Source organism: Ralstonia sp. GX3-BWBA, from assembly GCF_003290055.1.
GTDB lineage: Bacteria > Pseudomonadota > Gammaproteobacteria > Burkholderiales > Burkholderiaceae > Ralstonia > Ralstonia holmesii.
In genome coordinates, this window is the sequence record NZ_QMKS01000009.1 from 1 (window position 1) to 55,462 (window position 55,462).

A 55,462-nucleotide genomic window follows, 5' to 3' on the forward strand; every position below is an offset into this window, starting at 1 on the left:
GCCGTCAACGTGCCCCAGGTCGGGCTGGACAGGCCGACGTACGAACGGCGATTAAACAGCGCGTCACCGTTGGTTTTGCCTTGCGCCGCGCCAAAGCCGGACTCCAGCCGGAAGACCGCCTGCAGGCCACCGCCCAGATCCTCCTTGCCCATGAACCCGAACATGCTGGTCCCCCACTGGTTGTCGGCGGCGCGCCAGAGGCTGCCGCCCGGGGAGGTCGCGGTGGGGGCGACGTTGTTCTGGTAGTCGATGCCGCTGGCGACGCGGCCGTACAGCGTGACGTTGGTTTGTGCATGCGCGGCGCCAGCGGCCGCGCACACGATTGCCGCGCACAGCGGCCAAGTTACCCGTTTCTTCATTGTCATCTCCTCTCTCTGGTGTCATGCCGGCCACGGCCGGAATTGCTGCTACTGCGGTTGCTGTTGCAAATCGAAAATGCGGCTCATCGGTATCCACTTCTGCCCCGCGGGCGTCCAGGGGGTGGGCGCCTGAAACTGCCACATCAGCGCTTCCCATTCGCGGATCTTCGGGTCCGTGTCGGTGGCAAGCGCCATGCGCTCGGCGTCGTAGATGGCGTCGTCGGTATCCATCAGCATCACCATGCGGGTTCCCAGGCGATAGATCTCCATGCCGATCACGCCGTGCACGCGCAGGTGGCGGGCGACTTCCGGCCAGATGCGTTGATGGTGGGCTTCGTACGTGGCGATGAGCGCCGCGTCGTCTTTCAGATCCAGAGCGAGGCAGTAGCGCATGGCAACCTCACGTCAGGGCACGGTCGAGGTGCGTATAGCCACCATCGACAAATACCCACTGCCCCGTCGTGTGGGAGGCCTGCGCAGAGAGCAGGAAGACCGTGGTACTGGCAATCTCGTCGGCGGTGGTCATGCGATGACCGAGCGGGATCTTCGACGTAATTGCTGCGAGCTTGGCATCGGGGTTGTCGAACGTGGCAATCCAGCGTTCATACAGCGGCGTCAGTACCTCCGCCGGAATGACCGCGTTGACGCGCACGCCATCCGGCGCCAGCGATGCCGCCCATTCCCGAGTGAGCGACAGCTGTGCACCCTTCGCGGCGGTGTACCCGCTCGTATTGCCTTGCCCCGTCAACGCCGTTTTCGACGAGATATTGACGATGGCCCCTCGGCTCGCTTTCAGGTGCGGCAGGCACAGATGTGCCATGACGTAGTAATGGATCAGGTTCTTCTCAAGCGAGCGCACGAAGGCGTCCCGGCCCGCGTCCAGCCCAACGCTGTCGTTGATGCCGGCGTTGTTGACAAGACCATCGATATGTCCGAACTCGCGCACGGTTTCGTCCACCATGCCGCGGCAATCGACCTCATCTTCCAGGTCGAACTGGAAGAAGCGCGCCTTCGGCTGCCGGCGCATCAGCTCGGCTTCAAACGCCGGCGCCATCGGGCTCTTGCCACAGATGACGGGGATGGCCCCTTCGGCCGCCAATTGCAGCGAAATGGCCGCGCCAATGCCGGCTGCGCCGCCCGTGACGATTACGACTTTGTCTTGCAGATGCAAATCCATGGTTCAAGCCTTGAGTTGCAGGTTGTAGCAGCGGGCGGCGGTGCCACCCCAGAGGTCGGCGCGTTCAGTGGCGCTCAGTCGCTCTTCGGCCCAGACATGCAGCACGTCGTACACCGTGCCGTATGACGCCGCCAATTGGCACACAGGCCAATCCGACCCAAACATCACGCGGTTGGGACCGAACACGTCGAGTGCCACGTCAAGGCATTGGCGCGCGTGCTGAACGTCGCGCACGGTCACGCCTTTTCGCCAGTCGGCTTCAGTCAGCAGGCCGGAAAGCTTGCAGGCGACGTGCGGCATGTCCTTAAGTGGCGCAAGCGCAGCCCGCCACCTTGCCAGCGCCTGCGCATCACGCTCGAACGCTTCAAGCGGCGGCTTGCCCAGGTGATCCAGCACCAGCAAGTGACGATCGTGCCGGCCGCAGAAATCCACGGCGGGCTCCAGTTGGTGGCCAAACACCAGCACGTCGTACGTGTAGCCCCAGAGCTGCAACAAAGCGACGCCTTGTTCGAACGCCGGGTCCAATAGAAATGCGGCAACGTCCGGTTCGTCCTGCACGGTGTGCCGGAAGCCGACCAGTTTGTGCTCACCGCTCCTGGCTTCGAGGCGAGCCTCAAGATCGGCGGCATGCAAGTCTTCCCAGCCGACCACGCCGACAATCCAGTCGTGCGCAGCGGCGAGGCCCAGCAGAAAATCCGTCTCCTCACGCACCCTGCGCGCCTGCACGGCAATCGCAGCGTCCAGGCGTTGCGCGCGCAGTTCGGGCAGCAAGTTGGCAGGCAGGCGGTCTTCGGCCAGAGCTTCCATGCCGGGGCCGATCCAGGAATACGCCTCGGGTTGATAGCGCCAGAAATGCTGGTGCGCGTCTATTCGTGGCACGGGCAGCGCAGGTACCGTCATCGCATCAGCCTCGGAAGCGGTACTGCTCGAGCGATGCCGGTTTCATCGTGATGGAGAAACCCGGTGCCTGCGGCGGCAGATAGGCGGCGTTGCGTACCACGCAGGGGTCGACAAAGTGCTCGTGCAGGTGGTCGACGTACTCGACCACGCGGCCTTCGCGCGTGCCCGACACGCAGATGTAGTCGATCATCGACAGGTGCTGCACGTACTCGCACAGGCCCACGCCGCCGGCATGCGGGCACACCGGCAAGCCGTACTTGGCGGCCAGCAGCAACACAGCCAGGATCTCGTTCACACCGCCCAGCCGGCACGCGTCGATCTGCACGACATCGATGGCGCCGCGCATGATGAACTGCTTGAAGAGAATGCGGTTCTGGCACATCTCGCCGGTCGCCACCTTGACGGGGGCAACGGCTTCGCGAACCTTGCGATGGCCTTCCACATCGTCCGGGCTGGTCGGCTCTTCAATGAACCACGGCTTGGCGAAACCGAGTTCGCGCACCCAGTCGATGGCCTCCTTGACCTCCCAGACCTGGTTGGCATCGATCATCAGCTCGCGGTCCGGCCCGAGCACTTCGCGCGCGATCGAGACGCGGCGAATGTCGTCCTTCAGATCGCGTCCGACCTTGAGCTTGATATGGCGGAAACCGCTGTCGACGGCCTCGCGGCAGAGGCGGCGCAGCTTGTCGTCGTCATAGCCAAGCCAGCCGGCGGACGTGGTGTAGCACGGGTAGCCTTCCTGCTCCAGCGTGCGAATGCGGTCGGCCTTGCCGGGCGCCTGCTTGCGCAGCAGGTCGAGCGCTTCTTCGGGCGTGATGCCGTCGGTGATATAGCGGAAGTCGATGCAGCGCACGAACGCTTCCGGTGTGAGATCGGCCACCAGGCGCCACAGCGGCTTGCCTTCGGCCTTGGCCCACAGATCCCACGCTGCATTGACGACGGCGCCCGTCGCCAGATGGATGGCGCCCTTGTCCGGGCCGATCCAGCGCAACTGGCTGTCGGACGTGACGTGGCGCCAGAAGCGGCCCATGTCTTCACGAATCCAGTCGAGATCCAGCCCTTCCACCAGATGACGCATCGCCTCGATGGCAGCGCAGCACACCTCGTTGCCGCGCCCGATGGTGAAGGTCAGGCCGTGGCCTTCCAGGCCCGGCTGGTCAGTCTCCAGGATCACGTAGGCCGCGGAGTAATCCGGGTCCGGATTCATCGCGTCGGAGCCATCGAGATGCTGGGAAGTCGGAAAGCGTACGTCCAGCACGCGCAGGGATCGGATGATGGTCATGAGTATCGTGTTCGGGATTGCGGAATGCGTGCCCTTCAGCCTTGCGCGTTCACCGTGCGCTGGCACTGCTCGCCCAAGCCCTGGATGCCCAGGCGCATGGTCTGGCCGGCGCGCAGATAGACCGGCGGCTTCTGCCCTAGCCCCACGCCCGGCGGGGTGCCGGTGGAAATCACATCGCCCGGTTGCAGGCTCATGAAGCGGCTCAGGTAGCTCACCAGATGCGCCACGCCAAACACCATGGTCGACGTCGATCCGTTCTGGTAGCGATGCCCGTCCACCTCCAGCCACAGATGCAGCGCTTGCGGGTTGGGCACCTCGTCTGCGGTGACCAGCCACGGGCCGATGGGGCCGAAGGTGTCGCAGCCCTTGCCCTTGTCCCACGTGCCGCCGCGCTCGAGCTGGTATTCGCGCTCCGACACATCGTTGATGACGCAGTAGCCCGCCACGTGCGCGAGCGCATCCGCCTCGCTGATGTACCGGCCGCCCTTGCCGATCACCACGCCAAGCTCGACTTCCCAATCGGTCTTCACCGAGCCACGCGGTATTTCAACGTCATCGTCCGGGCCGCAGATGGCGCTGGTCCATTTGCCGAAGACGACCGGCTCGGCCGGCACTTCGGCGCCAGTTTCAGCAGCATGGTCGGAGTAGTTCAGCCCGATGCAGATGAACTTGCCCACGTTGCCCACGCAGGCGCCCAGGCGCAGGCCCGCTTGCGGCGTGCCATCGACGATGGGCAGGCGGCTGATGTCCAGCGTGCGCAGGTGAGCCAGGCTCTCGGGCAGCAGCGCAGCGCCGCCGATGTCGTCAATCACGGCGGACAGGTCGCGCACTTGCCCTTGTGCATCGAGCAGGCCGGGCTTTTCCTGGCCCTTGGGGCCGTAGCGGAGGAGTTTCATCGTGTTGTCTTTGTGGACTGCAATCAAACAAACCAATCAGTTGGACCAGCCGCCGTCGATCACGCAGCAAGTGCCGGTCGTGAAGCGGGACTCATCCGAAGCCAGGTAGGTCGCCAGCGCGGCGATCTCGTCTGTCGTGCCGACGCGGCCCATCGGCTGGCGCGCAACGAAGGCTGCGCGGACGGTGTCGATCGGCACGTTCTGTTCCTGCGCTTGCGTGTCAATGCGCTGCTCGAGCGAGGGAGACTCCACCGTGCCCGGGCAGATGGCGTTGCAGCGAATGCCGCGCGCCACAAAGTCGGCGGCAATCGCCTTGGTCATCCCGATGACAGCGGCCTTGGTCGTGCCATACACGAAGCGGTTCGGCACGCCCTTCACGCTTGATGCGGCAGAGGCCATGTTGATGATCGACGCGCCGCCGTTGTCCAGCATCTTCGGCAACAGCGCACGCGTCAGGCGGTACATCGATGTCACGTTGAGCTGCCACGAGAACGCCCAGTCGTCCTCCGAACATTCGAGGATGCTGCCGGGGTGCACGAAGCCCGCGCAGTTGAACAGCGCATCGAAAGCAGCTTCTTCGTGTGCCAGGATGGCAACGGCATTGGCGTCCGTCACGTCCAGGCGCAAGGTGCGGACGCCGGCGGTCTCCGCCAGCGTGGCCAACGCCTCTGCATTGATATCGGTGGCGAGCACCTGCGCGCCCTCTCTTGCAAACATCATCGCGCTCGCCCGGCCAATACCCTGCCCAGCCGCCGTCACGAGGATGCGTTTTCCTTGGAGTCTCATTGCGTCTGCGTTCCGGCGCGGGCCACGTTGGCGGTGGCCCATTCCGGCAATGGAGTTAAAACACTGCGCCGTTCAGGAAAGGGATTCAGCCGGCATGGCGGCGAACGACGCTCCGCCATGCCCCTTGTTGCGATGAATCGTCAGTACAGGACGTTCTTGGCCTCAGGCGAATCGAGGTTCTGCTTGTTGACCATCATCACGCCCGTGTCGACCTGCTTCTGTACGGGCTTCTTCTCGATCACGCTGACGACCGTTTCGATGCCCTTGTAGCCCATCTGGTACGAGCTTTGGACGGCGATTGCGCGGATCGTGCCGTCGCGCACGAAGCCCTGCAGGTCCTGGTTGCCATCAAAGCCGATGGCCGCCACCTTGCCGCTCTTGCCCGACTGCTGCAGCGCGCGCCCCATCCCGACCGCCGTTGGTTCGTTCGCACCAAAGATGCCCTTCAGATCGGGATTGGCGGCCAGCACGTCCGTCGTCTGGTTCAGCGCCGTTGCCATTTGCGATTGCGAGTAGAACGGCCCAACGATCTGCAGCTTCGAATGCGCCTCGATGTATTTCTTGAAGCCGCCCACGCGGCCGATTTCGGACCCCGCGCCCGGCACATAAGACATGATCGCGATCTTGCCGGTCTGGCCGACGGCCTCGATCATCGCCTTCGCGCACAACTCACCCGCCTTCGCGTTATCGGTCGACAGGAACGACTGGTAATACTGCTTGCCTGAATCGGACACCATCGAGTCGATCAGCACCACCGGGATGTGCGCTTCCCATGCCTTCTTCATCGCCGGCACCAGCGCATCCGGGTCTGACGGCGCGAGGACAATGCCCGCGACATGCCGGTTGACCGCGTTCTCGACCATGTTCACTTCGTCGGCAATGGCCGATTCTGCTGCCGGCCCCTGGAAGGTCATCGTGTAGCCCTTCGCGTTGCCCATGGCGGCCGTCGCGCCCTTCTGAACGTTCTGCCAGTAGTTGGAATTTGCCGATTTCACGATCACGGCAATTTCACCGCCTGCCGCCTGCGCATAGGCAGAGAACAGTGCACACGTTGCTGCAACCACCGCCAGTACGGAAAACTTCTTCATGTCTCACTCCTTGGTTTTGGTTTGAACTTCTCGACTCACAACTTGCGGTTTCTGAGCTGATCGATCCAGACGGTGCCAAGGATGACCACGCCGATGATGATCTGCTGGATAAAACTCGATACGCCGTTCATGTTGAGCCCGTTGCGCAACACGCCGATCACGAACGCGCCAATGGCCGTGCCCGAGACCGTTCCGACACCGCCCATCAGCGACGTCCCGCCGATGACGGCGCTGGCAATCGCATCAAGTTCGTACATCACGCCCTCGTTCGGTTGTGCGGTCACGAGGCGAGACATCAGCACGCACCCGGCCATCCCTGCCAGCAAGCCCGATAGCACATACGTGAACAGCTTCACGCCTTGCACATTTACACCCGACAAGCGAGCTGCTTCGGCGTTCGAGCCGACTGCATAGATGTGGCGACCCAGTGAAGTGCGTGAGAGCAGCACGGAGACAGCGATGAACAGCGCAAGCATGATCACCACCGGGTAAGGAATGCCGGGGAAGACCGTGTCCGGAAAGCCGTCTGCCCCGATGTGCGATATGCGGAACAGTGCGCCGTTGCCGAGTTCGCCGAAAGCATCTCCCAGGCCTGAGACAGGACGGGCGCCCGTGATCTGCAGGGCCACGCCGCGCGCCACCAGCATCATGCCCAGCGTGGCAATAAAGGGCGGCAGGCCCATCCTGGTGATACAGATGCCGTTGACCCATCCGCACACGCCGCCAACCAGCACGCCGGCCAGCATGGCAATCGGAACAGGTACGCCCATCTTGACGAGCAAGGCCGCCACCACGCCAGAGAGCGCCAGCACCGAGCCCACCGACAAGTCGATGCCACCGGTGATGATCACGCACGTGGCGGCGACGCCCAGGTAGGCAATCGACGTGACCTGCAGTGCGACGGTCATGAAGTTGCCGACCGAAAAGAAGGCCGCGCTGGTTGCGGAAAACGCAATCACAAGTGCCACCAGGCTACCGAGCGCTGCAAACTTTTGGATCAGGTCCCGATGGTGTTGCTTGCTCTGCTTTTTCACGGCCTGCGGCTGATCTGATGTCATTTCAAGCATGTGTTCTTCCTGATGCGTAATGCAGAATTTCTTCCTGGTTTGTCTTCCGTGTTTCCAGGACTGCGGTAATGCGGCCTTCATGAAAGACGGCAATTCGATCTGTCATGCCCAGCAGTTCCGGCAGCTCCGAGCTGATCAACACGACACCGACACCGTCGGCGGCGAGTTCGTCCATCAGCCCATAAATCGCGTACTTGGCGCCGACGTCGATGCCCCGCGTCGGCTCATCGAAAAACAGGATGCGCGAACCGCGATACAGCCATTTGCCGATCACGATCTTCTGTTGATTGCCGCCTGAGAGATTGCGCACCGTCTGCCCGACAGACGGCGTGCGGATGTTCAGCTCGCGCACGTAGCGCTGCGCCACGGCGGTCTCTTCGGAAAAGCGCAGAAAGCCATGCGATGAAATCGCCCGGACATTGGCCAGGGTGATATTCACGGCCACCGGCATCGACAACGCCAGACCGTCCTTCTTTCTGTCTTCTGACAGGTAGGCAATGCCTTGCCGGATGGCCTCGCGCGGGGAGCGGATCGTGACCGGCGTGTCGCCCAGCTTGATCGATCCGGAATCGAGCCGTTCCGCTCCGAAAATGGCACGCGCCACCTCCGTGCGCCCCGCGCCCATCAAGCCGGCAAAACCGAGAATCTCGCCCTTGCGCAGCTCGAACGACACCGGGCCGAAGACGCCTGCGCGGCTCAGTGCGTTCACGCGCAACAACACCTCGTCGGTCGGTACCGATTTGCGCGCGGGAAAGACATCGTCCAGTGAGCGGCCGACCATCCGCGCGACGATCTCGTTAACACTGGTGGAAGCGAAATCGCTCGTGGCGATATGGCGGCCGTCACGGAGCACCGTCACGCGATCGACGATCTCGGCCATCTCATCCAGTCGGTGCGAGATGTAGAGAATCGCCACGCCATCGGCGCGCAACTCCTTGATGATGCGAAACAGCTGAACAGTTTCGGATTCCGTGAGCGAAGACGTGGGCTCGTCCATGATCAGCACACGCGCGTTGAGCGAGAGCGCCTTGGCAATCTCCACCATCTGTTGCTGCGCGATCGACAGCGCGCTGACCAGCGTGGTCGGCTCGACGGCCAGACCGATCCGCTGCAGATAGCTCCGTGCGTTAGTGTTGAGCTTGCGGTAATCAATGAACGGGCCGCGCTTGGGCTCGCGCGCCAGGAAGATGTTCTCTGCCACCGACAGATGCGGCACGAGATTCAGCTCCTGATGGATGATCGCAATGCCGGCCGCCTGCGCCTCGGATGTCGACGCAAACCGCACCGCTTCACCCCGGTACGAGATGACGCCATCGTCTGCGGTGTACTGGCCGCTGATGATCTTCATCAGGGTGGATTTGCCGGCACCGTTCTCGCCGCAGACGGCATGGACTTCGCCCACGCGCAGATCCAGATCCACACCATCCAGCGCAACGACGCCGGGAAAGCGTTTGCCGATGCGCTGCAAGCAAAGAATCTCTTGCAACATCGACGATCTGGAGCTGCTTACGTGCGTGGGCACGGCATCAGCACTGCTCATCGTGGTCTCCGTTGTGTTGCGAGGCTCTGATCTTCCGCTCGACGCACTGGTAAGTCCAGTTTGGAGCGATTCGAGCAAGCCAAGCATTTTTTGGTCAAACCAATATCACTTATAACGTACCTGCCTGACCACTAGTGCAAACCCTGAAGTGTTGCTGACACCAGTCTAGACAACGGCTGGCGGTGCCCATGCTAGACTCGAAGCACATCCATGCGCGGCAACGCCCGCGCCAAAAAACACACCACAATGAAGCAGACAGAGCCAAAGCGGCTTTACCAATCTGTAGCCGCGCAGATTCTCGCGCTGATCCAACAGGAAAAGCTCGGACCGGGCACACGCTTGCCTCCCGAGCGCGAACTGGCGCAGACGCTGGGCGTATCGCGCCCGTCGCTGCGCGAGGCATTGATCGCCCTGGAGATTGGCGGCCAGGTTGAGATCCGCATGGGTTCCGGTGTGTACGTTCAAGACGCAAGCGCGGCGAGCGAGAATGCGGCCATTCCGTCGCTGGGCGAAAGCCCTTCCGAACTGATGCAAGCCCGGGCCGTTCTTGAAGGCGACGTGATCACGCTCGCCACGGGGCGCCTGACGGCGGCCACGCTCGACAAGCTCCAGCGCACCATCGACCGCATGAAGAAACTTGCATCGGGGGGGAAGTCGCCCACCGATGCCGACCGCCAGTTCCACATGCTGATTGCCGAGACCGCCGGCAATTCGGTCCTCAGCCGATTCGTGGCCGAGCTGTTCGATAGTCGCCATGACCCGCTGGCCATGGCCATCCGCGACCATGCAGAGGGCGAATCAAGCTGGCATGCGGCGGTGCACGAACACGAAGAGATTCTGAAGGCGTTGCAGGCGGGCGATCCCATCGCGGCGCAAACCGCCATGCGCGCGCACTTAAAGGCGTCGGAAGAACGCTGGATCGCGGGCGCCATTCAGCAAGACAGCGCACAGTAGCCGCCCTCACCCGATGCGCGGCCCGCCCGCAGCCGCGCAATCCTTCCCTCCCCGCCTCCATCGCTCCCGCCCAATGCGGTCTGACCAAATTTCAGGCCGCCTCGCCTTTTCCCCTTGAAAATAAGGGATTTTCAGCATCAGGGTTTCCCCCATCAAGGATTTTCCCGCAAGATGTTAAATTGGTCTGACCAATAGGTGAGGCCTGTTTGGCATGACCAGTTGCCCAAGATGTGCGAATTGATTCCTTCAACTTGGTGCAGTGCACGCGCGCAATCAAACCTCACCTCATCCACTCAAGGAGACCGGAAGGTGACCCACTGTTTGCCATCGCCACGCGCCCATACGCAACTTCTTCAACGGCTCCGTCAAGCGGAGACTGGCGACGCCACTTCGGGCGGAGCCACATCATGCTGACCGTCGTGTGCGAAACACCAGGCGCCCTGGTTGCACAGGACCGGCCGGTCCCCAGCCCCGCCGACGGTGAGGTACTGCTGCGCGTCAAACGCGTGGGGGTGTGCGGTACCGACCTGCACATCTTTACGGGCAACCAGCCTTACCTCAATTACCCGCGCGTGATGGGGCATGAACTGTCGGGCATCGTCGAACAGGCACCGCCCGGCAGCGCGCTTGCCAAGGGCGACGTGGTGTACGTGATGCCCTACCTGTCGTGCGGGCACTGCGTGGCGTGCCGCCAGGGCCGGACAAACTGCTGCGTCAACATCCAGGTACTGGGTGTGCATCGCGACGGGGCGTTCACTGAATACCTGAGCGTGCCGCAAGCCTTCGTGCACAAGGCGGACGGCGTGAGCCTGGATCAGGCCGCGATGGTGGAATTCCTGGCCATTGGGGCGCACGCGGTGCGTCGTGCGCAGGTGCGCGCTGGGCAGCGCGTGCTGGTGGTAGGCGCCGGCCCGATCGGCATGGCGGCCATGATCTTCGCCAAGCTGCGCGGCGCGACGGTCACGGCGCTGGACTCCCGTGCGGATCGCCTCGCCTTTGCGATGGAGCGACTTGGTATGGACGCCAGCGTTGCGCTGGGCGATACCGACGAAGCGCAACTCAGTGCGCTCACGGCCAATGAGTTTTATGACGTCGTCTTCGATGCCACGGGCAATCCGAAAGCCATGGAGCGCGGCTTGCGCTTTGTTGCGCATGCCGGCACGTATGTGCTGATCTCGGTGGTGGCGGCGAACATCTCGTTCTCCGATCCGGAATTCCACAAACGCGAGACCACGCTGCTCGCCAGCCGCAACGCCACCACCGAAGATTTTGAAACCGTGCTCGACGCCATGCGTGCGGGCAAGATTCCGACCGCGCTGAACACGCACCGCATGGCGCTGGCGGACGTGCCCGAACACTTCAAGATGCTGCTCGACCCCGCCGCCGGCGTGGTGAAAGCCATCGTGGAGTGCTGAGCGCATGACCGAGCCGATCCTCCAGTTCGGCACCAGCCGCTTCCTGCAGGCGCACGTCGACTTGCTCGTGTCGGAAGCGCTCGATGCAGGACAAGCACTGGGCGGGATAACCGTCGTGCAGACCACATCCAACCCGGCCAGCGCAGCGCGTGTGGCGGCGCTTGCAGGCGGTGAGGGTTATCCGGTGCGCATTCGCGGCTTACGAGACGGTACACCCATCGACCAGACCGTCACCTGCCGCGCCGTGCAGCGCGCCCTTCGGGCCGAGTCCGACTGGGAACAGCTGCGCGAGGCCATGGCAACACACGTGCAGGTCGTGGTGTCGAACACGGCCGACCAGGGCTACCAGCTCGACCCGCGCGATGATGCCAGCTTGATGCAGCAGCCATCGCGCGTGCCACGCAGCTTCCCTGCCAAACTGGTGGCGCTGCTGCTCGGCCGCTGGCTGCGACAGCCGCAGGCACCGCTGTCGCTGTTTCCGTGCGAACTGATCGAGCGCAACGGCGACACGCTCTGCGCAACGGTCTGCGCGCTGGCACAGCAATGGGCGCTGCCCGCCGCGTTCATCGATTGGCTGCGCACGCATTGCGTGTGGGCCAACTCGCTCGTAGACCGCATCGTCTCCGAGGCATTGCACCCCGTGGGCGCCGTGGCGGAACCGTACGCGCTGTGGGCCATCGAGCGCCGCCCCGGGCTGGTGCTGCCATGCACGCATCCGGCCATCGTGCTGACGGATGAACTGGATCACCACGAGCGGCTCAAGCTCTTTCTGCTCAACGCGGGCCACACCTTTCTGGCCGAGCGTTGGCGCGAAGATGCGCATCCCGCCGATCTGACTGTCGCGCAGGCCATGGAAGACCCACGCCTGCGGCCGGAGCTGGAAGCGCTGTGGCGCGACGAGATCGTTCCTGTATTCGCCGCCCTGCACAAGCGCGAAGCCGCCGAGGCCTATCTCGTCTTGCTGCGCGAACGGCTGTTGAACCCCTATCTTGCCCACCGCCTCGCCGATATCGCGCAGAACCATGCGCAGAAGAAGCTGCGGCGCCTCGCGCCCATCGTCGCGCTGACGCGGCAGTTGGGCTTGCACCTCGCCCAGCCACGCCTGAACGCCGCGCTGGCCAATCCGAATTGAACCTGCAAAGCACCATGTCCGACGCATCCCTCATCCTTCTTGCCCCCGACGACGACGTGGCCGTCGCGCGTGTTGCGCTGGCGCCCGGCGCGGCACTCGACGCGGGGTTGACCACCCGCGATGCCATTCCCGCTGGCCACAAGGTCGCGTTGCGCGATATTGCAGCGGGGCAACCGGTGCACAAGTATGGGCAAGTCATCGGCGTGGCCACGGCGCCCATCCGCATGGGTGAACACGTTCACGTACACAACGTCGGCATGGCCAACTCCGCCGCCGAGCACACGGTGGGCCACGCGTATCGCGCCACCGTGCCGGTCGACACGCCCGCCATGTTCGAAGGGTACGTGCGGGCAGATGGCCGCGTCGGCACGCGCAATTTCATCGGCGTCATCTCCAGCGTGAACTGCTCGGCCACGGTGTGCCGGCATATCGTGCAGGCGGCGCAGGCAGAGGTGGTCGCGTTTCCCAACGTGGATGGCATTGTCGCCATCACGCACGGCAGCGGCTGCGGGATGGCCGGCAACGGCGAAGGGCTGGAACTGCTGCAGCGCACGCTGCGCGGCTATGCCGACCACCCAAACTTTGCCGGCGTGCTGATCGTTGGCCTCGGTTGCGAAGTCAATCAGGTGGCACCGCTTGTGCAGATGCTGGGCGCCCGCACACCGGGGCTGTTCGCATCGCTGACGATTCAGGAAGAAGGCGGCACGCGTGAGGCGATTGCTGCCGGCTTGACCATGCTGCGCGACATGCTGCCGATCGCGAATCGGGCACAACGCAGCACCGTCCCGGCAAGCCACCTGACGGTGGGCCTGCAATGCGGCGGATCGGACGGCTACTCCGGCATCAGCGCCAACCCTGCGCTGGGCGCGGCGGTGGATTTGCTGGTGCGACACGGGGGCACCGCAGTGCTATCCGAAACGCCCGAGATCTATGGCGCAGAACACCTGTTGACTGCGCGCGCTGCGACGTCTGCCGTGGCCGACGCGTTGATGCAACGGCTAGCCTGGTGGGAGCACTACACCAGCACGCTGGGCGCCGACATGAACAACAACCCTTCGCCCGGCAACAAGGCCGGCGGCGTCACGACCATCCTGGAAAAATCGCTCGGCGCGGTTGCCAAGGGCGGCAGCAGCGGGCTGATGGCCGTGTATGAATACGCCCAGCCGGTGCAGGCGCACGGCCTCGTCTTCATGGACACGCCCGGCTACGACCCTGTCTCGGCCACGGGCCAAGTCGCCGGCGGCGCCAACCTGATCTGCTTCACAACGGGCCGAGGGTCCACCTATGGCTGCAAGCCGGTGCCCTCCTTGAAGCTGGCCACCAACAGCACGCTCTTCCGGCACATGGAACTGGACATGGACTACGACTGCGGCGGCATCGTCGATGGCCGCCTCAGCATTGCACAAGCCGGCCAGGCGCTGTTCCGGCTGATGCTGGCCACCGCCTCGGGCAACCACACCAAGAGCGAACTCAACGGCCTGGGCGACAACGAGTTCGTACCGTGGCAGCTTGGCGCGGTGATGTAAGGCAAGTGCCGAGCACACCTGACCGGCAATAAGCGATACGGCCGATCATGGCAACGCGGCGGAGGCCAACTGGAGCAACCCCGCCACGATGGCCACAGCACCAATGCAGCGGGCTACGCGGTCTCCGTCGGGTGCCAGGCGCTCCAGCGTAATCGCCGCTGACACCGCCGCCATTGCACGCAAGTCCATGACGCCGATCACAAGCAGGATTGCCGTCAAGCCCGCGCAAGAGCTGGCGCAGCGCATGCCGAGCCGTAAGCCATATCGCCACGCTGTACTGCCCGGCGCGGGCACCACTCGGCACCCTGCAAGCTGCCGCGCCTTCCATGCACTGAACTGCAGTGCGCCGGCCGCAAGAACGACTGCACCGGCGGCAGCCGGCAACGCGCGCGCTAGCACGGGCGATGTCATTTCGAGCTCGGCCACCGCCGCCTCCAGCGCAAAGACCATCGCGCCGATCAGCCCCCACACGGCAAAGTACGCCGTGCCTGCCAACGCGGTGTGCGCATCAACATTCGGCTTGCCCGCCAAGTGAAGCGCAACGCGATACCGCCGCAGCATCGGCAGCAATGACGGCAGCATCATCGCCACCATCATCACCGTCCACATGCAAATGAAGGACGCGGCAAAGCTCCACCACGTCTGACCGCACATCGGCATCCAGGCCATTGGCATCTCGGCCATGCCGGGCATGGCAGTGCACCATGCCACCGTCGCTGCCGCGCTGCCGATGAACAGCAATGCCGAGACGGCCAGGAAGCCGCGCTCGGACACTGCTAGCTCGCGTGGCAGTTCAACGCTGCTGAGCGTACTCGTCATGGCGACGCCACCAGACACCGGTTTCATTGCGGCCCAGCGGCGCGCGATCGAGCCACTGGTATGCACCCCACAAGCCATCGAGGCCGCGCGCGTAGGTCGAATACGTGTGGTACACGACGCCGTCTTCCAGCACGAACGCGCTCATGCCAGGCCGGTCGCGCACGTAGGTGGGCGCGTCGGTGCCGCACATGCTGGCGAACTGCTGCACAGGTTCGGGCAAGTCGGATGCATCCATCACGTGGCTGCCGCGCACGTAGTTGTAGTCGGAGTTGCCGGCGCGCTGCTGCTCTTCCGAGATCGAGACGTTGAAGTCGTAGTTGAAATCGCTGCCAACCGACGACACCCACGGAAAGGTCCAGCCCATCCGCTCGCGATACTCGATCAGCTTGGCCAGCGGCCCCCGCGACACTGCCAGCAGCGTCACGTCGTGATTCGCCAGATGCGTGACGAAACCGTCAAAGCCGTCGGCAATCATCGAGCACGATGGGCAGCCCGCCTTATAGTCCGGCCCGAACATGAAGTGATAGACGAGCAGTTGCGAGCGACCGCCGAACAGATCGGCCAGCGAGGCGCTGCCGTTCTCGGTTTCAAAGCGATAGGTTTTGTCGATGCGCACCCATGGCAGTGCCTGCCGGCGGCGTGCGAGCTCATCGCTGCGACGGGTGAGTTCCTTCTCGGCCTTGAGCAGTTCAATGCGCTCTGCCAGCCAGCTTGCGCGGGTTGCTGTGGGGTGTGTTGCACTCATGCTTACCTCCGTTTTGGGTGAGTGGTCGTGTGCTAGATTAGGCGCCGACCTCAAACGGCGGGAGTGACAAGTGTGGCGGGATTCGAATGGATTCATTGATCACGGCTGCAGCCCGCGCACTCGCTGCCGGTGACCCGTTCGGAGCACTGAACCGCGTCGCCCTGCGTGACGACGCGGCCGCACTGGCCTTGCGCGGCATCGCAATGGCGCAGCTCGGTGACCTGGCGCGCGCCAAGCTGTTGCTGCGTCGCGCGGCGCGCGCATTCGGCTCTCGGGAGGCGCTGGCACGCGCACGCTGCGTCGTCGCGGAAGCCGAAGTCGCCCTCGCCTCGCGCGATCTTGGCTGGCCCGCCAAAACCCTCGACGCGGCACGCGCCACGCTGGAGGCCCATGGCGATCACGTCAACGCTGCGCATGCGCGGTATCTCAGCATCCGCCGTCTTCTGCTAATCGGCCGCCTGGACGATGCAGAGGCCGCGCTGGCTGCGCTCAATCCGGCGCGTCTTCCGCCGGTATTGCGGGCGGCTCACGCGCTCGTCGTCGCGGGGATTGCCATGCGGCGCCTGCAGACGAATGCCGCGCGTGCCGCCTTGGCCGACGCTGATCTCGCGGCGCGTCAGGCCGGTATCCCGACGCTCACCGCTGAAGTGGAACGCGCCGCCCTTGCCCTGAGCGCACCGGCCGCGCGCCTCATCTCACGCGGCGAAGAACGTGTCCTGCGCCTTGAAGATGTCGAAGCCCTCTTTGCTTCAGACGCGCTCGTGGTGGACGCATGCCGGCTCGCCGTGCGGCAAACCGATGCGTTCGTCCCGCTCGCCACGCGGCCCGTGCTGTTCACGCTGGCGCGCGCACTGGGCGAAGCGTGGCCAGAAGACGTGCCCAGAGACGCCCTCATCGCCCGGGCGTTCCGCACACGGCATCCCGACGAATCGCACCGCGTGCGCCTGCGCGTAGAGATCGGACGTTTGCGCACCGCGCTTGCTGCGTTAGGCACGGTCAAGGCGACCCGGCACGGATTCGCACTGCAACCGCACGCGGCACAGAGCGTGGTCGTCCTCGCGCAACCCGTCGACGAGCCATATGCCGCCGTGCTGGCCTGTCTGGCCGATGGGGAATCGTGGTCCAGCTCCGCATTGGCGTTGGCGCTTGGTGCCAGCCAGCGCACCGTACAGCGCGCGCTCGACGCCCTGGCAGCCGCAGGCAAGGTGCAGTTCTTCGGACGTGGACGCGCGCGACGATGGGTGACGCCGCCGGTACCCGGATTCGCGACCACCTTGTTACTCCCCGCACCGCTGCCAAGTGACTAGGATGAAAACTCCACAACCGAATCCAGCGAGCCCAACATGAAACGATCCACCGCCGAAGTCGTGCGCGAATACGGCCCCTTCCCCGGTGTCGAAAACGTGGGCGGCGTCACCTACAACGGCGAGCGCATCTGGTTCGCTGCCGGCGGTCAGTTGAAGGAACTCGACCCCGACAGCGGCAAGACGCAGCGCTCCATCGACGTGCCGGCCCATGCCGGTACCGCGTTCGACGGACGGCACCTGTTCCAGATCGCCGAAGACCGCATCCAGAAGATCGACCCGCAAACCGGCAACGTGTTGGCCACGATTCCCGCGCCGGGAGCAGGTGGAGACTCAGGCCTCGCCTGGGCCGAAGGCACGCTGTGGGTCGGTCACTACCGCGAGCGCAAGATCCGCCAGATCGATCCGGACACCGGCAAGGTGCTGCGCACCATCGAATCCAACCGCTTCGTGACCGGCGTCACATGGGTCGACGGTGAACTCTGGCACGCCACATGGGAAGGCAATACGAGCGAGCTGCGGCATATTGATCCGCAAACCGGCGAAGTGCTGGAGCAGCTTGACATGCCAGCCGGCATCACTGTGTCAGGACTCGAGTCGGATGGCGCCGATCAGTTCTTCTGCGGCGGCGGCACCACCGGAAAGATTCGTGCGGTACGGCGGCCCCGCAAGCAGGCGGCATAGGCGCGATACCGCACACGGAAGGAACGAGGCCCGCTCAGATGCGGGCCTTTTTGCTTGCGTGGCCTGCGCATAACATTACAGCTTAACTGCACAGTTAAACTGTATTGATGCTATGCTCGCGGCATGGCTAAATCACCCTCCTCCACCGAGCCCGCGCCGCCCGCCGCGCTGGCCGGCGATCTGCGCATTGCGCTCGGCAAGCTGTCCCGGCGCCTGCGCGAACAAGTCCACCCGAACGATCTCACCCACGCGCAAAAGTCGGTTCTGCTGCGCCTGGACCGTGATGGCCCGGCCACCGTGTCTGCGCTTGCGCGGGCGGGCAGCGTAAAACCGCAGTCCATGCGGGTCACCGTTGCAGCACTGGAAGCGATGGGCGCGGTTGTCGGCAAGCCCGATTCGACAGATGGCCGGCAAACGCTCATCGAATTGACGCCGGGCTTTAGGAAAGCACTCAAGGAAAGCCGCGCGGCGAAAGACGATTGGCTGTTCCGCGCACTGCAGGCGCAACTGTCCGCCGCCGAGCAAGCTGAACTGGCAAAGGCCGTGACGTTGCTGCAACGGCTCGCAGAGTTTTGAGCCCCTCTTACTGTTCTTGATCCGGAGCGTCGACATGGCATGGTCCCATCTCATCTCTTGGTTTTTCGGCGGCGCGTTCCTCGCCAACGCCGTGCCGCATTTCGTCTTCGGCATCGCGGGCAAACCATTTCAGAGCCCATTCGCAACGCCGCCCGGCGAAGGGCTTTCGTCGTCCACAGTGAATGTGCTGTGGGGCGCGTTCAATCTGGCCGTCGGTTACGTCCTCGTCCTGCGGGTTGGTGATTTCCACCTGCGAAACACAACCGATGCCGTTGCGATCGGGTTGGGCATCCTGGCACTCGGCGTGCCGATGGCCCGGCGCTTTGGCAGGTTCAATGGTGGCAATCTCGACAGCGGTCTGCCGCAACGCCAATGATCACATCGGCAAGTACGCCAGCAACAGGCGTCTTCCGCTCACTGCGCGTTTTCAACTACCGTTTGTGGGCCGTGGGGTCGCTGGTGTCCAACGTGGGCACGTGGATGCAGCGCACCGCACAGGACTGGCTGGTGCTGACGCAGCTCACGAACCACAACGCTTCAGCAGTCGGCACCGTCATGGCGCTGCAGTTTGGCCCGCAGCTCCTGCTATTGCCGTGGACGGGCGTTGCCGCAGACCGCTACAACCAGCGCAAGCTGCTGATGGCCACCCAAGCGACATCGGGCGTGCTGGCGTTGATTCTCGGGCTGCTGACCGTGACGGGTATCGTTCAGCTCTGGCACGTCTACCTGCTGGCGTTTCTGTCCGGCTGTGCGTCGGCGTTCGATGCTCCGGTGCGCCAGACGTTCGTAGCGGAACTGGTGGGCGATGGCGATCTGCCCAATGCAGTTGCGCTCAACTCGACGTCGTTCAACGCTGGGCGCATGGTCGGGCCAGCGGCGGCGGGCATGGCCATCGCCACCATCGGTACAGGCTGGGCATTCCTGGCCAATGGGCTTTCGTTCATCGCGGTGCTGACTTCGCTCTTTTTCCTGCGCAAATCCGAACTGCGCCCGAATGCGCGTGCACGGCGCTCTCAAGGCGGCTTTGCCGAGGCCATCCGTTACGTGTGGGCTCGCCCCGACCTCAAGGCCATGCTGGTCATGCTGTTCCTGATCGGCACATTCGGGCTGAACTTCCCAATCTTCATCTCGACAATGGCAGCGAGCGTCTTCCACTCGGATGCGCGCGGCTACGGCGTGTTGTCGTCGATGATGGCGGTCGGCACGATGTCCGGCGCGTTGTTCGCCGCGGGGCGTAAGCAGCCGGAGTTCAAGTCACTGCTGATAGGCGCCGCGATATTCGGGCTGGGGTGCACGTTGGCGGCCATCGCACCGGGCTATTGGCTGTTTGCGGCGGCGCTGGTCATCACCGGCATGGCGGCGCTGACATTCACCAACACGAGCAACAGCCTGATGCAACTCTCGACCGAGCCTGCCATGCGTGGGCGGGTAATGGCGTTGCGCGTGGCCATCGCGTTGGGCGGCACCCCGATTGGCGCACCGATTGTGGGCTGGGTGGCAGACCATCTCGGCCCGCGCTGGTCACTTGGTGTGGGTGCGCTCTCGGGCCTGCTTTCGGCAGCGGTGGCCGTCTATGTGATGCGGCAGCAGATTCATCTGCCGCGGCAAGAGCCACCGACGCTGGAGCAAAGTGGGTCTTGAATACCTTGATGTTGCCGCGAAAAAAAACCCCGCAGTGCGGGGTTTTTCTTGGCAGATGCGACCGATCAGATCGCCTCGATCTTCGTAGCAGCCGGGCCCTTTTGGCCCACGCCTGCAACGTAGCGAACCTTCTGGCCCTCTTGGAGGGACTTGAACCCGTTGCCCTGAACTTCAGAGAAGTGAGCGAAGAGATCGTTGCCGCCTGCGTCCGGGGTGATGAAGCCGAAGCCCTTGGAGTCGTTGAACCACTTTACTGTGCCGGTTTCCATGTTGGATATCCTAAAAAGTTCTGCATGAGCCTGTGCTCACCAGGCACGACAATCAAGGAAGAAACATGGAGCAAAGGAAGCACCGCTTGGCGTGACAACCCAGAACATCGGAGTAACTGCTTGAAGATCCTGCGAGGATGGTTTCTACAGACATTTCAGCCCCGCGTCAACAAATAATTAGATAAGCTGCACCTTTGACCCACCCCCGCACCCCACCGCTGAGCCTGCACGCCACAGTGGGCGTGCGCCCTTGAGAGAACCATCAGCATGACACTCTGCTCGGCTTGCGCTGCAATCGAACTCCATAAACGCGGCGCGCCAGGCCATGCTTTGCTGAGAATCACCGACACGCAGCGCATCAAGTCGCCCTCCGCGCGCCCAATCACCGTCAGCACGTTCTCGTGTCCCACATGCGGCGCGCGGTGGGTCTATCGCGATGAAAAGAACGTGGACAACCAGGGCTGGTCGCTAGAGGCGTAGGCGCCCTGCTCGGCCGCTTTTCTCATGGCGGTTCACAGCGCGTTCGGCGCCGCCCTCCCATCAAGCACCGCAGCGATATTGTCGAGTGCGGTGAACCCCATCTGGTCGCGCGTCTCGATCGTCGCGCTCGCCATATGCGGCGACAGAAACACATTGTCGAGTGCTGCAAAGCGCGGATCGATGTTGGGCTCGTTCTGATAGACGTCAAGCCCCGCGCCGAATAACCGATGCGACGCCAACGCATCGTACAGCGCATCCTCGTTGACGAGACTCCCGCGCGCTGCGTTGACGAATACCGCGCCGTCGCGCAACAAGCCGAACTCGCGGTGCGTCATCAATGGCGTGCCGCCGCCAGGCACGTGCAGCGTGAGGATGTCGCACTGTGGCAGTAGCGTGTCGAGATCCGCGCAATAACGCGCGCCGGCCTCGATCTCGGGCGGCGCGGGCCGCCGGTCGGTATAGACGATCTGCATTCCGAAGCCGCGCGCACGCTGTGCGACCGCCCGCCCGATCCGGCCGAAACCGACGATCCCGAGCGTCTTTCCGTTCACGCGCATGCCAAGCATGTCCGTCATGCCGAACGACTTTCCCCATCCCGCGCGCACGATGCGCTCGTACTCCGACGCACGCCGGCACGCGGCGAGAATCAACAACATCGTGAAATCGGCAGTGCAGTCCGTCAGCGCGTCGGGCGCGTTGCTGACGACGATCCCGCGTGCGCGCGCGGCGGCCACGTCCATGTGGTCGTAACCGGCGCTCGCGTTCGCGATGATCTTCACGCTCGGCGCCAATGCTGCGATGTGCTCGGCCTGCAGCCCCGATTTCTTGCCGATCAGCACCGCCGGCGTCTCGTGGCGGTTGCAGAATTCGACGACGGACGGCGCGTCCATGTCGGCGTCGGTCACATACGCGTGGAATTCGGCTTCGGCACGTGCGGCCACCGCCGCGGGAACCCGTCGCGCTACTAGCAGGCGGGGGCGATTGTTGTCAGGCATGGTCTCGTCCTTGGGTCGGAAAACGGAGCACAGCCTACGAAGCACGGTCGGCGCGGGTCAATATTGATTGTTTCGATCAATGTATGTGCGCGGTGCGCCGCCGCGGGCTTTCGGCGTCGCTTCGGCCGTGTCGCGCGCCGCCCATCCGGCCGCGCTGGTCCGCGAGCGACGTCTCGCCCAACTCAGGAAAACCCTGACGCCGCCCCGTCGCGACGGGGCTGTTGATATTGATTGAAAGAATCAAGATTGCTGGGGAATCGCCACCGCGCAATGCTTTTTGCATGTTCAACGCACCACTGAAGACGAGGTCGTGAAGATGCAGGCAGAAAAAAGAATCGCGGCGGTGACGGGCGCCGGCACCGGCATCGGCCAGGCGGCGGCCGTCGCGCTGGCGCGAGCCGGGTTCAGCGTCGCACTGCTCGGCAGGCGCATCGATCCGCTGCTCGAAACGAAAGAGATCATCGAGCGGGCCGGCGGCGCGGCGGCGGCCATTCCGACCGATGTTTCCGACGAAGCGTCGGTCGACGCCAGCTTCGCGCAGATCGCGCACGAGTTCGGGCGCCTTGATGTGCTGTTCAACAACGCGGGCCGCAATGCAGGAGCCGTGCCGCTCGACGACTACTCGCTGCAGTTCTGGAACGACGTGGTCGCGACCAACCTGACGGGTGTATTCCTGTGTGCGCGCGCCGCGTGGCGCCAGATGAAGCGGCAGACGCCGCAAGGCGGCCGCATCATCAACAACGGCTCGATCTCGGCGCACACGCCGCGTCCGAACACGATCGCGTACACCGCCACGAAGCACGCCGTTCTCGGCATCACGCGCTCGCTCGCGCTCGACGGCCGGCCATTCAACATCGCGTGCGGCCAGATCGACATCGGCAACGCTGCCACGTCGCTGACCGAACGCATGACGAGCGGCGTAGCGCAGGCCGACGGCCGCATCGCGCCCGAGCCGCGCGTCGACGTCGCGCACGTCGCGAATGCCATCGTGCAGATGGCGAGCCTGCCGCTCGAAGCCAACATTCTGAACATGACGATCATGGCCAGCGCGATGCCTTTCGTCGGACGCGGCTGAACCCGACGTGCGCCGGCACACACAACAACCATACGCCGGCCCATCCATCAGACAACAGGAGACAACATTGGAAACTGCAGAAGAGCAGGTTTCGGTCATGCGCGAGGTCAACGCGCACGCGGGCAGCGTAAGAAGATCGCGGGTGCGCTACGGCGTGCTGTCGATGCTGCTGGTGGCGACCGTCCTCAACTACGTCGATCGCTCGGCGCTCGGCATCGTCGCGCCCGCACTATCGAAGGATCTCGCGCTCACCCGCGTGCAGATGGGCGAGCTGTTCGCCGTGTTCGGACTCGCCTACTCGATCGCCCTGCTGCCCGCAGGCGTGCTAGCCGACATGCTCGGCTCGCGCGTTGCGTATGCGCTGTCGCTCGTCGGCTGGTCGCTGGCGACGCTGACGCAAGGGCTCGCACACGGCTACCACATGCTGCTCGGCTCGCGGCTGGCGATGGGAGCGCTCGAGGCACCCGCGTTTCCGTCGAACGCGCGTGCGGTCACGATGTGGTTCCCGGTCCAGGAACGCGGCTTCGCAACGAGCGTGTACGTGATGGGCCAGTACATCGGCACGCCGCTCTTCACCGGGCTGCTGCTGTGGATCTCGTCGGCGTTCGGCTGGCGGGCCGTATTCTTCTCGACGGGCGCGTTCGGCATCCTGTTCAGTGTCGTCTGGTATCGGCTTTATCGCGATCCGTCACGGCATCGCAGCGTCAATGCAGCCGAGCTGCAGTACATCACTGAAGGGCGCCCCGTGGTGACCGCGCGCGATCGCTTCGAGTGGCGCATGGCGCTGCGCCTGCTCAGCTACCGGCAGATCCTCGCGATCTGTCTGGGCAAGTTCTGCAACAACACGCTGCTGGTGTTCTTCACGACCTGGTTCATGACCTATCTGGTCGAGGAACGGCACATGTCGATGATCAAGGTCGGTTTCTTCCAGGCGATGCCGTTCATCGGCGCGACGTTGGGCATCCTGATCGCCGGCTATCTGTCCGATCTCTGCATCCGGCGCGGCGTGTCGATGTCGTCGTCGCGCAAGGCGCCGCTCGTGATCGGCACCTTCCTCGGCGCGTCGATCGTGCTCGTCAACTTCGTGCATTCGAACGCGCTGGTGATCGCGATCCTCACCATCGCATTCTTCGCCCAGGGGATCGGCTCGATGTCGTGGGCGGCCGTGTCCGAGATTGCGCCTAAACGCTACGTTGGACTCACCAGCAGCATCACGAGCCTCGCGGCCAACATCGCAGCCGTCACCACGCCGCTGATGATCGGCTACGTGACGCAGCACACCGGCAGCTTTTTCTGGGCGCTGAACTTGATGGGCGGGATCTGCCTCGTCGGCACGCTGTCGTACTCGGTGCTGCTCGGCAAACTGTCACGTATCGAGCTCTGAGCCCGTAGATGCCCTTTGTCTGCCAACCCGCCGACTCCTTCACCCGCGGACCACGACCATGATCGAATTCAAATGGGACCACCTGCAACTCTGCTCGGCCGATGCGGAGGCCACCGCCGCATGGTTCGCGCGCTGCCTGAACGCCGAAATCGTGCGACGCCCCGGCCGCGTCGATCTGCGGATCGGCGCCGTCAACCTATTCATCACCGCCCAGCCGGACGCGCGTTCGGCGACCGTGACGGAGGGGCGCCGCGTGCAAGGGATCGACCACTTTGGCGTGCTGGTCGATGACTTGGATGCCGCCTACGCGCATCTGGTCGCGCACGATGCAGAGATCGTCCAGCCCGTCACGCGGATCCGCGCCGGTGTGCGCGGCTGTTTCGTACGCGCGCCAGGCGACATCCTCGTCGAGGTGCTTGAGCGGCGCGCAGCAGAAATGACATTCAACTGAACCCGGTCTATAGTCGGCGCAAGCGGCCAGACACAGGCCGCATCGTCATCACGACTCCACATGCAGAACTGGATCACCCTGACGGAAGCGGCGCGGCGGCTCGGCGTGCGGGCGCAGACCGTCTATGCGTATGCGAGCCGCGGCAGTATCGCCGTGATGCAGGACCCCAACGATCCACGCAAGAGTCTGTATCGCGCGGAGGACGTGGTCACGCTGTGCCGCAAGAAACAGGTCGGCCGCAAGCGAGCGGCGCTGGCAGCCAGCACGATCTTTGGCGCCGAGCCGTGCATCTACAGCGGCATCACCACGTTCTCCAAGGGCCGCGCCTGGTATCGGGGCCGCGACAGCATTCAGCTTGCGGATACCGCCACGCTCGAGGAAACGGCTGCTCTGCTCTGGCAGGCCACCACGCCCGTGTCGTTCGACGCACCCGCGATCGCGCTGCCATCCGGCGAGCGCGATCGGCAATGCGCGTTCTCGGTACTCGCGATGCTGGCCGCGCACGGCCATTCGACGCTCGGCCGGCTCGACAGCGCGCTGCACATCGAAGCGGGGCAACTCGTCGCGATCGTGTCGCGCGCGTTCGGCGCGCATGGCGATGTCGGCGCAAGTCCACTCCGGACCCATCAGCGGCTCGCAGCCGGCTGGGGCCTCGACAGCGATGGCGCGGATCTGCTGCGCCGGGCGATGGTGCTGGTTGCAGATCACGAGATCACGAGTTCGGCATTCGCCGCGCGCATCACCGCGTCGACCGGCGCATCGCTCGCGGGCTGCCTGCTGACGGGGCTCGCAACGTTGTCGGGCCCGCTGCACGGCGACGCGTCAGGGCGCGTGCGTGCGGTATTCGACGACGTGCAGAGATTGGGCGCCGAGCACGTGGTCGATCACTACCTGAAGTCAGCGATCCCGATTCCCGGCTTCGGCCATCATCTTTACCCCGATGGCGATCCGCGCGCGGCCGCGTTGCTCGCGCGGCTCCATCCGCCGGCGGAACTGGCGCATTTCGTCGACAAGGTTACGGAACTCACCGGCCAGCGGCCGACCATCGATGTCGCGTTCGCGATGCTGTCGGTACAGCTTCAGTTGCCGCGCGATGCGGCGTTCGGCTTGTTTTCGATCGCGCGCAGCGTCGGGCTGCTCGCGCACTGCATCGAGCAACTGCGCGTGGGCAAGGTGATTCGGCCGCGCAGCCGCTACACGGGGCCGGCGCTAGACGAGCGGCATCTGCGCCCCGACACTGAGGACGAAGGCAAATTGCCGAAAGCCGGTGTGATCGAGAAGAATCGGGTGTTCAAGATAGTGGAGTAAGGCTACCGGGCTCCGCTCGGTCGCCACGTGGTGCCCTCACGTCGCCTTGCGGCCCCATTTGAAGTAGGGCGTCGAACGCGAACGATGGACACAACCACATCTGTCGGAAACCTTGTACAAAGCCATGCGGGGCTTAAGGTTGCCAAGCGCAAATTCGCACATTGCGTGAGATTGGGTGAAAGCGGTTGAGGCATCATGAGATGCCTCATCCCTTGTCACACTTGAGTTTCTTGCGATTTTTGTCGCTGCATGAAACGGGGTGAGACGATGCTAGATCACTCCCACTCAATCGTCGCAGGCGGCTTGCCCGACACGTCATACACGACCCGGCTCAAACCACGCACCTCATTGATGATGCGGTTCGACACGCGGCCCAACAGCGTGTACGGCAGATGTGCCCAGTGGGCGGTCATGAAGTCGGTGGTCTGCACAGCACGCAGCGCCGTCACGTAGTCGTACGTGCGACCATCGCCCATCACGCCGACGGACTTGATCGGGAGGAACACCGCAAACGCCTGGCTCGTCAGGTCGTACCAGCTCTTGCCGACATCGCCTTCACCGCACACGCCGGCGGCCACATCCTGGGCCGTGGCCTTGGTGCCGCGCAGCTCTTCGATGAAGATGGCATCGGCGCGGCGCAGCAGGTCCGCGTATTCGCGCTTGACTTCACCGAGAATGCGCACGCCCAGACCCGGCCCCGGGAACGGATGGCGATACACCATCTCGTGCGGCAGGCCCAGCGCCACGCCCAGCTCGCGCACTTCGTCCTTGAACAGATCGCGTAGCGGCTCGAGCAGCTTCAGCCCCAGCGTTTCCGGCAGGCCACCCACGTTGTGGTGGCTCTTGATCGTCGTTGCCTTCTTGGTCTTGGTGCCGCCTGATTCCACCACGTCCGGGTAGATCGTGCCCTGCGCCAGCCACTTGGCGTTGCTGAGCTTCTTCGCTTCGGCCTGGAACACTTCCACAAACTCGCGGCCGATGATCTTGCGCTTGGCTTCCGGGTCCGTCACGCCGGCAAGGTGGCCGAGGAACTGCTCGGAGGCATCCACGTGCACGACCTTGGCATGCAGACGGCCAGCGAACATGTCCATCACCATCTTGCCTTCGTCCAGGCGCAGCAGGCCGTGGTCGACAAAAACGCAGGTGAGTTGGTCGCCAATTGCACGGTGGATCAGCGCCGCTGCCACCGACGAATCAACACCGCCCGACAGGCCGAGGATCACCTCCTCATCGCCCACCTGCTCGCGGATGGCCTTGACGGCTTCGTCGATGTGGTCGCGCATGACCCAGTCGGGCTTGGCACCGGCAATTTCCAGAACAAAGCGCTCGAGCATCGCGCGGCCTTGCACGGTATGCGTAACTTCTGGGTGGAACTGCACGGCGTAATAGCCACGTGCCTCATCGGCCATGCCGGCGACCGGGCAGCTCGGCGTCGAGGCCAGCAGCTTGAAGCCGGGCGGCAGTTCCGTAACCTTGTCGCCGTGGCTCATCCATACCTTGAGCATGCCGTGACCTTCCGGCGTGGCGAAGTCCTGGATGTCCTTGAGCAGACGGGTGTGACCATGCGCGCGCACTTCGGCGTAACCGAATTCGCGGTGGTCACTCCACTCCACCTTGCCGCCCAGCTGCACGGCCATGGTCTGCATGCCGTAGCAGATGCCGAGCACCGGCACGCCCAGATCCCACACGGCCTGCGGCGCGCGCAGCTGATGGTCTTCGTACGTGCTGGCGTGGCTGCCGGACAGGATGATCGCCTTGGGCGCGAACTCGCGCACGAAGGCGTCGGACACGTCGTTCGGGTGGATCTCGCAGTAGACGTGTGCTTCACGCACGCGCCGCGCAATCAGTTGCGTGACCTGCGAGCCGAAATCAAGGATGAGGACTTTGTCGTGCATGTTGTGAAGGAATGGAATCGGCAATCGTGTCGACTTCAGTGCCGGGGCCGTAGCCCGGAGGCGGCATGTAGCCAGGTTCTTTGCGCTGCGCCTTTTCTGCGCGTTCGCGTTCGCGCGCGGCCGCGGCGTCTTCGCGGGCTTTCTGGGCGCGCACGCGCTCATTGGTGCGCACGCGTCGCGAGGCGGGAATCTGCACGGCGGAAAACGCCGCCAGCACCGCGGCAAACGTCGGCAGCCAGATGCGGCCAGCGCCGTCCACCGGCAGGTGGAAGAACAGCAGCCAGGCAATCACCAGCACGGCGACAGCCAGGTTCACATGACCGACCACCTGCGCAACGGCGGTGGTCAGCTGCCCGTTGACGGTGGCGTGCCACAGCAGCCAGGCCACACCAATCAGCGTGACGCCGAGCAACTGACCGTACATCGCCGGCTCAGGCTGCGGTAATTGCAGCGCGCCGAAGATGGACGTCAAGGGTGAAGCCAGCAGGACGAGACCGACGCACAGCGCGACAGCCGCATCCAGAAACAGAACGAGTCGCAAAAGCGCTTTCATCATCGTCTCCAGTTGCGGGCGGCCGCCCGTGCTTCGGCCACCGGTTGAATCGGCCGGAGCGCCCGCGCGCCCCGGCGGCAGTACTGCTTGCCTTCTATCTTGTTTGCGATGATCGACAAGCGATCAGTCGCGGTGATAGTTCGGCGCTTCCTTCGTGATCTGCACGTCGTGCACGTGCGATTCGTTCATGCCAGCGGCGGTGATCTCGACAAACTGGGCTTTCTCGTGCCATTCGGCAATCGAGGCGCAACCGCAGTAGCCCATCGACGAGCGAACGCCGCCCGTGAGTTGATGCACGATCGGCAGCGCGGAGCCCTTGTACGGCACGCGCCCCTCGATACCTTCGGGCACCAGCTTGTCCACGTTGGCGGTGTTGTCTTCCTGGAAGTAGCGGTCGGCGGCGCCGTCCTTCATCGCGCCCACCGAGCCCATGCCACGGTAGCTCTTGTACGAGCGGCCCTGGAACAGGAACACCTCGCCCGGCGATTCGTCCGTACCGGCGAACATGCCACCCATCATCACGGTGTGCGCGCCGGCAGCCAGGGCCTTGGCAACATCGCCCGAGTAGCGGATACCGCCGTCAGCGATCAGTGGAACGCCGGTGCCCTTCAGTGCCTCGGCCACATTCGACACGGCAAAGATTTGCGGCACGCCCACGCCAGCAACGATCCGCGTCGTGCAGATCGAGCCCGGGCCAATGCCGACCTTGACGCCATCCGCGCCGTGGTCGACCAGCGCCTTGGCGGCGTCGCCCGTGGCGATGTTGCCGCCAATCACCTGCACTTGCGGGTAGTTGTCCTTGATCCAGCGCACGCGGTTCAGCACGCCCTGGCTGTGGCCGTGCGCGGTATCGACCACGATCACGTCCACGCCGGCCTTCACCAGAAAATCGATACGCAGATCGTTATCCGGACCCACGCCCACCGCCGCGCCCACGCGCAGCGAACCGCGTTCGTCCTTCGAGGCCAGCGGGTATTCGGTGGCCTTCTGGATATCCTTGACGGTGATCAGGCCGCGCAGCTCAAAGGCTTCGCCCACCACCAGCACGCGCTCCAGGCGGTGCTTGTTCAACAGGCGCTTGGCCTCTTCCAGCGTGGCGCCTTCCTTGACGGTGACGAGCTTCTCGCTCGGCGTCATCTTGGCGCGCACCGGGGCGTCCAGTTCCTCTTCGAAACGCAGATCGCGGTTGGTGATGATGCCCACCACCTTCTTGCCTTCCAGCACCGGGAAACCCGAAATACCGTGCTGTGCCGACAGCGCCATCACGTCGCGGACCTTCATGTCAGGACCGATGGTGATCGGGTCGCGCAGCACGCCCGATTCAAAGCGCTTGACCTTGGCGACTTCGCGCGCCTGTTCTTCCGGCTTCAGGTTCTTGTGGACGATACCGATACCACCTTGCTGCGCCATGGCGATGGCGAGCCGCGCTTCCGTAACCGTATCCATGGCGGCGGAGACAAGCGGAATGGCGAGTTCGATCGAACGGGTGAGCTTGGTGCGAAGGGACGTATCGCGGGGCAGGACGGCCGAATAGGCCGGGACGAGCAGCACATCATCGAACGTGAGTGCTTTCTGGACAAGACGCATAGCAATTTCCTCTAGGCGCAAAATCGGATTATACGGGAATTCGCCCCACGGTAGTAGAGACCCGTGCTATGCTCGATAAATTTTTCTTCGCGCCCGTGCCTATTGCGCCCTGCGCCGCCAGCGGCCGCGCAGAGTTAGCCTCGCGAGTGTTCGAATGGGAATTGGCGTACTGTGCGCCCTGCTGGCCGGGGCGATGTGGGGCATGGTCTTTATTGCACCCCGCGCGCTGCCCGCGTTTTCACCGTGGGAACTGACCCTTGGCCGCTACCTCGCCTACGGCGTCATCGCAGCCATCACCGCTGCCCCGATCCTTCCCCGCATTGCCCGCAAGATTACCCGCGCCGATTGCCTGGCGCTGTTCAGGCAGTCCTGCAGCGGCAACCTTGTTTACTTCGTTTTCGTGGCCTTTGGCGTGCAACTGGCTGGCGTTGCACCCACCTCGCTTATCGTCGGCATCCTGCCCATTACCGTGACCATGCTTGGCCGGCGCGATCATGGGGCCGTGCCGCTCTCCCGCCTGATCTGGCCGCTATTGGTTGTCGCTGCCGGCATCGTCTGCATCAACGTCGACCTGTTCGGCCATGAAGCGACGACGATGGCCGCCGACGCCCGACCTGTCTGGCAACGCATTGCCGGCATCGCTTGTGCGGTGGGCGCGCTTTGCAGCTGGACCTGGTACGCCGTGGACAATGCCCGCTACCTGCAGCGCAATCCGCATTTCTCCAGCAACGAATGGTCTGCGTTGTACGGCATTTCCAGCGGCATTCTGTCGGCCGCTTTGACCTTGGCGGCCCTGCTCGCGGTCGGTACAAGCTGGATGAATGCCGGCGGACGTGCCTGGGGCACGTTCTGGGTGGTCAATGCTGCCGTGGCACTCGGCGCGTCGCTGATCGGCAACAACTTATGGAACATCGCCTCCCGACGACTGCCGCTCACACTGTCGGGCCAGATGATCGCGTTCGAGACCCTGTTCGCGCTGGCATATGGCTTCGTGTACGACGACCGCTGGCCGCGTCCGCTTGAGATGGCCGCAATCGCCTTGCTGATTGCGGGTGTCGGCTGGTCGGTGCGCTTGCACGCCAACAACAAGTCTGCATAAACTGGGCGCCTTGCCGGGGGGCGAGTCGACAGGCCAAGCCAGGCCGTCGGCCTAAATTGGCGAGTGGCGATCACGCCACCGGGCTCCCGTGCGCGTCCAGGGGCCGTCGTCGGGTCGGCCAGCGCGCCGTCGGCAGTCCACGAACGAGAACTCCATGAAACGACTGCACGTCCTGTTGCCTGCCACCGCTGCCCTGATCGCCCTCGCTTGTCCGGTTGCCCAGGCGCAATGGGCCTGGCAATGGCGCGATGACAAGGGCCACATGGTCTACAGCGATGCCGCACCGCCGCCGTCGGTGCCATCCAACCGCATCATCCGCAATCCGAACAGCCGCACGGCCACGGCCTATGAAGCGCTGTCCGCGCCGGCCTCGGGCGTCAAAGCGGCGGACCCTAACGCGGCAGCCAGACCCAGCCAGCCAGCCTCGGGCGTGGCCGCATCGAACCCCGACGAAGAACTGCGCAAGCGCCTGGCCGACCGCGCCAAAAAGGAACAGGACGAAGCCAGGCAGGCAGACGCTGCCCAGCGCAAGCAAGCCGAATGCGCACGCCTGCGCAACGAAACCACGTATATGCAAGACGGCCGCCGCGTCGGCTCGGTGCAGGCCGACGGCTCGATCGCCTATATGGATGACAACCAGCGCGCCGCAGCCGTCCAGCGCAACCAGGCTGCCCTGAGCGCCAACTGCAACTGATTTGTCGCTATTCGAGGACGTCGTCTTTGGGCGGCGCCTCGTTGCGCAGCCACTTCAACCCTTCGCGCGTGCCGGTGGCCCGCACCTTCAACACGCGCCGCCGGCGTGCAGTTTTTGGATCGGCGATCAGCGGACCCAGAATTTCCACCCGGTCTCGCGCGTGCAACGGTGCATCGGGCGTCTTGCGCTTGCCGTAAATGCCCAGGCGGCAGGTATCGATGGTCAATTCCAGGCCATTCAGCACGCCAGAGGCACGCACCGCGTCGGCCACCGTCGCCCGCTCCGGTACTTGCACGGTGACAAGCCGCGGCGGCGTAACCGTCGCCAGGCAGACCATCACGTCGATCACGGTGCTGGAATCAGGATTCGCCATACACCGTCTCAGCGCGTTTGACGAACGAATCGACGAAGGTGTTGGCAATCATGCTGAACACCGGGCCGATCAGTTTTTCCAGAATCACGTTGGAAAACTCGTAATGCAGGTGGAAGTTGATCTTGCAGGCGTCCGCGCGCAGCGGCGTGAAGATCCAGAAACCGGTAAACGACTTGAAAGGCCCGTCAGCGAACGTCATATCAATGCGGGTGGGCCGCGTTTGCACGTTACGCGTGCGAAAGAACTGGTGAATGCCCTTGAAGGCGATGTCCACACGCGCGTCGAGTGACGTTTCCGTCTGCTCGTAGATTTCAACGCCCCCGCACCATGGCAGGAAGTTCGGATAGTCCTTGACGTCGGTGACCAGGTCGAACATCTGTTCGGCCGAGTAGCCAATTAACACGTTTTTTTCAACGTCTGCCATGCGTCATCCGAAAGCTTTGCGTGCCGCGTCCCGGCTGGGATTGCGGCGGATTTGTTAAACTCGCCATTTTATCGCAGCGCATGCAGGGATCGTCACCCCAAGGCGCGCACCGCATATTCCAAAATATGACCATCGCCGACAACAAAAAGGCCTTTTTCGATTACTTCATCGAAGAGCGCTACGAAGCAGGCATGGCTCTTGAGGGCTGGGAGGTGAAAGCCATCCGGGCCAACCGTGCGCAGATCAAGGAAGGCTACGTCGTCATTCGCAACGCCGAGCTGTTCCTGATCGGGGCCCATATCAGCCCGCTGCAATCGGCCTCCACGCATGTCAATCCAGACCCCGTGCGCACCCGCAAGCTGCTGCTGCACGCCGAAGAGATCAAGAAGCTCATCGGCAAAGTGGAACAGCGCGGCTACACGCTCGTGCCGCTCAACCTGCACTACACGCGCGGCCGCGTGAAGTGCGAGATCGGCCTTGCCAAAGGCAAGAAGCAGTTCGACAAGCGCGAAACCGAGAAAGACCGCGACTGGCAGCGCGAAAAAGCCCGCCTCATGCGCGAGAAGGCTTGAGCCCTCTCCCGCTCCGCCGAGCCTTACGCGCTCGGCCGCTGCTGCTTCACAATCGTCAACGCTGACGCAATCATCGTGCTCAGGTCACCCATGTTGCCCGGCACGATGAGCGTGTTGCCCTGCTTGGCCAGGTTACCGAATGCGCTCACATACTCTTCCGCCACCTTCAGGTTGACGGCATCGACACCGCCCTCGGTACGAATGGCCTGACCGATCTTCTGGATCGCCTGGGCGTTGGCTTCTGCCACCGCCAAAATCGCCGCTGCCTCGCCCTGCGCCTTGTTGATTGCGGCCTGCCTTTCCCCTTCTGATTTTTGGATGGCAGCCTCGCGCGCACCGGATGCCAGATTGATCTGCTCCTGGCGCTTGCCTTCGGATGCGGCGATCAGCGCACGCTTTTCACGCTCGGCCGTGATCTGCGCCTGCATGGCGTGCAGGATCTCCTTCGGCGGCGTCAGATCCTTGATCTCGTAGCGCAGCACCTTCACGCCCCAATTCGATGCGGCCTCATCCAGCGCATTGACCACGCTGTGGTTAATGAAGTCGCGCTCCTCAAACGTCTTGTCCAGTTCCAGCTTGCCGACGACCGAGCGCAGCGTCGTCTGCGCCAGCTGCGTGATGGCGATCACGAAATTGCTCGATCCATACGAAGCCCGCATCGGGTCGGTCACCTGGAAATACAGGATGCCGTCCACTTGCAGCTGCGTGTTGTCCTTGGTGATACAGATCTGGCTCGGTACGTCGAGCGGGATTTCCTTGAGCACGTGCTTGTAGGCCACGCGGTCAACAAAGGGCAGCACGATGTTGAGCCCCGGCGAGAGCGTCGCGTGATACTTGCCCAGTCGCTCCAGAATCCAGGCGTGCTGTTGCGGCACGATCTTGATGCCTTGTGCGATGAGCACGATGGCGGCAAACAGGACGATGATCGCGAGAGTCCCCAGCTCGAACATAGAACCTCCGTGGTTGGGCTTGTTGGTTGTTTTTGGTTGTTGTTGGTGGCTACCTGGGCGCGACGACAAGCACGTTGCCACGCACTTCGACGATCCGGAATTCGCCAGCGGCGGCCGATGCGTCCGGTGCAAGTTCGACATCCCATGCGGCGCCGCGATATTGCACGCGCGCGCGGCGCTCGGGTGACCAAGCATCGACGCGCAACGTCTCGCCGATGTCCAGATTGACGTTGCGATTGCGCGCGGCATTCTCACGCGTGGTCCGCCCGTAGCGCGTGCGCCGCAACCCGACGATGCCGAACACCGCCACGATGGCGGCCACGATGGCCTGTGCAGGAAACGTAAGGCCGATCAGCGCGGCAAGACCGCCAGCGACCAGGCCGATTGCCACCATCAGCAGATAGAAGGTCCCCGTCATCAGCTCGCCGATGACGAGCAGCACGGCCAGAGAAAACCAGACGGTCTGAGCCGACATACTCCCTCTCCCGGAATCCCATAAAAAAAACCCCCGCGACGCTGCACGTCTGCGGGGGCATGTCGCTCGGCCCCCGTCAGCGTTGGACGCTCTCGGGCACTTCGCGTTCTTGTAGGCGCGTACCCGTCAGGATACGCGCCTTGTCTTACGACGCTCTAGGCCGGAATCAAGCCGAACCCAGCTTCTGCCACGTGTCGATCACCGAATCCGGGTTCAGCGAGATCGACGAGATACCTTCCTTGGCCAGCCACTCGGCAAAATCCGGATGGTCGGACGGGCCCTGACCGCAGATACCGACGTACTTGCCCATCGACAGCGCCGTAGAAATGGCACGCTGCAGCATGAACTTGACCGCCGGATCACGCTCGTCGAAGTCCTTGGCCAGCAGCTCCATGCCGGAGTCGCGATCCAGACCCAGCGTGAGCTGCGTCAGGTCGTTCGAGCCGATCGAGAAACCGTCGAAATGCTGCAGGAACTGCTCGGCCAGAATCGCGTTGGACGGCACTTCGCACATCATGATCAGGCGCAGGCCGTTCTCGCCGCGCTTCAGGCCGTACTTGGCCAGCAGCTCGACAACCTTCTCAGCCTGACCGAGCGTACGCACGAACGGCACCATCACTTCGACGTTGGTCAGGCCCATCTCGTCGCGCACGCGCTTCATGGCACGGCACTCCATCTCGAAGGCTTCGGCAAAGTCTTCGGCGATGTAGCGCGAGGCGCCCCGGAAGCCCAGCATCGGGTTTTCTTCGTCCGGCTCGTAGCGCGAACCACCGATCAGCTTCTTGTACTCGTTGGACTTGAAGTCCGACAGACGCACGATCACCGGCTTCGGATAGAACGCCGCTGCGATCGTGGCAATGCCCTCGGCCAGCTTGTCAACGTAGAACGCACGCGGGCTTGCATGGCCGCGAGCCACGCTTTCCACGGCCTTCTTCAGGTCGCTGTCGACCTGCGGGTAGTCGAGGATCGCCTTCGGGTGAACGCCGATGTTGTTGTTGATGATGAATTCGAGGCGAGCCAGGCCCACACCGCCGTTCGGGATCTGGCAGAAATCGAACGCCAGTTGCGGGTTGCCGACGTTCATCATGATCTTGGTGCTGATCGGCGGCATTTCGCCACGCTGGACTTCCGTGATTTCGGTTTCCAGCAGGCCGTCATAGATCTTGCCTTCGTCGCCTTCGGCGCACGAGACTGTCACCAGCGTGCCGTCCTTCAGCAGGTCGGTCGCATCGCCGCAGCCGACCACCGCCGGCACGCCCAGCTCACGCGCGATGATGGCCGCGTGGCAGGTACGGCCGCCACGGTTGGTGACGATGGCCGAGGCGCGCTTCATCACCGGTTCCCAGTTCGGGTCGGTCATGTCGGCAACCAGCACGTCGCCGGGCTGCACGCGCTCCATTTCAGCCGGATCGTTGATCACGCGCACCGGGCCCGTGCCGATCTTCTGGCCGATAGCGCGGCCGGTGGTCAGCACCGGTGCCGAGCCCTTCAGGCGGAAGCGCTGCTCGACCTTGCCGTGCGACTGGCTCTTCACCGTCTCCGGGCGAGCCTGCAGGATGTAGATCTTGCCGTCCTTGCCGTCGCGGCCCCACTCGATATCCATCGGGCGACCGTAATGCTTCTCGATGATGACGGCGTACTTGGCCAGCTCCGTCACATCCGCATCGCTGATGGAGTAACGGTTGCGGAGTTCGCCCGGCACGTCGACGGTCTTCACGCGGCCTTCTTCGCCCGGCGCGGTGAATTCCATCTTGATCAGCTTGGAGCCGATCGAGCGGCGGATGATCGGGTACTTGCCGGCGGCCAGCGTCGGCTTGAAGACGTAGAACTCATCCGGGTTCACCGCACCCTGCACCACCGTTTCGCCCAGGCCGTAGCTGGAGGTGATGAAGACGACCTCCTGGAAGCCCGATTCGGTGTCGATCGTGAACATCACGCCCGAGGCGCCGCAGTCCGAACGCACCATGCGCTGGATGCCGGCCGACAGGGCCACCACGTCATGGGCGAAGCCCTTGTGCACGCGGTAGGAAATCGCACGGTCGTTGTACAGCGAAGCAAACACGTGCTTGATCTTGTCGAGCACGTCATCGATGCCGAGAACGTTGAGGTAGCTCTCTTGCTGGCCGGCGAACGAAGCGTCCGGCAGGTCTTCGGCGGTGGCCGACGAGCGCACCGCGAACGATGCCTCGGCGCCTTCGCGAGCCGACACGCGAGCGTACGACTCGCGAATCTCCTGCTCCAGACGCGGCTGGAACGGTGCGGTGGCGACCCACTCGCGGATCTCCTTGCCGGCGGCAGCCAGCGCCTTGACGTCGTCGACATCCAGGCTGGCCAGGCGCTGCGAGATGCGCTCGGTCAGGTTGTTGTGTGCAAGGAAATCACGGAACGCCAGTGCCGTGGTGGCAAAACCGCCTGGAACGCGCACGCCGGCGCCATCCAGCTGGGAAATCATCTCGCCCAGCGAAGCGTTTTTACCGCCGACGACCTCGACATCGGTCATCCGCAATTGCTCGAACGGCAGCACATAGGCGCCGTCTTGCGACAGGTTAGTCATACAAGCCCCTAAACTAAGTGAAAAACCGGTCGGATGCGCACGGGGCTTTCTTCTTGTCGTCTGGCCGCGCGAATCGCTTGGCTAAACCATCCGGATGCCCTGCCAGCACTGCCGCTGTGGCATTGCCTGACAGGCGATCGGCCCGAATTGCTTAGCTAAACGATCGCCGCTATTCTACCGTGCCGCAGCACGATTTCCTGCCGGCGTGCTGGAAAAACCCCTCGTTTTCGATGACCGACCTCGCCCCCGCATCTCCCAACCGCACACCGTTCCGCACCGTTTTCATCGTGTCGGATGGCACCGGGATCACCGCAGAAACGTTTAGCCACTCGATCCTGGCGCAGTTTGAGATGAAATTCCGACAGGTGCGGATTCCGTTTGTCGACACGATCGACAAGGCGCACGTTGCGGTCGCAAAGATCAACGAAGCCTTTCACGCCGAAGGGGTGAGGCCGATCGTGTTCACCACATTGGTGGATGCCGAGGCAAACGAGATCGTCCATCGGGCCAAGGCCACCATCCTGGACATGTTCCAGACCTTCATCGAGCCGCTCGAGAGGGAACTGAACCTCAAGTCGACCCACGCCATCGGCCGGTTTCACCAGAACGCCGACACCGAGGCGTACAAGAACCGCATCGAAGCGATCAACTTTTCACTTGCGCACGATGACGGCCAGTCACACAAGAACCTGGCCGAGGCGGATGTGATTCTGGTGGGGGTATCGCGCAGCGGCAAAACGCCGACCAGCCTGTACCTGGCAATGCAATACGGCGTGAAATCTGCCAATTACCCGCTCATTCCGGACGATTTCGAGCGCGGCAAGCTGCCCACGGTGCTGTACAACTACAAGAACAAGATTTTCGGGCTGTCGATCGATCCTCAGCGCTTGTCGGAAATCCGCAATGAACGTCGCCCAGGCAGCAAATATGCCGCGCTGGAAAATTGCCGCTATGAGGTCAACGAAGCCGAATCGATGATGCGGCGCGAGGGCGTCAAGTGGCTGTCGTCAACGCACAAGTCGATCGAGGAAATTGCTACGACGATCCTGCAGGACATCAAGATGGATCACAACAACTACTGAGCGAGCGCTCTCAGACCTCAAACACAACGGCCGGCATTGCACCGGCCGTTTTGCTTTTCTGCGGCCCAGTCAGGCGCGATCGCGCACCCAGTTGCCGCCATGCGCCGCGGCTTGCGCTGCTGGCGATGTTTCCAGGTAGGCCAGCGCCTGCTCGGTCGATCCTTCGTGATGCGGCGTATAGCTGGGGCGGAAATAGCGCAACGCAGCCCCCAGCATTTTCCAGAACGATGGCAGGCAGTTGCGCCGCGAGCCTTGCCACCAGCCGCGGATAAAGCCAGGAAACTTGCCCGCGCCCGGATCGCGCTTGTACATGAAGCGGAAACCCGTCACCAGGAAGTACAGCAGCAACAGGATCGTGGTCAGCATGTGGAAGCAGCGTTCGAGATACGAGCCGCCCATGTGCCGAAAGATGTCGAACGCGACGGTGCGGTGCTCGACCTCCTCTGCGCCGTGCCAGCGCAGCAGGTCGAGCATGACGGGATCGGCATGGGCGGCATCCAGCCCCTTTGCGTTGAGCACCCAGTTGCCCAGATAGCCGAAAAAGTGCTCCAGCGCGGCGATGATGCCGAGCTGCTGCCGCAGCCAGAAGCGCGTGTGGCCGATCTTCAGGCCCAGCGGCTGTTCGCCGAGCACCTTGGAAAAAAGCCAATCGAGGCGCTTGGTGAAGGGCTGGGTGTCGATGCCGTGGTCTTTGTAGTAATGCGCAAGCACGCCGCCGTGCGAGCGCGAGTGGACGGCCTCCTGGCGCAGAAATCCCTCGGCGTCGGAGCGCAGCTTTGTGTCGGTAATCAGCGGCAGCGCCTTGTTGTAGACGCGGCAAAACCACAGCTCGCCGGCGGGGAACAGCAGGTTCAGGATGTTGATGATGTGCGTGCTGGACGGGTCGCCCGGAATCCATTGGATGGGCGTGTCCTTCCAGTCGAAACGGACGTGGCGGGCCTTGATGAAGTAATCGGGCGCGGTCATGGTGGTCTCCGGATGTTCTTGTCTGCGCGGGCTCAATGCCCCGCCATGCTCACGCGCGCAATCAGCCGGCTGAGCCACTGTGCATAGCGCGAGATGAAGCGCGACGAATGCGCCTCGATACCGATCGTGACAACGGGCTTGTTGCGCTGAACCGCCCTGAACATGGCTTTCGCGACGGTCTCGGGCTTAAGGCCGCGCAGCTGGTAGAGCTTGGTCGCGCGGGCACGCAGTTGGGCCTGTTGTGCCTCGGTCGTGCCGGTGTAGACGGTGGAGGCCATGATTCCGGTCTCGGCAAAACCGGGGCAGATGGCAGACACGCCGATGCCCTGCCCGGCCAGCTCGCCGCGCATGCATTCGGACAGCATCAGCACCGCGGCCTTCGTCGTCGCATAGGCGGCAAGATCGCGCGATGGCGCGAAGGCCGCCGCTGATGCAGTGTTCAGGATGTGCCCGCCCTGCCCGCGCGCCACCATCTGCTTTGCGAACAGCCGGGCGCCATGGATCACACCCCACACGTTCACGTGCAGGATGCGCTGCCAATCGCGCTCGGAGGTGTCGACAATGCCGCCCGCCATGCCGATGCCGGCGTTGTTGACGACGATGTCGGCGCCGCCCAGGTCCTTGCCGACCCAGTCGACCAGCGCTTCCATCTGCTCGGCATTGCCGACATCGACGGTGCGCGCCCACGCCTTGCCGCCGGTGAGACGGATGAGCTTGGCCGTGCGCTCTGCATCTTCGGCACGGATGTCGACGGCGACGATCGCCGCACCCTGCTCCGCGAATTCCAACGCCGCGCAACGACCGATGCCGCTGCCAGCTCCCGTGATGACCGCCAGCTTGCCGGAGAACGGTTTGCGCTCGCCATGCTGACGCGTGCGTTGCAGCGCTTCGGATTCCGGCTTGCCCTCGACATGCTCGATCAGCTCGCGTGCCATGTCCGCCATGCGTGCGGCATGCGTGACCGGCAGCCAGTGCCGCGCTACCACTTCGCGGCGCCAATACTGCGGCACCCAGCGCGAGAGGTCTTCGGACAACGCGGGGCTGACGTACTTGTCCAGCGTCGGCACGATGACCTGCACCGGCGCATGCGCGACACGCTTGCGCGGCGTGAACAAGCTGCGGACGAAATTGGCGCGATACAGCGAGACACCGCGCACGCCATCGGCGGTCTGCGTGGCACGCGGCACGATGGCGGTCTTCTCAACGCGACGCAGCACACGCGGCCACGCGCGCCCGAGCCACAGGCGCCAACTCAGCTCTGGCACGATGGGCAAATGGAACAGCAGCACGTACCACGAGCGCACGAGCTGCCCCAGCATCTTGCCCAGCGACGACGGCGTCGGCCGCAACAGCCGCGCGCGCATCCAGTAACCCACGTGGTCCAGGCAAGGCCCTGAGCACGATGTGTATGACGCAATGCGTCCGCGCAGGCGCTCCTCCGTCACGAACTCCCACGACTGGATCGAACCCCAGTCGTGCGCGATCAGGTGCACCGGCTTGCCTGGGCTCAGCGTATCGATCACGGCGATGAAGTCGTCGGTCAATCGCGCGAAGGTGTAGTTGCGCATCCCTTTGGGCGAACTCGACTTGCCGGCGCCACGCACGTCGTAGGCAATGATGTAGTAATCCCGCGCGAGCAGCGGTGCCATCTCGTGCCAGACCTCGCTATTGTCGGGGTAACCGTGCACGAGTACGACGGTCGGATGCGCCGGGTCGCCCCAGGTCTTGACGGCGAGCGAGACGCTGCCGGATTGCACGGTGCGCTCGGCGTGTTCGATGGTCGGGACGGTAGCAGCCGGCTCGAACAACGCCAGCGGAGCCTCTTCAAGAAGCGTTTTCATGTGAGCCTCCCCGCGCATCAGGCGGCGCGCTGCTGCGCAAGCTGGCGTTGCTGCCAGCGGCGCACATGCGGCAGATCGTCGTCGAGCCAGTAAGCATCGTCTTCGGTGATGACGAGCAGCTCTTCGAACTTGGCACCGACGCCATGGAAACCCAGGTGCGGCTCAACGGCCCACAAGCCCGGCACCGGCGCATGTTCGGATCGACGGTCGATCGACCACAGCGGCGACCACCCTTCCTGCTTGCCGCTGCGCACCTGGTCGAGGATCAGATTGCGCGTGGCATTCAACCCGAAGCGCGCAACAAAACGCGGTTTGGATGGGCTGTCCAGCTTGGCCACACGATGCGCCAGCACTTTGAATGGATAGGCCTTGTGGCGCGGCTCCACGCCCTGCTTCATGCAGAGCTGATCCACTGCACGCGCTACGTCGGCCATTGACCGACGCTCGCGAATCAGGCGCACGATCAGTTCGCGATGCGCCATCAGATCGTCCTGCAGTTGTTCGAGGATGGCGCTCTCGCCAAGGCACATGGCATAGCCCACATCGGCGATCACGCCATTGCGCACGGGCGCCACGTCGAGGATGACCGGCATGTTCTCCTCCAGCCGCCGCGACGATGGAAAGAACGCGAGGTTGAAGCCGGCCATGTGCGTCAGGCCCGAAAAGCCCTGGAACGCCGTGCGATCGCCAAACCAGGCGAACGGCTTGTGCAGCCAGTCGTGCACGCCGCGATCGCCGAGCCACTCAGTGAGCAGCTTGGCCGCGTCCTTCTCCGTCATGCCGGGGCGCAGCATGCCGCCGACGGCCTCGACGCACGCGTAGGCGAGTTGCTGGATTTCGCGAAACTGGGCCAGTTCGTCGACATGGACGCGCGCCAGGGTGGGGTTCGGCATGCCGGTCTCCTTGAGTATGGGTATCGGGGGGCGCTCATTGGCACCGCACCAAATGTTCCATTACTCAATGTCAAAGTCAATGCGGGACTTTTCTGGCGTTTGAAAACGCCGTGTGACCGGTAATCGACAGAAAAAAGAGAGGTTTAGCCCGCGCGGCGTTGTCGCACGGCTTCAAACAGACAGATCGCTGCTGCGGCAGCCACATTGAGCGATTCCATGCCGCCCGGCTGCGGAATCGTCACAGGCGTTGTCACGGCAGAAAGCCATTCGTCCGACACGCCCGCACCCTCGTTTCCGAACACCCAACCGACGGGCGCCTTGAGCGACACATCGAACACAGCCTGCTTGGCGTGCGACGACGTCGCCAACAGCGGCACCTGAAGGCGCGAATGCACGCTCTCGAACGTGCAGTGTTCAACGATGTTCAGGTGGAAATGCGCGCCCATGGCGGCCCGCAATGTCTTGGCCGACCACGCGAACGCGCAGCCCGGTGTCATGAACACATCACGCACGCCGGCAGCAGCCGCACAACGCAGGATGGAACCAACGTTGCCGGCATCCTGAATGCCATCAAGAATCACACAGTCCGCCTCAATGGTTTGCGGCAACTTGCCTTCCGGCGTCTCCACCAGGGCGATCAGATCGATGCCGTTGACGACCGTGGTGAGTTGGCCAAACAGGTTGTCCGCCAGCAGGATGACGGAGTCCGAATCAACGCGATCGAGCACCGCGACCACTTCCGGGTGCCGGATATGGCGCTCCGAAACCAGGCATTGTGCCGGCACGTGGCCCGCATCCAGATACGCTGTGACCAGATGCACGCCGTCGAGCACGGACTGCCCAGCGCGCCGACGATGCTGCGTCGAGCCCGAAAGCGCCTTGAGATGCTTGAACACCGCGTTATCGCGGGAAGTGATGTGCTTCACGAATGGGCCCAGCAGAAAAAGGTCAGTCGTCCCAGGCGCTGCCTGCAGCGGTGGTTTCGATGCTGATGGCGCTCATCCCCTCCAGCGCACGACGCACGGGCGCGAACGAGCGGCGATGATGGGGCGTCACGCCATGCAGGTCGATCGCCGCCAGATGCTGCGGCGTGCCATAACCGGCATGGACGTCAAAGCCGTAGAGTGGAAACTCGATATGCAGCGCGGCCAATTGGCGGTCGCGTGTCACCTTCGCCAGGATGGATGCCGCCGAAATAGCCGGCACCAGCGCATCGCCCTTGACGATGGCCTCCACCGCAAATGCCACCTGTGGGCACCGATTGCCGTCCACCTGCACGAGATCGGGCAGCGTGCCCAATGCGGCCACGCCGTGCACCGCACGCTGCATGGCCAGCATGGTCGCGTGCAGGATGTTGATGCGGTCGATTTCTTCGACGGTGGCTTCCGCCACATGCCAGGCGAGCGCCTTTTCGACGATCTCGTCGTACAGCGCCTCGCGCTTCTTGGCGGTCAGGATTTTGGAGTCGGCCAAGCCTTTAATTGGCTTGCGCGGATTGAGAACGACCGCCGCAGCCGTCACCGGTCCGGCCAAAGGCCCGCGTCCAGCCTCATCCACGCCGCAGAGGATGCGACGCGCGCGCTTGGCCGCCGGCTCTTGCGAGAGCAGCAGGCCAAGCTGGTCGGGATTGGGTTTGCGGGACGCCATGGGCTCAAAGCTTACCGCGACTGCGCAGCAGATCGACCACGACTTTCGCGCCGATCTCCGCCATGTTCTGCTTGAGCGTGAGGTGCATCTGCGTGAAGTGCTCACGCAGGAACGTGGCGTTGCCATGATCGCTCAGTTGCAGCAACGTTTCGCGCGCAAGTGCCTCGGGCGTTGCGTCATCCTGCAGCAATTCCGGTACGACAAAGCGGCCGGACAGGATGTTCGGCAGCCCCACGTACGGCAGATAGCCCTTGCGCTTCATGATCTGCGCCGTCAGCCAGGGCACCTTGTAAGTGATGACCATCGGCTTCTTGTACAACGCCGCTTCCAGCGTGGCCGTGCCGCTGGCAAGCAGGATGACGTCAGCCGCTTCCATGGCGGCGTGCGACTGGCCATCGACGACCCACAGATGCAAGCCTGGGTGCTCCGCGCGCATCGCATCGATGCGCTCGCGCAGCGTCGCATTGGCCGCCGGCAGCACAAAAGCCAGATCCGGCTCGACCGCCTGCATGCGTGACATTGCCGCGAACAGCGTCGGCCCGAGATGCTTCACTTCGGAATTGCGGCTGCCCGGCAGCACCGCAACGACCTTGCGGCCCAACGGCAGGCCGAGGCGCGTGCGCGCGCCTTCTATGTCCGGCACCAGCGGAATCTCATCCGCGAGCGGATGCCCGACGTACGTGGCCGGAATGCCGGCCTTGGCGTAAATCTCGGGCTCGAACGGGAACAGGCAGAGGATATGGTCGACCGCGCGAGCAATCGTCTTGATACGGCCGGCACGCCACGCCCAGATCGACGGGCTCACGAAATGCACCACCGGCACACCCGCCTGCCGCATGGCGATCTCGACGTTGAAATTGAAGTCCGGCGCATCGACCCCGATGAAAGCCAGCGGCGGCTTCTCCAGCAGATCCTGCTTGAGTTCCTTGCGGATCGTAAGAATCTCACGCAGCTGGCCGAGCACTTCCACGTAGCCGTTGACCGACAGCTTGTGCATCGGCCAGTTCGACTGGAAACCCTGCTCCGTCATGCGGGCCCCGCCGATGCCGTTGTAGGCGAAGTCGGCAGGCAGTTGTGCGCGCAACCCCTTGAGCAGCAGCGAGGCCAGCAAATCGCCGGAAGCCTCGCCTGCCACCATGCCGATGCGGCGCACCGGCGTGGTGTTCTGAGGCTGCTCGCTCAACGCACGATGCCGCGCTTGGTGGCGGCAATGAAATCAGCAAACGCGGTCAACACCTCACGCGTGGGGGCGTCGTCCGTTTGAGCGATCTGGGCGGCGATTTCCGCCTTGGCCTGATCAAAGCTCAGATCGCTCTTGTAGAGCAGCTTGTACGCTTGGCGCAGACCGGTGATCTGCTCGGCCGTAAAGCCACGGCGGCGCAGGCCTTCCACATTGATGCCGTGCGGCGCGGCCTTGTTGCCGCCCTTGTCGCTCGCGGCGATCACGAACGGCGGCACATCCTGCACGAGCGCCGATGCGCCACCGAGCATGGCATGCGCGCCGATACGCACGAACTGGTGCACGCCGGACATGCCGCCGAGAATCGCCCAGTCACCGACTTCCACGTGACCCGCGATCTGCGCGTTACTCGAGAACACCGTGTGGTTGCCCACGCGGCAATCGTGCGCGATATGCACGTAGGCCATGATCCAGTTGTCGTCGCCGATGGACGTGATACCGGCATCCTGCGCAGTGCCGGTATGGATCGTGGTGAATTCGCGGATGGTATTGCGGTCGCCGACGATCAGCTGCGTCGGCTCATCGCGATACTTCATGTCCTGCGGGCGGCCGCCCACGGAAGCAAAGTGGCCGATGCTGTTGTCGCGGCCCAGCGTCGTGTAGCCTTCAACGACCGTATGGTGGCCGACGCGCGTGCCTGCGCCCATCCGCACGTTCGGGCCCACGACCGTGAACGCGCCGATCTCGACGCTCGAATCGAGTTCGGCCTTCGGATCAATCTGCGCGGTCGGGTGGATCTTCTGTGCTTGCGTCATGCCTCGCCCTTGGACTTGTCTTCGCGCACGGCGCACATGATTTCGGCTTCCACGGCGACTTCGCCGTCAACCTTGCCGTACACCTTGAACTTCCACATACCGCTCTTCGAGCGCAGCAGCTCGGCCGTCATCACGAGCTGGTCGCCCGGGATCACCTGCCGCTTAAAGCGTGCACCATCGATGCTCACGAACAGGTAGAGCTGGTTTTCCTTGCGCTCGTGATCGGCCTCGCCGAACGTCAGCAGCGCAGCGGTTTGCGCCAGCGCTTCGAGCATCAACACGCCCGGCATCACCGGATGGCCGGGGAAGTGCCCGTTGAAGAACGGCTCGTTGAACGTCACGTTCTTGATGGCCGTAATCGACTTGCGCGGCTCCAGCGAAATCACGCGGTCCACCAGCAGCATCGGGTAGCGATGCGGCAGCAGATCGAGAATCTTTTTGATATTGAAATCGCTGACGGGGCTGGGGGTCGCGCTCGTCGCATTCGTTGCTTCGGTCATGATTGTTGCTGCAGGTCTTTGACCCGCTGTTCGAGTTGTTGCAACCGTTCGCGCATGCGCGTCAGGCCTCGGACGATGGCCGCGTTACGTTCCCAGTCGCCATGCGGCATGAATGGGAAAACGCTGGTGAAATGGCCACCGGGCTTGGTGATGGATTTGGTAATGGAGGTGCCGCCTGAAACGGTCACACGGTCGGCAATCGTCAGATGGCCAGCAAAATTGGCCGCGCCACCGATGATGCAGTAGCGCCCGATCTTCGTGCTGCCAGAAATGGCAGCGCAGCCGGCGATAACGGTATAGGCGCCCACATGCACGTTGTGCGCGATCTGCACCTGGTTGTCGATCTTGCAACCCTGTTCGACCACCGTATCGGCCATCGCGCCGCGGTCGATGGCGGTGTTCGCGCCGATCTCTACGTCGTCGCCAATCACGGCCCTACCAGTCTGCGGAATCTTCACCCATTCGCCGCCCTGCGGACCGAAGTCGGGTGCAAAGCCAAAGCCATCCGCGCCGATCACGACGCCGCTATGCACAATGCAGCGGGCACCAACCACGCAGCCGTGATAGATCGACACGTTTGCGTAGAGCAACGTGTCATCGCCAATGCGGGCACCGGCGCCCACGAAACTGTTGCCGGCGATGCGTACACGCTCGCCGAGCACCGCGCCAGCTTCGATGGTCACGTTCGGACCAATGGAGCACGACGCTGGCACCGTGGCGCCCTCTTCCACGCTGGCAGTCCGGTGAATGCCAGGCACAACGGGGCGCGCCGCCAGCGCAACAAAGCGCTGGGCGACACGAGCAAACGCAGCATACGGGTTGGCAGCGATGAGCCAGTTCCGGCCAGCAGCGTGGCCTTGGCTTTCGAGCGTTTCCAGATCGCGGGGCGACACGATGATCGCCGCCGCACCGGAACTCACAGCCTGATTGAGGTACAGCGGATTGGAAAGAAAAGCGAGCTGATCGGCGCCCGCTTGATCCAGCGGCGCGATCGACTTGACGATCAGGCCTGCGTCACCCTGGACGGTCGCGCCGAGCGACGCAGCAAGTTCACCAAGCGAAAACGACATGCGAACAACCTCATTTGGCCGATTGCGAATTCAGCGCCTTGAGCACTTCGTCCGTGATGTCGATGCGCGGGTTCACGTACACGGCTTCCTGCACGATCAGGTCGTACTTGCGCTGCTCGGCAATCGAGCGGATCACGCGGTTGGCGCGCTCGAGCACCTGGGCCAGCTCTTCATTGCGGCGCTGGTTCAGGTCCTCACGGAATTCGCGCTGCTTGCGCTGGAAGTCGCGATCCAGGTCCGACAATTCACGCTGACGGCGGGTGCGATCAGAATCGGCCAGCACAGCCGACTCCTTGTCCAGCTTGTCGGACATGCCCTTGAGCTTGGCAGCCATGTCCTGCAGCTCGCGGTCGCGCTTGGCGAACTCGGTTTCCAGCTTGGCCTGTGCGGCCTTGGCAGGCTGCGAGTCGCGCAGGATGCGCTCGGAATTGACAGCAGCGATGCGCGCTTCCTGCGCCGTGGCCGGCAGCGCAAAGCTGGCTGCGGCAAGTGCGGCGAAAGCAGCGGACACGCCCATGCGGGACAAGGTGATGCGCGTGGATTTCATGATGAATGCAGTCATTAGAATGCAGTCCCGATCTGGAACTGGAAGCGTTGCGTTTGATCTTCGGTCTTGCGTTTGATCGGGAAGCCCATGCTGATCTTGAGCGGGCCGATCGGCGACAGCCACGACAAACCGAAACCAGTCGAGTAGCGCATGTCGCCCAGCTTGTACGGCTGACCTTCGGCGAACACGTTACCGTAGTCAAAGAAGGTGAACAGGCGAACGGTGCGGTCCACGCCCGAACCCGGCAGCGGGAAAATGAATTCCACGTTGCCGACGAACTTGCTGGCGCCACCGATGGCCACGCCGTTGGCGTCGCGCGGGCCCAGCGTGCTGGTTTCGTAACCGCGCACCGAGCCGATACCGCCGGCGTAGTAGTTCTTGAAGACCGGGAAGTCCTTGCCGCCGTAACCGTGGCCGTACCCGATCTCGTTGTTGAACGCCATCGTGAACGACTTCGACAGCGGATAGAAATACTGGTGCTGATAGTACGCGCGGAAGTACTGGAGATCGCCGCCCGGAATACCGAACTCCAGGTTGGCCTGCTGATAGCGACCACGCGTCGGCACCAGAGCGCTGTCACGCTGATCCTTCGACCAGCCGATGGTGATCGGGAAGTTATTGGTGATACGGCCGTTCTTCGCGACGTAGTTCTGGTAGGCCAGCGGCGTGTTGGTCGTCACGTCGATGGTCGTGCGCTCGTAGCCGATGCCGAAGAAGACGGTATCGGTTTCCGAGAACGGCACGCCAAACTTGACGTTGCCACCTTGTTGCACAACGCGGTAGTCCTGGTCACCCGTGTAGTACAGCGGGCGGTACGTGCGGTAGTACAGCTCAGTCGAGCGGCTGATGCCATCCACCGTGAAGTACGGATCGAACTGCGTCACGGCAATGGTGCGGTTCGACTTGGACGTGTTCACATCCAGGCCGAGGCTCGTGCCGGACCCGAACACGTTGTCCTGACGGATACCCGCCGACAGCACCAGCTTGTCGGTCGAAGAGAAGCCCACGCCCAGGTTGATCTGGCCAGTCGGCTTTTCGGTCACGTTGACGTTCACATCGACCTGGTCGGTGGTACCCGGCACGTCTTCCGTCGTGATGTTCGCATCGGTGAAGTAACCCGTACGGTTCACACGGTTCTGCGAAAGCTGCAGCTTCTCGCCATCGAACCAGGAGGCTTCCATCTGGCGCATTTCGCGGCGCACGACTTCGTCGCGGGTCTTGCTGTTGCCGACAACGTTCACGCGACGCACGTACACGCGGCGGCCCGGATCGACCACCAGCGTGAGCGCAACCGTGCGGTCCTTCTGGTTGATTTGCGGCTGCGGGTTGATGGTGGCGAAAGCGTAGCCGTACGTGCCGAGCAGATCGGTAATCGACTTGGTCGTCGACGACAGCTTGGCCGAAGAGAAGACATCGCCCTGCTTGAGCTTGATGAGTTTCTCCATCTCGGCCTGCTTGCCCAGCAGCTCGCCGGTCAGCTTGATGTCCGATACCTTGTACTGCTCACCCTCGTGGATGTTCAGCGTCAGGTAAATGTCCTTCTTGTCAGGCGTGATCGACACCTGGGTCGACTCGATGGCGAATTCCAGGTAGCCGCGATCCAGATAGAACGAGCGCAACGCTTCCAGGTCAGCCGTGAGCTTCTGCTTGGAGTACAGATCGTTCTTGGTGTACCACGACAGCCAGTTCGGCGTGGACAGTTGCATCTCGTCGCGCAGGTCGCCTTCCTTGAAGGCCTTGTTGCCGACGATATTGATCTGGCGAATCTTGGCGGTCGGACCTTCGTCCACCGTGAACGTGATCGACACACGGTTGGCATCGACCGGCGTAACGGTGGTCGTCACCTCGGCAGCGTAGTAGCCGCGCGAAACATACTGGCGCTTGATTTCCTGCTCGGCGCGGTCGATGAGGGACTTGTCGTAGTAACGGGCCTCGGCCACGCCCACGCCGCGCAGCGTACGACGCAGCGCTTCCTTGTCGAACTCCTTGAAGCCGATGAACTCGAGCTGCGAGATCGCCGGACGCTCTTCCACGCGCACCACCAGCACATTGCCTTCGGAGCGGATCTGAACGTCCTTGAAGAAGCCGGTGTTGTAGAGCGCGCGAATCGATTCGGCGCCCTTCTCGTCGGTGAAGGTCTCACCCACCTTCACAGGCAGATAGCCGAACACGGTGCCCGGCTCGACGCGCTGCACACCCTCCACGCGAATGTCCTTGACGACGAACGGCTCCACTGCATGAGCCTGACCAGCAGTAACGGTCAGCACGGAAGCCGCCAGCACGCTGAGCGGGAAGCGATGTTGTCTGATCAATCTAATCCCCTAGTTGGATTCAATCGGAATCCACTTCTGAGTGTTTTCAAAACCCTGAGTTGCCCGCTCACGCCGGTGGCAACGATGCGGCTAACCGACCCAGTTTGAATACGGTCTAGCCACGAGTCAGAAACAACCGACTCAAATCGTTGTACAGGGCGAGCGAAGTGAGAAGCAGGATGCAGGCGACGCCGATCTTCTGAAGGACTGCTTGCCAGGATTCCGGCACGGGTCGGCCAGTCAAAAATTCCACGCAATAATACAGCAAATGCCCCCCATCCAATACCGGAACGGGCAATAAGTTCAGCACGCCGAGACTGACGCTGATCAACGCGAGAAAGCTCACAAACGTCTGCCAGCCAAGGCTTGCCGCCTTGCCTGCAAAGTCCGCCACAGTGATCGGTCCGCTCAGGTTCTGCAGCGACGCCTGACCGATGATCATCTTGCCCAGGACCTGGAGCGACAGCACCGAAGTCCGCCAGACCTCGCCCACGGCGTGGCCTAAGGCGGCAACCGGCTCGTCTCGGATCATCGCCGTTTCCACCTTCTGGTTGAGCTGCGCGCCGAGCTTGCCGATCTTCGGGCCCGTGGGGTTCTTGGGATCGACGTCTGCGTCTGGGCGAACCGGCAGCGTCATGGGCTGGTCGTTGCGCAGGATGTCGATCGACGCGTTCTGCTCGGGCATGGCGCGGATCTGGCGGATGAGGTCCATCGCCTGATCGGCTGGCTGGCCCGCGAAGCGGACGATCTGATCGCCGGCTCGCAACCCTGCGCGTGCCGCGGCACTGGCGGGAAGTACGTCGACGATGGTGACGGGACCGCCCTGCAGGCGCAAACCAATCTGGTCAATTACGTCGGCCTGCGGCGTACGGGCTGCGCTTGGCAAACCATGCAGGCGGACGGTGCGCTCGACACCATCGGCGCCGCGCACTTGTACAAGCGCGTCGCGCCCTGCGATGCCGGCCGAGTACAAGCGCATGCGGACATCGCTCCAGCTGCGCACGGGCGCAGGTGTTTCATCGTCCGTACCGATGGCGATCACGCGGTCCCTGGCATGCAGGTCGGCCTGGGCGGCAATGCTGCCCGGTGGCGGAGCGCCGAGGATAGGCAACGGCTCGATTGCGCCGACCCATGCCAGCACTGCATAGAGCGCAATTGCGAGCAGGAAATTCGCGATCGGGCCAGCGGCCACGATGGCGAACCGCTTGTAGACCGGCTGGTGATCGAAGGTGCGCGGGAGGTCTTCGGGGAGGATGGGCGGGTCTTTCTCGGGGTCTCGCGATCCCTCGCCCAGCATCTTGACGTAGCCGCCCAGCGGAATGGCGCAGATCGTCCATTCGGTGCGGTCAGGGCCGCGGCCCACACGACGGAACAGCACCTTGCCGAAGCCAACGGAAAACCGGAGCACCTTTACGCCGCACAGGCGTGCGACGCTGTAATGGCCCAGTTCGTGAATGACGATCAGTACCGCGATCGCAAAGACAAACGCTAAAACGGTCTGCAAAACCTTCTCCGGATGCACTGAAGGGCATGCGCGGGCTGGCCCCGCGCGAAGCCGCTATGTTACCCGCTTGCTCTGACAGCGCGCTTTCAGGCGGCCGGCAGTTGCGCGCATACGGTCGCGATATAGCGCTCAGCTTGCTGACGCGCTTGGGCGTCGGCCTCAAAAACGGTGTCGAGCGAGTCGGCGGGCACGATGGAGGTACGGGCGAGCGTGTCGCCCACCACGGCAGCAATCTCGGTGAACCGGATGCGGCGCTGTAAAAATGCTTCGACAGCCACCTCGTTGGCCGCGTTCAGTGCAGCAGGAGCCGTACCACCAGCGCGCAGTGCGTCAAAGGCCAGCGCCAGGCACGGGAAGCGGCGCAGGTCCGGCGCCTCGAACGTCAGCGCGCCCGTTGTGACAAGATCGAGCAATGGAACACCGGCTTCGATGCGTTCGGGATATGCCAAGCCGTAGGCAATCGGCGTGCGCATGTCCGGATTGCCTAGCTGCGCCAGCACCGAGCCATCGTCGTAGCCGACCATCGAATGGATGACACTCTGAGGGTGGATCAGGACTTCGAGATGCTCGACCGGAACGCCGAACAGCCAGTGCGCCTCGATCACCTCCAGCCCCTTGTTCATCATGGTGGCGGAGTCGACGGAGATCTTGCGTCCCATCACCCAGTTCGGGTGCGCGCAAGCCTGATCTGGCGTGACATCCGCAAGGGACTCCACAGCGCGCGTGCGGAACGGGCCACCCGATGCCGTCAGCACGATGCGCGACACGCCCCGCCCGAACTGCGGAACTTGCTGAGGCAAGCATTGGAAGATGGCGTTGTGCTCGCTGTCGATGGGGAGCACGGTGGCGCCATGTTGACGCACAGCGTCCATGAAGAGCGCGCCGGACATTACCAGCGCCTCCTTGTTGGCCAGCAGCACGCGCTTGCCGGCACGCACGGCGGCAAGCGTCGGACGCAAGCCTGCGGCGCCAACGATGGCGGCCATCACCGCATCGCAGTCGGTGTGCGCGGCAGCCTCTTCCAACGCCTCGGTGCCGGCGCGGATTTCGATGCCGGCAGCATCGGCGCCGAGCTGTTCTCGCAATGCACCCGCCGCCGCGGCCGAACCCAGCACCGCCATCTTCGGGCGAAACTCACGGCAGAGCACCGCGAGCTTGTCGGCCTGCGCGTTGGCGGTCAGCGCAAAAACGCTGTATTTGTCGGGATGGCGGCGCACCACGTCAAGCGTGCTGTCGCCAATGGAGCCGGTGGCGCCAAGAACGGTCAAACGCATCATGTTCAGACGCCTCAGGAAATCAGCAGCGCAGCCAGCGGAAACACCGGCAGCAGCGCGTCGATGCGATCGAGCACACCACCGTGGCCGGGCAACAGGCGGCTGCTGTCTTTCATGCCGACCTGACGCTTGAGCAGGGATTCAAACAAATCACCGCCGACGCTTGCCGCCACCAACAAGATGGTTAGCGCAAGGGCGGCGACGGCGCCGCGCTGATCAAACTCGTGCGAGAACCACGTCGGTGCAAACCAATGCGTGATACCGGCAACGGTGGCGATCACCGCAACCAGCACGGCACCGCCGATTGCACCTTCCCACGATTTGCCCGGGCTGATGGTCGGAGCAAGCTTGCGGCGACCAATGGCCTTGCCGACAAAATAGGCGCCCACATCGGCAGCCCACACGAGCAACGCCACCGAAAGCAGAAACGCGATGCCGTGCGTGCGTAATTCAATGGCGCCATGCACGAACGCCGGCAGCATCACCAAGCCCAGCAGGGTGAACACGACCCTGCGCGTGCCATGCAACTCGCGCACACCACCCGCTAGCAGCGCCCAGGCGATCACCCACGCGATTACCGCGCCATGGAATAGCGGCCGCACATCACCGCGAAAGGGAATGTCGTGCCAAGCGATTGTCAGCATGACCACAACGACCGCATAGAGAATCGGCCCCCACCAGCCGGGCAGGCGCACGAGACGCCCCCACTCCCACGCGGCGAGGGCTGCAAACACCGTCACGAGCCCGGCCAGGCCGGCGGGCGGCGCGAAGAACAGAATGGGCAGGATGACAATCAGCAGGCAGACAGCGGTAATGACGCGAGTCAGCAGCATGTGTCAGGCTCCGGCGGATAGCGCGGGGGGAACATCGGGATCGAGCTGCGCGCTGGTGCGGCCGAAGCGGCGCTCGCGGTTGCGATACCACGCAAAGGCGCGATCGAGTTCTGCGGCATCGAAGTCGGGCCAGTAGCGATCGGTGAAGTACAGCTCGGAATAGGCAAGCTGCCACAGCAGAAAGTTGCTGATGCGCTGCTCGCCACCGGTGCGGATGAACAGATCCGGCTCCGGCGCGTAAGACAGGGCCATGTACGGCGCAAGCATCTCTTCCGTGATGGCGTCAGGTGCAATGCCAGGCTGCGCCTTCAACAAGGCGCGCATGGCTTGCAGGATGTCCCAGCGCCCGCCGTAGTTGGCAAGGATCGTGACAGTCAGACCGGGGTTGGCAGCCGTCTTGGCCTCAGCTTCGCGAATCAAAAGCTGGATGCGCGGACTGAACGCAGACAGATCGCCCACCACGCGCAAGCGGATGCCATTGTCGTGCAGCTTGCTGACTTCGCGGCGCAACGCCGTCATGAACAACTTCATGAGGAAAGTGACTTCCTCAGCCGGGCGGCGCCAGTTTTCGGAGCTGAAGGCAAACAGCGTCAGGTAACCGACGCCACGGCGTGCCGCCGCTTCAACGGTTGCTCGTACGGCGTCGAGGCCGCGGCTATGCCCGGCCACACGCGGCAGATGCCGTTCGGTGGCCCAGCGGCCGTTACCGTCCATGATGACGGCGACGTGGCGCGGCGTATCGGCGGTGTCGGGCACCGCCAGTGTCGAACTGATATGCATGAATCGGGCTTCCCACCGCATGCGCCCAATGCGCCGGCGGCGGGAGACGGCCTTACACCGTCATGATTTCCTTGTCTTTCTCGGCGACCAGCTTGTCGATCTCGGCGACGAACTTGTCGGTCAGCTTCTGAACGTCGTCTCCGCCGCGACGCTCGTCGTCTTCCGAGATGGCCTTGTCCTTCACCAGCTTCTTGAGCTGTTCGTTGGCATCGCGACGCAGGTTGCGCACGGCGACCTTGGCATCTTCGCCCTCGCCCTTCACGACCTTGGTCAGCTCCTTGCGACGCTCTTCGGTCAGCGCGGGCGTCGGCACGCGAATGATGTCGCCCATGGTGGCGGGGTTCAGACCGAGGTCCGCTTCACGGATGGCCTTCTCGACGGCTTGCACCATCTTCTTTTCCCACGGTTGCACACCAATCGTGCGCGCATCCACCAGAGTCACGTTGGCAACCTGGCTGATCGGCACCATCGAGCCGTAGTAATCGACTTGCACGTGATCGAGCAGACCGGTGTGGGCACGGCCAGTACGGATCTTGGCCAGATCCGCCTTGAGAGCCTCGATCGACTTCTGCATCTTCTGCTCGGTATTCTTTTTGACATCGGCGACGCTCATACTTCCTCCGAACGATAACGGCGGTCTGCCGAACTTGCGCCCTGGAAAACGACACAGGGCACCGGCAAGACCAAAAAGACAATAGGCGATTTTACATGGAAGCCGCTCGCCAACGCCATTTACGCAGGGTCAGCGAACGCTAAAAAAGGCGCCTGCAACCAGGCTTGCCGCTGGTTTTAGACGTGCACCAGCGTGCCTTCGTCTTCACCCAGGATCACGCGCTTGAGGGCGCCCGGCTTTTGGATCGAGAACACCTTGATCGGCAACTTCTGGTCGCGGCACAGCGCAAAGGCAGTCGCATCCATCACCTGCAGGTTGCGCGAGATGGCTTCGTCGAACGTGATGGTCGTGTAGCGGGTGGCGCTCGGGTCCTTCTTTGGATCAGCGGTGTAGACGCCATCCACCTTGGTGGCCTTGAGGACGATCTCGGCACCGATTTCCGAGCCGCGCAGCGCGGCGGCGGTGTCGGTCGTGAAGAACGGGTTGCCGGTGCCGGCGGCGAAAATCACGATTTTCCCCTCCTCCAATTGGCGGATCGCGCGGGGACGGATGTACGGCTCGACCACCTGGTCCAGG

At 63.5% G+C, this 55,462-nt stretch carries 58 protein-coding genes (1 of these 58 cut by a window edge); 18 read left to right on the forward strand and 40 right to left on the reverse strand.

What is annotated here, in order from left to right; translation table 11 throughout:
• The 10 genes from DOD19_RS07485 to DOD19_RS07525 all read right to left on the reverse strand — a co-directional run.
• On the reverse strand, positions 1-359 hold a 359-nt coding region (locus tag DOD19_RS07485; RefSeq protein ID WP_162634358.1), incomplete at its 3' end, for a porin.
• 48 nt (positions 360-407) lie between these two features.
• Positions 408-752 carry an L-rhamnose mutarotase gene (locus DOD19_RS07490; protein WP_112184937.1) on the reverse strand — a complete coding sequence of 115 codons (345 nt, stop codon included), beginning with the start codon at positions 750-752 and terminating at the stop codon, positions 408-410.
• 7 nt (positions 753-759) lie between these two features.
• On the reverse strand, positions 760-1,536 hold the full coding sequence (locus DOD19_RS27700; protein WP_024975744.1) for an SDR family oxidoreductase: 777 nt from the start codon (positions 1,534-1,536) through the stop codon (positions 760-762).
• 3 nt (positions 1,537-1,539) lie between these two features.
• Complete coding sequence (locus DOD19_RS27705; protein ID WP_204360055.1) at positions 1,540-2,421, reverse strand: amidohydrolase family protein; 882 nt, start codon at positions 2,419-2,421, stop codon at positions 1,540-1,542.
• A 19-nt stretch (positions 2,422-2,440) separates the two neighbouring features.
• Positions 2,441-3,718 (reverse strand): L-fuconate dehydratase, encoded by a 1,278-nt coding sequence (locus tag DOD19_RS07500; RefSeq protein WP_024975746.1) that lies wholly within the window; start codon positions 3,716-3,718, stop codon positions 2,441-2,443.
• Positions 3,719-3,753: 35 nt separating this feature from the next.
• Positions 3,754-4,614 (reverse strand): fumarylacetoacetate hydrolase family protein, encoded by an 861-nt coding sequence (locus DOD19_RS07505; protein WP_024975747.1) that lies wholly within the window; start codon positions 4,612-4,614, stop codon positions 3,754-3,756.
• 36 nt (positions 4,615-4,650) lie between these two features.
• A complete protein-coding gene (locus DOD19_RS07510; RefSeq protein ID WP_112184939.1) occupies positions 4,651-5,400 on the reverse strand; it encodes an SDR family oxidoreductase in 750 nt (249 codons plus the stop codon).
• A 140-nt stretch (positions 5,401-5,540) separates the two neighbouring features.
• Complete coding sequence (locus DOD19_RS07515) at positions 5,541-6,488, reverse strand: ABC transporter substrate-binding protein (RefSeq protein ID WP_092970486.1); 948 nt, start codon at positions 6,486-6,488, stop codon at positions 5,541-5,543.
• Between the two features lie 35 nt (positions 6,489-6,523).
• Positions 6,524-7,555 (reverse strand): ABC transporter permease, encoded by a 1,032-nt coding sequence (locus DOD19_RS07520; protein ID WP_024975750.1) that lies wholly within the window; start codon positions 7,553-7,555, stop codon positions 6,524-6,526.
• The gene (locus DOD19_RS07525; RefSeq protein WP_235193160.1) at positions 7,548-9,044 is read right to left on the reverse strand and encodes a sugar ABC transporter ATP-binding protein; all 1,497 of its coding nucleotides are present in this window, start codon (positions 9,042-9,044) and stop codon (positions 7,548-7,550) included. Before DOD19_RS07525 ends, DOD19_RS07520 begins: the two co-directional genes overlap by 8 nt.
• Positions 9,045-9,341: 297 nt before the next feature.
• Between DOD19_RS07525 and DOD19_RS07530 the strand changes: the two genes are divergently transcribed.
• From DOD19_RS07530 to DOD19_RS07545, 4 genes are all read left to right on the forward strand, one after another.
• Complete coding sequence (locus DOD19_RS07530; RefSeq protein ID WP_024975752.1) at positions 9,342-10,049, forward strand: FadR/GntR family transcriptional regulator; 708 nt, start codon at positions 9,342-9,344, stop codon at positions 10,047-10,049.
• Positions 10,050-10,456: 407 nt separating this feature from the next.
• Complete coding sequence (locus DOD19_RS07535) at positions 10,457-11,464, forward strand: zinc-binding alcohol dehydrogenase family protein (protein ID WP_112184941.1); 1,008 nt, start codon at positions 10,457-10,459, stop codon at positions 11,462-11,464.
• A gap of 4 nt (positions 11,465-11,468) precedes the next feature.
• Positions 11,469-12,596: a mannitol dehydrogenase family protein gene (locus DOD19_RS07540; RefSeq protein WP_112184943.1), complete on the forward strand. Its 1,128-nt coding sequence runs from the start codon at positions 11,469-11,471 to the stop codon at positions 12,594-12,596.
• Positions 12,597-12,610: 14 nt separating this feature from the next.
• Entirely contained in the window at positions 12,611-14,122 is a 1,512-nt protein-coding gene (locus DOD19_RS07545; RefSeq protein ID WP_112185971.1) for an altronate dehydratase family protein, read from the forward strand.
• A 45-nt stretch (positions 14,123-14,167) separates the two neighbouring features.
• Here the strand turns inward: DOD19_RS07545 and DOD19_RS07550 are convergent, their stop codons facing one another.
• Positions 14,168-14,941, reverse strand: coding sequence for a DUF2182 domain-containing protein (locus DOD19_RS07550; protein WP_112184945.1), 774 nt, complete (start codon positions 14,939-14,941; stop codon positions 14,168-14,170).
• Positions 14,916-15,686, reverse strand: a complete 771-nt coding sequence (locus DOD19_RS07555; RefSeq protein WP_024975757.1) for a DUF899 domain-containing protein — start codon at positions 15,684-15,686, stop codon at positions 14,916-14,918. The genes DOD19_RS07550 and DOD19_RS07555 overlap by 26 nt, the downstream gene beginning before the upstream one ends.
• A gap of 86 nt (positions 15,687-15,772) precedes the next feature.
• Between DOD19_RS07555 and DOD19_RS07560 the strand changes: the two genes are divergently transcribed.
• The 5 genes from DOD19_RS07560 to DOD19_RS07580 all read left to right on the forward strand — a co-directional run bounded on the left by DOD19_RS07560 (position 15,773) and on the right by DOD19_RS07580 (position 19,891).
• On the forward strand, positions 15,773-16,993 hold the full coding sequence (locus DOD19_RS07560) for a helix-turn-helix domain-containing protein (protein WP_112184947.1): 1,221 nt from the start codon (positions 15,773-15,775) through the stop codon (positions 16,991-16,993).
• A 36-nt stretch (positions 16,994-17,029) separates the two neighbouring features.
• Positions 17,030-17,674 (forward strand): DUF5074 domain-containing protein, encoded by a 645-nt coding sequence (locus DOD19_RS07565; RefSeq protein WP_112184949.1) that lies wholly within the window; start codon positions 17,030-17,032, stop codon positions 17,672-17,674.
• Positions 17,675-17,797: 123 nt separating this feature from the next.
• Positions 17,798-18,250, forward strand: coding sequence for a MarR family transcriptional regulator (locus tag DOD19_RS07570; protein ID WP_112184951.1), 453 nt, complete (start codon positions 17,798-17,800; stop codon positions 18,248-18,250).
• Between the two features lie 34 nt (positions 18,251-18,284).
• Positions 18,285-18,626 carry a hypothetical protein gene (locus DOD19_RS07575; RefSeq protein ID WP_112184953.1) on the forward strand — a complete coding sequence of 114 codons (342 nt, stop codon included), beginning with the start codon at positions 18,285-18,287 and terminating at the stop codon, positions 18,624-18,626.
• The gene (locus tag DOD19_RS07580; RefSeq protein ID WP_112184955.1) at positions 18,623-19,891 is read left to right on the forward strand and encodes an MFS transporter; all 1,269 of its coding nucleotides are present in this window, start codon (positions 18,623-18,625) and stop codon (positions 19,889-19,891) included. The genes DOD19_RS07575 and DOD19_RS07580 overlap by 4 nt, the downstream gene beginning before the upstream one ends.
• 65 nt (positions 19,892-19,956) lie before the next feature.
• Here DOD19_RS07580 and DOD19_RS07585 read toward each other — a convergent pair whose 3' ends face one another.
• The gene (locus tag DOD19_RS07585) at positions 19,957-20,160 is read right to left on the reverse strand and encodes a cold-shock protein (RefSeq protein WP_004626726.1); all 204 of its coding nucleotides are present in this window, start codon (positions 20,158-20,160) and stop codon (positions 19,957-19,959) included.
• Positions 20,161-20,427: 267 nt separating this feature from the next.
• Between DOD19_RS07585 and DOD19_RS27870 the strand changes: the two genes are divergently transcribed.
• A complete protein-coding gene (locus DOD19_RS27870) occupies positions 20,428-20,640 on the forward strand; it encodes a hypothetical protein (RefSeq protein ID WP_024975763.1) in 213 nt (70 codons plus the stop codon).
• 32 nt (positions 20,641-20,672) lie between these two features.
• Here the strand turns inward: DOD19_RS27870 and DOD19_RS07595 are convergent, their stop codons facing one another.
• Both DOD19_RS07595 and DOD19_RS27495 read right to left on the reverse strand, forming a co-directional pair.
• Positions 20,673-21,635, reverse strand: a complete 963-nt coding sequence (locus DOD19_RS07595; protein WP_024975764.1) for a D-glycerate dehydrogenase — start codon at positions 21,633-21,635, stop codon at positions 20,673-20,675.
• A 76-nt stretch (positions 21,636-21,711) separates the two neighbouring features.
• Positions 21,712-21,918 (reverse strand): hypothetical protein, encoded by a 207-nt coding sequence (locus DOD19_RS27495; protein ID WP_162634359.1) that lies wholly within the window; start codon positions 21,916-21,918, stop codon positions 21,712-21,714.
• Positions 21,919-21,951: 33 nt separating this feature from the next.
• Between DOD19_RS27495 and DOD19_RS07600 the strand changes: the two genes are divergently transcribed.
• From DOD19_RS07600 to DOD19_RS07615, 4 genes are all read left to right on the forward strand, one after another.
• The gene (locus DOD19_RS07600) at positions 21,952-22,710 is read left to right on the forward strand and encodes an SDR family oxidoreductase (protein WP_024975765.1); all 759 of its coding nucleotides are present in this window, start codon (positions 21,952-21,954) and stop codon (positions 22,708-22,710) included.
• A gap of 97 nt (positions 22,711-22,807) precedes the next feature.
• Positions 22,808-24,094 (forward strand): MFS transporter, encoded by a 1,287-nt coding sequence (locus DOD19_RS07605; RefSeq protein WP_112185973.1) that lies wholly within the window; start codon positions 22,808-22,810, stop codon positions 24,092-24,094.
• A gap of 58 nt (positions 24,095-24,152) precedes the next feature.
• Complete coding sequence (locus DOD19_RS07610) at positions 24,153-24,545, forward strand: VOC family protein (RefSeq protein WP_112184957.1); 393 nt, start codon at positions 24,153-24,155, stop codon at positions 24,543-24,545.
• Between the two features lie 60 nt (positions 24,546-24,605).
• Positions 24,606-25,853, forward strand: coding sequence for a citrate/2-methylcitrate synthase (locus tag DOD19_RS07615; protein ID WP_112184958.1), 1,248 nt, complete (start codon positions 24,606-24,608; stop codon positions 25,851-25,853).
• A 275-nt stretch (positions 25,854-26,128) separates the two neighbouring features.
• On the opposite strand, the gene guaA is transcribed toward DOD19_RS07615, so the two are convergent.
• From guaA to guaB, 3 genes are all read right to left on the reverse strand, one after another.
• Complete coding sequence (gene guaA, locus DOD19_RS07620; protein WP_112184960.1) at positions 26,129-27,748, reverse strand: glutamine-hydrolyzing GMP synthase; 1,620 nt, start codon at positions 27,746-27,748, stop codon at positions 26,129-26,131.
• Positions 27,723-28,301: a hypothetical protein gene (locus DOD19_RS07625; RefSeq protein ID WP_024975770.1), complete on the reverse strand. Its 579-nt coding sequence runs from the start codon at positions 28,299-28,301 to the stop codon at positions 27,723-27,725. The genes guaA and DOD19_RS07625 overlap by 26 nt, the downstream gene beginning before the upstream one ends.
• A gap of 123 nt (positions 28,302-28,424) precedes the next feature.
• Entirely contained in the window at positions 28,425-29,888 is a 1,464-nt protein-coding gene (guaB, locus tag DOD19_RS07630) for an IMP dehydrogenase (protein ID WP_024975771.1), read from the reverse strand.
• 154 nt (positions 29,889-30,042) lie between these two features.
• On the opposite strand from guaB, the gene DOD19_RS07635 reads away from it, so the two are divergent.
• Together DOD19_RS07635 and DOD19_RS07640 are read left to right on the forward strand one after the other, a co-directional pair.
• Positions 30,043-30,987: a DMT family transporter gene (locus DOD19_RS07635; RefSeq protein ID WP_112184962.1), complete on the forward strand. Its 945-nt coding sequence runs from the start codon at positions 30,043-30,045 to the stop codon at positions 30,985-30,987.
• Positions 30,988-31,141: 154 nt separating this feature from the next.
• On the forward strand, positions 31,142-31,681 hold the full coding sequence (locus tag DOD19_RS07640; RefSeq protein WP_112184964.1) for a DUF4124 domain-containing protein: 540 nt from the start codon (positions 31,142-31,144) through the stop codon (positions 31,679-31,681).
• Positions 31,682-31,688: 7 nt separating this feature from the next.
• Here the strand turns inward: DOD19_RS07640 and DOD19_RS07645 are convergent, their stop codons facing one another.
• A complete protein-coding gene (locus DOD19_RS07645) occupies positions 31,689-32,054 on the reverse strand; it encodes an RnfH family protein (RefSeq protein ID WP_112184966.1) in 366 nt (121 codons plus the stop codon).
• Complete coding sequence (locus tag DOD19_RS07650; protein ID WP_024975775.1) at positions 32,041-32,478, reverse strand: type II toxin-antitoxin system RatA family toxin; 438 nt, start codon at positions 32,476-32,478, stop codon at positions 32,041-32,043. Before DOD19_RS07650 ends, DOD19_RS07645 begins: the two co-directional genes overlap by 14 nt.
• Positions 32,479-32,603: 125 nt before the next feature.
• Between DOD19_RS07650 and smpB the strand changes: the two genes are divergently transcribed.
• Positions 32,604-33,050 carry an SsrA-binding protein SmpB gene (gene smpB, locus DOD19_RS07655; protein WP_004626709.1) on the forward strand — a complete coding sequence of 149 codons (447 nt, stop codon included), beginning with the start codon at positions 32,604-32,606 and terminating at the stop codon, positions 33,048-33,050.
• A 23-nt stretch (positions 33,051-33,073) separates the two neighbouring features.
• On the opposite strand, the gene DOD19_RS07660 is transcribed toward smpB, so the two are convergent.
• The 3 genes from DOD19_RS07660 to ppsA form a co-directional block, all read right to left on the reverse strand.
• Positions 33,074-34,000, reverse strand: a complete 927-nt coding sequence (locus DOD19_RS07660) for an SPFH domain-containing protein (protein ID WP_004626708.1) — start codon at positions 33,998-34,000, stop codon at positions 33,074-33,076.
• A 49-nt stretch (positions 34,001-34,049) separates the two neighbouring features.
• Complete coding sequence (locus DOD19_RS07665; protein ID WP_112184968.1) at positions 34,050-34,475, reverse strand: NfeD family protein; 426 nt, start codon at positions 34,473-34,475, stop codon at positions 34,050-34,052.
• Positions 34,476-34,641: 166 nt separating this feature from the next.
• A complete protein-coding gene (gene ppsA / locus DOD19_RS07670; protein ID WP_112184970.1) occupies positions 34,642-37,029 on the reverse strand; it encodes a phosphoenolpyruvate synthase in 2,388 nt (795 codons plus the stop codon).
• 230 nt (positions 37,030-37,259) lie between these two features.
• Here ppsA and DOD19_RS07675 point away from each other — a divergent pair, with 230 nt between their 5' ends.
• Positions 37,260-38,111 carry a pyruvate, water dikinase regulatory protein gene (locus tag DOD19_RS07675; RefSeq protein WP_024975778.1) on the forward strand — a complete coding sequence of 284 codons (852 nt, stop codon included), beginning with the start codon at positions 37,260-37,262 and terminating at the stop codon, positions 38,109-38,111.
• Between the two features lie 69 nt (positions 38,112-38,180).
• Here the strand turns inward: DOD19_RS07675 and DOD19_RS07680 are convergent, their stop codons facing one another.
• From DOD19_RS07680 to pyrH, 17 genes are all read right to left on the reverse strand, one after another.
• Positions 38,181-39,077, reverse strand: a complete 897-nt coding sequence (locus DOD19_RS07680) for a metal-dependent hydrolase (RefSeq protein WP_112184972.1) — start codon at positions 39,075-39,077, stop codon at positions 38,181-38,183.
• A gap of 32 nt (positions 39,078-39,109) precedes the next feature.
• Positions 39,110-40,918, reverse strand: a complete 1,809-nt coding sequence (locus DOD19_RS07685) for an SDR family oxidoreductase (RefSeq protein ID WP_112184974.1) — start codon at positions 40,916-40,918, stop codon at positions 39,110-39,112.
• A gap of 17 nt (positions 40,919-40,935) precedes the next feature.
• The gene (locus DOD19_RS07690; RefSeq protein ID WP_024975781.1) at positions 40,936-41,811 is read right to left on the reverse strand and encodes a M24 family metallopeptidase; all 876 of its coding nucleotides are present in this window, start codon (positions 41,809-41,811) and stop codon (positions 40,936-40,938) included.
• Between the two features lie 143 nt (positions 41,812-41,954).
• The gene (locus tag DOD19_RS07695) at positions 41,955-42,737 is read right to left on the reverse strand and encodes an RNA methyltransferase (RefSeq protein WP_112184976.1); all 783 of its coding nucleotides are present in this window, start codon (positions 42,735-42,737) and stop codon (positions 41,955-41,957) included.
• A 22-nt stretch (positions 42,738-42,759) separates the two neighbouring features.
• The gene (gene rnhB, locus DOD19_RS07700; RefSeq protein ID WP_024975783.1) at positions 42,760-43,458 is read right to left on the reverse strand and encodes a ribonuclease HII; all 699 of its coding nucleotides are present in this window, start codon (positions 43,456-43,458) and stop codon (positions 42,760-42,762) included.
• Between the two features lie 4 nt (positions 43,459-43,462).
• A complete protein-coding gene (gene lpxB / locus DOD19_RS07705; protein WP_239498002.1) occupies positions 43,463-44,596 on the reverse strand; it encodes a lipid-A-disaccharide synthase in 1,134 nt (377 codons plus the stop codon).
• Positions 44,597-44,637: 41 nt separating this feature from the next.
• The gene (gene lpxA, locus DOD19_RS07710) at positions 44,638-45,453 is read right to left on the reverse strand and encodes an acyl-ACP--UDP-N-acetylglucosamine O-acyltransferase (RefSeq protein WP_012761904.1); all 816 of its coding nucleotides are present in this window, start codon (positions 45,451-45,453) and stop codon (positions 44,638-44,640) included.
• Positions 45,450-45,953 (reverse strand): 3-hydroxyacyl-ACP dehydratase FabZ, encoded by a 504-nt coding sequence (gene fabZ / locus DOD19_RS07715; protein WP_024975786.1) that lies wholly within the window; start codon positions 45,951-45,953, stop codon positions 45,450-45,452. Before fabZ ends, lpxA begins: the two co-directional genes overlap by 4 nt.
• Positions 45,950-47,023, reverse strand: a complete 1,074-nt coding sequence (gene lpxD / locus DOD19_RS07720; protein WP_024975787.1) for a UDP-3-O-(3-hydroxymyristoyl)glucosamine N-acyltransferase — start codon at positions 47,021-47,023, stop codon at positions 45,950-45,952. Before lpxD ends, fabZ begins: the two co-directional genes overlap by 4 nt.
• Before the next feature lie 10 nt (positions 47,024-47,033).
• The gene (locus tag DOD19_RS07725; RefSeq protein ID WP_024975788.1) at positions 47,034-47,585 is read right to left on the reverse strand and encodes an OmpH family outer membrane protein; all 552 of its coding nucleotides are present in this window, start codon (positions 47,583-47,585) and stop codon (positions 47,034-47,036) included.
• Entirely contained in the window at positions 47,585-49,882 is a 2,298-nt protein-coding gene (gene bamA / locus DOD19_RS07730) for an outer membrane protein assembly factor BamA (RefSeq protein ID WP_024975789.1), read from the reverse strand. The genes DOD19_RS07725 and bamA overlap by 1 nt, the downstream gene beginning before the upstream one ends.
• Positions 49,883-49,997: 115 nt before the next feature.
• Positions 49,998-51,386, reverse strand: a complete 1,389-nt coding sequence (gene rseP / locus DOD19_RS07735) for an RIP metalloprotease RseP (protein ID WP_112184980.1) — start codon at positions 51,384-51,386, stop codon at positions 49,998-50,000.
• An 86-nt stretch (positions 51,387-51,472) separates the two neighbouring features.
• Positions 51,473-52,663 carry a 1-deoxy-D-xylulose-5-phosphate reductoisomerase gene (gene ispC / locus DOD19_RS07740; RefSeq protein ID WP_024975791.1) on the reverse strand — a complete coding sequence of 397 codons (1,191 nt, stop codon included), beginning with the start codon at positions 52,661-52,663 and terminating at the stop codon, positions 51,473-51,475.
• An 11-nt stretch (positions 52,664-52,674) separates the two neighbouring features.
• Complete coding sequence (locus DOD19_RS07745) at positions 52,675-53,493, reverse strand: phosphatidate cytidylyltransferase (protein ID WP_112184982.1); 819 nt, start codon at positions 53,491-53,493, stop codon at positions 52,675-52,677.
• Positions 53,494-53,496: 3 nt separating this feature from the next.
• The gene (gene uppS, locus DOD19_RS07750; protein WP_024975793.1) at positions 53,497-54,273 is read right to left on the reverse strand and encodes a polyprenyl diphosphate synthase; all 777 of its coding nucleotides are present in this window, start codon (positions 54,271-54,273) and stop codon (positions 53,497-53,499) included.
• A 52-nt stretch (positions 54,274-54,325) separates the two neighbouring features.
• On the reverse strand, positions 54,326-54,886 hold the full coding sequence (frr, locus tag DOD19_RS07755) for a ribosome recycling factor (RefSeq protein ID WP_024975794.1): 561 nt from the start codon (positions 54,884-54,886) through the stop codon (positions 54,326-54,328).
• 176 nt (positions 54,887-55,062) lie between these two features.
• Positions 55,063-55,462, reverse strand: the 3' portion of a protein-coding gene (pyrH, locus tag DOD19_RS07760; RefSeq protein ID WP_009238238.1) for a UMP kinase. The gene runs 311 nt beyond the window's last position; 400 of the gene's 711 nt are visible here — the last part of the coding sequence; its start codon lies off the right edge, out of view; its stop codon occupies positions 55,063-55,065.

Coding starts and splice junctions, on each gene's coding strand:
- DOD19_RS07490 (WP_112184937.1), bottom strand. CDS start 752: ATGCGCTACTGCCTCGCTCTGGATCTGAAAGACGACGCGGCGCTCATC.
- DOD19_RS27700 (WP_024975744.1), bottom strand. CDS start 1,536: ATGGATTTGCATCTGCAAGACAAAGTCGTAATCGTCACGGGCGGCGCA.
- DOD19_RS07500 (WP_024975746.1), bottom strand. CDS start 3,718: ATGACCATCATCCGATCCCTGCGCGTGCTGGACGTACGCTTTCCGACT.
- DOD19_RS07505 (WP_024975747.1), bottom strand. CDS start 4,614: ATGAAACTCCTCCGCTACGGCCCCAAGGGCCAGGAAAAGCCCGGCCTG.
- DOD19_RS07510 (WP_112184939.1), bottom strand. CDS start 5,400: ATGAGACTCCAAGGAAAACGCATCCTCGTGACGGCGGCTGGGCAGGGT.
- DOD19_RS07515 (WP_092970486.1), bottom strand. CDS start 6,488: ATGAAGAAGTTTTCCGTACTGGCGGTGGTTGCAGCAACGTGTGCACTG.
- DOD19_RS07520 (WP_024975750.1), bottom strand. CDS start 7,555: ATGCTTGAAATGACATCAGATCAGCCGCAGGCCGTGAAAAAGCAGAGC.
- DOD19_RS07525 (WP_235193160.1), bottom strand. CDS start 9,044: ATGTTGCAAGAGATTCTTTGCTTGCAGCGCATCGGCAAACGCTTTCCC.
- DOD19_RS07530 (WP_024975752.1), top strand. CDS start 9,342: ATGAAGCAGACAGAGCCAAAGCGGCTTTACCAATCTGTAGCCGCGCAG.
- DOD19_RS07535 (WP_112184941.1), top strand. CDS start 10,457: ATGCTGACCGTCGTGTGCGAAACACCAGGCGCCCTGGTTGCACAGGAC.
- DOD19_RS07540 (WP_112184943.1), top strand. CDS start 11,469: ATGACCGAGCCGATCCTCCAGTTCGGCACCAGCCGCTTCCTGCAGGCG.
- DOD19_RS07545 (WP_112185971.1), top strand. CDS start 12,611: ATGTCCGACGCATCCCTCATCCTTCTTGCCCCCGACGACGACGTGGCC.
- DOD19_RS07550 (WP_112184945.1), bottom strand. CDS start 14,941: ATGACGAGTACGCTCAGCAGCGTTGAACTGCCACGCGAGCTAGCAGTG.
- DOD19_RS07555 (WP_024975757.1), bottom strand. CDS start 15,686: ATGAGTGCAACACACCCCACAGCAACCCGCGCAAGCTGGCTGGCAGAG.
- DOD19_RS07560 (WP_112184947.1), top strand. CDS start 15,773: ATGGATTCATTGATCACGGCTGCAGCCCGCGCACTCGCTGCCGGTGAC.
- DOD19_RS07565 (WP_112184949.1), top strand. CDS start 17,030: ATGAAACGATCCACCGCCGAAGTCGTGCGCGAATACGGCCCCTTCCCC.
- DOD19_RS07570 (WP_112184951.1), top strand. CDS start 17,798: ATGGCTAAATCACCCTCCTCCACCGAGCCCGCGCCGCCCGCCGCGCTG.
- DOD19_RS07575 (WP_112184953.1), top strand. CDS start 18,285: ATGGCATGGTCCCATCTCATCTCTTGGTTTTTCGGCGGCGCGTTCCTC.
- DOD19_RS07580 (WP_112184955.1), top strand. CDS start 18,623: ATGATCACATCGGCAAGTACGCCAGCAACAGGCGTCTTCCGCTCACTG.
- DOD19_RS07585 (WP_004626726.1), bottom strand. CDS start 20,160: ATGGAAACCGGCACAGTAAAGTGGTTCAACGACTCCAAGGGCTTCGGC.
- DOD19_RS27870 (WP_024975763.1), top strand. CDS start 20,428: ATGACACTCTGCTCGGCTTGCGCTGCAATCGAACTCCATAAACGCGGC.
- DOD19_RS07595 (WP_024975764.1), bottom strand. CDS start 21,635: ATGCCTGACAACAATCGCCCCCGCCTGCTAGTAGCGCGACGGGTTCCC.
- DOD19_RS27495 (WP_162634359.1), bottom strand. CDS start 21,918: ATGCAAAAAGCATTGCGCGGTGGCGATTCCCCAGCAATCTTGATTCTT.
- DOD19_RS07600 (WP_024975765.1), top strand. CDS start 21,952: ATGCAGGCAGAAAAAAGAATCGCGGCGGTGACGGGCGCCGGCACCGGC.
- DOD19_RS07605 (WP_112185973.1), top strand. CDS start 22,808: ATGCGCGAGGTCAACGCGCACGCGGGCAGCGTAAGAAGATCGCGGGTG.
- DOD19_RS07610 (WP_112184957.1), top strand. CDS start 24,153: ATGATCGAATTCAAATGGGACCACCTGCAACTCTGCTCGGCCGATGCG.
- DOD19_RS07615 (WP_112184958.1), top strand. CDS start 24,606: ATGCAGAACTGGATCACCCTGACGGAAGCGGCGCGGCGGCTCGGCGTG.
- guaA (WP_112184960.1), bottom strand. CDS start 27,748: ATGCACGACAAAGTCCTCATCCTTGATTTCGGCTCGCAGGTCACGCAA.
- DOD19_RS07625 (WP_024975770.1), bottom strand. CDS start 28,301: ATGAAAGCGCTTTTGCGACTCGTTCTGTTTCTGGATGCGGCTGTCGCG.
- guaB (WP_024975771.1), bottom strand. CDS start 29,888: ATGCGTCTTGTCCAGAAAGCACTCACGTTCGATGATGTGCTGCTCGTC.
- DOD19_RS07635 (WP_112184962.1), top strand. CDS start 30,043: ATGGGAATTGGCGTACTGTGCGCCCTGCTGGCCGGGGCGATGTGGGGC.
- DOD19_RS07640 (WP_112184964.1), top strand. CDS start 31,142: ATGAAACGACTGCACGTCCTGTTGCCTGCCACCGCTGCCCTGATCGCC.
- DOD19_RS07645 (WP_112184966.1), bottom strand. CDS start 32,054: ATGGCGAATCCTGATTCCAGCACCGTGATCGACGTGATGGTCTGCCTG.
- DOD19_RS07650 (WP_024975775.1), bottom strand. CDS start 32,478: ATGGCAGACGTTGAAAAAAACGTGTTAATTGGCTACTCGGCCGAACAG.
- smpB (WP_004626709.1), top strand. CDS start 32,604: ATGACCATCGCCGACAACAAAAAGGCCTTTTTCGATTACTTCATCGAA.
- DOD19_RS07660 (WP_004626708.1), bottom strand. CDS start 34,000: ATGTTCGAGCTGGGGACTCTCGCGATCATCGTCCTGTTTGCCGCCATC.
- DOD19_RS07665 (WP_112184968.1), bottom strand. CDS start 34,475: ATGTCGGCTCAGACCGTCTGGTTTTCTCTGGCCGTGCTGCTCGTCATC.
- ppsA (WP_112184970.1), bottom strand. CDS start 37,029: ATGACTAACCTGTCGCAAGACGGCGCCTATGTGCTGCCGTTCGAGCAA.
- DOD19_RS07675 (WP_024975778.1), top strand. CDS start 37,260: ATGACCGACCTCGCCCCCGCATCTCCCAACCGCACACCGTTCCGCACC.
- DOD19_RS07680 (WP_112184972.1), bottom strand. CDS start 39,077: ATGACCGCGCCCGATTACTTCATCAAGGCCCGCCACGTCCGTTTCGAC.
- DOD19_RS07685 (WP_112184974.1), bottom strand. CDS start 40,918: ATGAAAACGCTTCTTGAAGAGGCTCCGCTGGCGTTGTTCGAGCCGGCT.
- DOD19_RS07690 (WP_024975781.1), bottom strand. CDS start 41,811: ATGCCGAACCCCACCCTGGCGCGCGTCCATGTCGACGAACTGGCCCAG.
- rnhB (WP_024975783.1), bottom strand. CDS start 43,458: ATGGCGTCCCGCAAACCCAATCCCGACCAGCTTGGCCTGCTGCTCTCG.
- lpxB (WP_239498002.1), bottom strand. CDS start 44,596: ATGGTGGCAGGCGAGGCTTCCGGCGATTTGCTGGCCTCGCTGCTGCTC.
- lpxA (WP_012761904.1), bottom strand. CDS start 45,453: ATGACGCAAGCACAGAAGATCCACCCGACCGCGCAGATTGATCCGAAG.
- fabZ (WP_024975786.1), bottom strand. CDS start 45,953: ATGACCGAAGCAACGAATGCGACGAGCGCGACCCCCAGCCCCGTCAGC.
- lpxD (WP_024975787.1), bottom strand. CDS start 47,023: ATGTCGTTTTCGCTTGGTGAACTTGCTGCGTCGCTCGGCGCGACCGTC.
- DOD19_RS07725 (WP_024975788.1), bottom strand. CDS start 47,585: ATGACTGCATTCATCATGAAATCCACGCGCATCACCTTGTCCCGCATG.
- ispC (WP_024975791.1), bottom strand. CDS start 52,663: ATGATGCGTTTGACCGTTCTTGGCGCCACCGGCTCCATTGGCGACAGC.
- DOD19_RS07745 (WP_112184982.1), bottom strand. CDS start 53,493: ATGCTGCTGACTCGCGTCATTACCGCTGTCTGCCTGCTGATTGTCATC.
- uppS (WP_024975793.1), bottom strand. CDS start 54,273: ATGCATATCAGTTCGACACTGGCGGTGCCCGACACCGCCGATACGCCG.
- frr (WP_024975794.1), bottom strand. CDS start 54,886: ATGAGCGTCGCCGATGTCAAAAAGAATACCGAGCAGAAGATGCAGAAG.